At 51.3% G+C, this 57,671-nt stretch carries 54 protein-coding genes and 1 other annotated feature (1 of these 55 running past the window's edge); of the genes, 14 read left to right on the top strand and 40 right to left on the bottom strand.

Annotated elements, in window-relative coordinates:
* Nucleotides 1-642, bottom strand: the 5' portion of a protein-coding gene (locus EVJ30_RS05790) for a glyceraldehyde-3-phosphate dehydrogenase (RefSeq protein ID WP_131457962.1). The gene continues 390 nt to the left of window position 1, outside the view; 642 of the gene's 1,032 nt are visible here — the first part of the coding sequence; the start codon lies at nt 640-642; the stop codon falls past the left edge of the window.
* Nucleotides 643-797: 155 nt separating this feature from the next.
* Here EVJ30_RS05790 and EVJ30_RS05785 point away from each other — a divergent pair, with 155 nt between their 5' ends.
* Nucleotides 798-1,280: a site-2 protease family protein gene (locus EVJ30_RS05785; protein WP_131457961.1), complete on the top strand. Its 483-nt coding sequence runs from the start codon at nt 798-800 to the stop codon at nt 1,278-1,280.
* A 16-nt stretch (nt 1,281-1,296) separates the two neighbouring features.
* Here EVJ30_RS05785 and coaE read toward each other — a convergent pair whose 3' ends face one another.
* From coaE to dnaE, 15 genes are all read right to left on the bottom strand, one after another.
* Nucleotides 1,297-1,902 (bottom strand): dephospho-CoA kinase, encoded by a 606-nt coding sequence (gene coaE, locus EVJ30_RS05780; RefSeq protein WP_131457960.1) that lies wholly within the window; start codon nt 1,900-1,902, stop codon nt 1,297-1,299.
* A 12-nt stretch (nt 1,903-1,914) separates the two neighbouring features.
* Nucleotides 1,915-2,739 carry a DNA-formamidopyrimidine glycosylase gene (gene mutM, locus EVJ30_RS05775; RefSeq protein WP_131468356.1) on the bottom strand — a complete coding sequence of 275 codons (825 nt, stop codon included), beginning with the start codon at nt 2,737-2,739 and terminating at the stop codon, nt 1,915-1,917.
* A gap of 20 nt (nt 2,740-2,759) precedes the next feature.
* Nucleotides 2,760-5,357 (bottom strand): DNA polymerase I, encoded by a 2,598-nt coding sequence (polA, locus tag EVJ30_RS05770; RefSeq protein ID WP_131468354.1) that lies wholly within the window; start codon nt 5,355-5,357, stop codon nt 2,760-2,762.
* Between the two features lie 208 nt (nt 5,358-5,565).
* Nucleotides 5,566-7,293 carry a two-component system histidine kinase PnpS gene (gene pnpS / locus EVJ30_RS05765; RefSeq protein ID WP_131457957.1) on the bottom strand — a complete coding sequence of 576 codons (1,728 nt, stop codon included), beginning with the start codon at nt 7,291-7,293 and terminating at the stop codon, nt 5,566-5,568.
* A complete protein-coding gene (locus EVJ30_RS05760) occupies nt 7,290-7,994 on the bottom strand; it encodes a response regulator transcription factor (protein WP_131468352.1) in 705 nt (234 codons plus the stop codon). Before EVJ30_RS05760 ends, pnpS begins: the two co-directional genes overlap by 4 nt.
* A 196-nt stretch (nt 7,995-8,190) precedes the next feature.
* The gene (gene mdh, locus EVJ30_RS05755; protein ID WP_070326939.1) at nt 8,191-9,126 is read right to left on the bottom strand and encodes a malate dehydrogenase; all 936 of its coding nucleotides are present in this window, start codon (nt 9,124-9,126) and stop codon (nt 8,191-8,193) included.
* A gap of 39 nt (nt 9,127-9,165) precedes the next feature.
* Nucleotides 9,166-10,437, bottom strand: coding sequence for an NADP-dependent isocitrate dehydrogenase (icd, locus tag EVJ30_RS05750; protein WP_131468350.1), 1,272 nt, complete (start codon nt 10,435-10,437; stop codon nt 9,166-9,168).
* A 114-nt stretch (nt 10,438-10,551) separates the two neighbouring features.
* Nucleotides 10,552-11,664: a citrate synthase gene (gene citZ, locus EVJ30_RS05745; protein ID WP_131456072.1), complete on the bottom strand. Its 1,113-nt coding sequence runs from the start codon at nt 11,662-11,664 to the stop codon at nt 10,552-10,554.
* Nucleotides 11,665-11,848: 184 nt separating this feature from the next.
* Nucleotides 11,849-12,313 (bottom strand): DUF441 domain-containing protein, encoded by a 465-nt coding sequence (locus EVJ30_RS05740; RefSeq protein WP_131440022.1) that lies wholly within the window; start codon nt 12,311-12,313, stop codon nt 11,849-11,851.
* Between the two features lie 68 nt (nt 12,314-12,381).
* Nucleotides 12,382-14,124, bottom strand: a complete 1,743-nt coding sequence (gene pyk, locus EVJ30_RS05735; RefSeq protein WP_131456070.1) for a pyruvate kinase — start codon at nt 14,122-14,124, stop codon at nt 12,382-12,384.
* A gap of 95 nt (nt 14,125-14,219) precedes the next feature.
* Nucleotides 14,220-15,188, bottom strand: a complete 969-nt coding sequence (gene pfkA, locus EVJ30_RS05730; protein ID WP_131456068.1) for a 6-phosphofructokinase — start codon at nt 15,186-15,188, stop codon at nt 14,220-14,222.
* A gap of 160 nt (nt 15,189-15,348) precedes the next feature.
* Nucleotides 15,349-16,284, bottom strand: coding sequence for an acetyl-CoA carboxylase carboxyl transferase subunit alpha (gene accA / locus EVJ30_RS05725; RefSeq protein WP_131456066.1), 936 nt, complete (start codon nt 16,282-16,284; stop codon nt 15,349-15,351).
* Nucleotides 16,277-17,131, bottom strand: coding sequence for an acetyl-CoA carboxylase, carboxyltransferase subunit beta (gene accD / locus EVJ30_RS05720; RefSeq protein WP_071397830.1), 855 nt, complete (start codon nt 17,129-17,131; stop codon nt 16,277-16,279). Before accD ends, accA begins: the two co-directional genes overlap by 8 nt.
* 14 nt (nt 17,132-17,145) lie before the next feature.
* Nucleotides 17,146-17,646 (bottom strand): FadR/GntR family transcriptional regulator, encoded by a 501-nt coding sequence (locus EVJ30_RS05715; RefSeq protein ID WP_236634011.1) that lies wholly within the window; start codon nt 17,644-17,646, stop codon nt 17,146-17,148.
* Between the two features lie 128 nt (nt 17,647-17,774).
* Entirely contained in the window at nt 17,775-20,942 is a 3,168-nt protein-coding gene (gene dnaE / locus EVJ30_RS05710) for a DNA polymerase III subunit alpha (protein ID WP_131456062.1), read from the bottom strand.
* Between the two features lie 103 nt (nt 20,943-21,045).
* On the opposite strand from dnaE, the gene EVJ30_RS05705 reads away from it, so the two are divergent.
* Nucleotides 21,046-21,237, top strand: a complete 192-nt coding sequence (locus EVJ30_RS05705; RefSeq protein ID WP_131456060.1) for a YtzJ family protein — start codon at nt 21,046-21,048, stop codon at nt 21,235-21,237.
* Nucleotides 21,238-21,253: 16 nt separating this feature from the next.
* Here the strand turns inward: EVJ30_RS05705 and EVJ30_RS05700 are convergent, their stop codons facing one another.
* Nucleotides 21,254-22,219: a DHH family phosphoesterase gene (locus EVJ30_RS05700; RefSeq protein WP_131468348.1), complete on the bottom strand. Its 966-nt coding sequence runs from the start codon at nt 22,217-22,219 to the stop codon at nt 21,254-21,256.
* 76 nt (nt 22,220-22,295) lie between these two features.
* Between EVJ30_RS05700 and EVJ30_RS05695 the strand changes: the two genes are divergently transcribed.
* Complete coding sequence (locus EVJ30_RS05695; RefSeq protein ID WP_236636005.1) at nt 22,296-22,610, top strand: YtpI family protein; 315 nt, start codon at nt 22,296-22,298, stop codon at nt 22,608-22,610.
* 40 nt (nt 22,611-22,650) lie between these two features.
* Here the strand turns inward: EVJ30_RS05695 and EVJ30_RS05690 are convergent, their stop codons facing one another.
* Nucleotides 22,651-23,961, bottom strand: a complete 1,311-nt coding sequence (locus tag EVJ30_RS05690; protein ID WP_131456058.1) for a DRTGG domain-containing protein — start codon at nt 23,959-23,961, stop codon at nt 22,651-22,653.
* A 161-nt stretch (nt 23,962-24,122) separates the two neighbouring features.
* On the opposite strand from EVJ30_RS05690, the gene EVJ30_RS05685 reads away from it, so the two are divergent.
* On the top strand, nt 24,123-25,217 hold the full coding sequence (locus EVJ30_RS05685; protein ID WP_071397827.1) for a M24 family metallopeptidase: 1,095 nt from the start codon (nt 24,123-24,125) through the stop codon (nt 25,215-25,217).
* Nucleotides 25,218-25,507: 290 nt separating this feature from the next.
* Here the strand turns inward: EVJ30_RS05685 and EVJ30_RS05680 are convergent, their stop codons facing one another.
* Both EVJ30_RS05680 and EVJ30_RS05675 read right to left on the bottom strand, forming a co-directional pair.
* A complete protein-coding gene (locus EVJ30_RS05680; protein WP_131468346.1) occupies nt 25,508-26,230 on the bottom strand; it encodes a metallophosphoesterase family protein in 723 nt (240 codons plus the stop codon).
* Between the two features lie 12 nt (nt 26,231-26,242).
* Entirely contained in the window at nt 26,243-26,968 is a 726-nt protein-coding gene (locus EVJ30_RS05675) for an SDR family oxidoreductase (protein WP_131456056.1), read from the bottom strand.
* 183 nt (nt 26,969-27,151) lie between these two features.
* Here EVJ30_RS05675 and EVJ30_RS05670 point away from each other — a divergent pair, with 183 nt between their 5' ends.
* A complete protein-coding gene (locus EVJ30_RS05670) occupies nt 27,152-27,589 on the top strand; it encodes a universal stress protein (protein WP_016508455.1) in 438 nt (145 codons plus the stop codon).
* Between the two features lie 49 nt (nt 27,590-27,638).
* Here EVJ30_RS05670 and EVJ30_RS05665 read toward each other — a convergent pair whose 3' ends face one another.
* From EVJ30_RS05665 to tpx, 4 genes are all read right to left on the bottom strand, one after another.
* The gene (locus tag EVJ30_RS05665; RefSeq protein ID WP_131456055.1) at nt 27,639-28,229 is read right to left on the bottom strand and encodes a 3D domain-containing protein; all 591 of its coding nucleotides are present in this window, start codon (nt 28,227-28,229) and stop codon (nt 27,639-27,641) included.
* A gap of 450 nt (nt 28,230-28,679) precedes the next feature.
* Nucleotides 28,680-29,891, bottom strand: a complete 1,212-nt coding sequence (locus tag EVJ30_RS05660; protein WP_131456053.1) for an acetate kinase — start codon at nt 29,889-29,891, stop codon at nt 28,680-28,682.
* A gap of 126 nt (nt 29,892-30,017) precedes the next feature.
* Complete coding sequence (locus EVJ30_RS05655) at nt 30,018-30,905, bottom strand: class I SAM-dependent methyltransferase (RefSeq protein WP_071397832.1); 888 nt, start codon at nt 30,903-30,905, stop codon at nt 30,018-30,020.
* Between the two features lie 100 nt (nt 30,906-31,005).
* On the bottom strand, nt 31,006-31,494 hold the full coding sequence (gene tpx / locus EVJ30_RS05650) for a thiol peroxidase (RefSeq protein WP_071397833.1): 489 nt from the start codon (nt 31,492-31,494) through the stop codon (nt 31,006-31,008).
* 163 nt (nt 31,495-31,657) lie between these two features.
* Between tpx and EVJ30_RS05645 the strand changes: the two genes are divergently transcribed.
* Entirely contained in the window at nt 31,658-32,467 is an 810-nt protein-coding gene (locus EVJ30_RS05645; RefSeq protein ID WP_070329489.1) for an NAD kinase, read from the top strand.
* Between the two features lie 43 nt (nt 32,468-32,510).
* On the opposite strand, the gene EVJ30_RS05640 is transcribed toward EVJ30_RS05645, so the two are convergent.
* The gene (locus tag EVJ30_RS05640; protein WP_131456050.1) at nt 32,511-34,082 is read right to left on the bottom strand and encodes an amidohydrolase; all 1,572 of its coding nucleotides are present in this window, start codon (nt 34,080-34,082) and stop codon (nt 32,511-32,513) included.
* A 75-nt stretch (nt 34,083-34,157) separates the two neighbouring features.
* Nucleotides 34,158-35,888 (bottom strand): septation ring formation regulator EzrA, encoded by a 1,731-nt coding sequence (gene ezrA, locus EVJ30_RS05635; RefSeq protein ID WP_131456049.1) that lies wholly within the window; start codon nt 35,886-35,888, stop codon nt 34,158-34,160.
* 237 nt (nt 35,889-36,125) lie between these two features.
* On the opposite strand from ezrA, the gene EVJ30_RS05630 reads away from it, so the two are divergent.
* A complete protein-coding gene (locus tag EVJ30_RS05630) occupies nt 36,126-36,608 on the top strand; it encodes a GAF domain-containing protein (protein WP_070329486.1) in 483 nt (160 codons plus the stop codon).
* Nucleotides 36,609-36,830: 222 nt separating this feature from the next.
* Nucleotides 36,831-37,430 carry a 30S ribosomal protein S4 gene (gene rpsD, locus EVJ30_RS05625; RefSeq protein ID WP_016508465.1) on the top strand — a complete coding sequence of 200 codons (600 nt, stop codon included), beginning with the start codon at nt 36,831-36,833 and terminating at the stop codon, nt 37,428-37,430.
* A gap of 35 nt (nt 37,431-37,465) precedes the next feature.
* On the opposite strand, the gene EVJ30_RS05620 is transcribed toward rpsD, so the two are convergent.
* Both EVJ30_RS05620 and tyrS read right to left on the bottom strand, forming a co-directional pair.
* Nucleotides 37,466-38,089, bottom strand: coding sequence for a GTP pyrophosphokinase (locus EVJ30_RS05620; protein ID WP_070329485.1), 624 nt, complete (start codon nt 38,087-38,089; stop codon nt 37,466-37,468).
* Between the two features lie 107 nt (nt 38,090-38,196).
* A complete protein-coding gene (gene tyrS, locus EVJ30_RS05615; protein WP_131468344.1) occupies nt 38,197-39,444 on the bottom strand; it encodes a tyrosine--tRNA ligase in 1,248 nt (415 codons plus the stop codon).
* A 47-nt stretch (nt 39,445-39,491) separates the two neighbouring features.
* Nucleotides 39,492-39,688 (bottom strand) — a binding site (T-box leader).
* A gap of 167 nt (nt 39,689-39,855) precedes the next feature.
* On the opposite strand from tyrS, the gene EVJ30_RS05610 reads away from it, so the two are divergent.
* Nucleotides 39,856-42,339 (top strand): transglycosylase domain-containing protein, encoded by a 2,484-nt coding sequence (locus tag EVJ30_RS05610; RefSeq protein WP_131456044.1) that lies wholly within the window; start codon nt 39,856-39,858, stop codon nt 42,337-42,339.
* Between the two features lie 49 nt (nt 42,340-42,388).
* On the opposite strand, the gene acsA is transcribed toward EVJ30_RS05610, so the two are convergent.
* The gene (gene acsA, locus EVJ30_RS05605) at nt 42,389-44,095 is read right to left on the bottom strand and encodes an acetate--CoA ligase (protein ID WP_131456086.1); all 1,707 of its coding nucleotides are present in this window, start codon (nt 44,093-44,095) and stop codon (nt 42,389-42,391) included.
* A gap of 156 nt (nt 44,096-44,251) precedes the next feature.
* Here acsA and EVJ30_RS05600 point away from each other — a divergent pair, with 156 nt between their 5' ends.
* From EVJ30_RS05600 to EVJ30_RS05590, 3 genes are read left to right on the top strand one after another with little or no spacing between them, the layout of a single operon-like run.
* Nucleotides 44,252-44,881 carry a GNAT family N-acetyltransferase gene (locus EVJ30_RS05600; RefSeq protein WP_071397839.1) on the top strand — a complete coding sequence of 210 codons (630 nt, stop codon included), beginning with the start codon at nt 44,252-44,254 and terminating at the stop codon, nt 44,879-44,881.
* Nucleotides 44,882-44,892: 11 nt separating this feature from the next.
* Nucleotides 44,893-45,525 (top strand): acetoin utilization AcuB family protein, encoded by a 633-nt coding sequence (locus EVJ30_RS05595; protein ID WP_131468342.1) that lies wholly within the window; start codon nt 44,893-44,895, stop codon nt 45,523-45,525.
* Nucleotides 45,522-46,691 carry an acetoin utilization protein AcuC gene (locus tag EVJ30_RS05590; RefSeq protein ID WP_131468339.1) on the top strand — a complete coding sequence of 390 codons (1,170 nt, stop codon included), beginning with the start codon at nt 45,522-45,524 and terminating at the stop codon, nt 46,689-46,691. Before EVJ30_RS05595 ends, EVJ30_RS05590 begins: the two co-directional genes overlap by 4 nt.
* Before the next feature lie 49 nt (nt 46,692-46,740).
* Here the strand turns inward: EVJ30_RS05590 and ccpA are convergent, their stop codons facing one another.
* The 4 genes from ccpA to EVJ30_RS05570 all read right to left on the bottom strand — a co-directional run bounded on the left by ccpA (nt 46,741) and on the right by EVJ30_RS05570 (nt 50,331).
* Complete coding sequence (ccpA, locus tag EVJ30_RS05585; protein WP_131456040.1) at nt 46,741-47,754, bottom strand: catabolite control protein A; 1,014 nt, start codon at nt 47,752-47,754, stop codon at nt 46,741-46,743.
* A 126-nt stretch (nt 47,755-47,880) separates the two neighbouring features.
* Nucleotides 47,881-48,972, bottom strand: coding sequence for a bifunctional 3-deoxy-7-phosphoheptulonate synthase/chorismate mutase (locus tag EVJ30_RS05580; RefSeq protein WP_131456038.1), 1,092 nt, complete (start codon nt 48,970-48,972; stop codon nt 47,881-47,883).
* 135 nt (nt 48,973-49,107) lie between these two features.
* Nucleotides 49,108-49,791 (bottom strand): YtxH domain-containing protein, encoded by a 684-nt coding sequence (locus EVJ30_RS05575; RefSeq protein WP_131456036.1) that lies wholly within the window; start codon nt 49,789-49,791, stop codon nt 49,108-49,110.
* 21 nt (nt 49,792-49,812) lie between these two features.
* Entirely contained in the window at nt 49,813-50,331 is a 519-nt protein-coding gene (locus EVJ30_RS05570) for a DUF948 domain-containing protein (RefSeq protein WP_070329435.1), read from the bottom strand.
* Between the two features lie 172 nt (nt 50,332-50,503).
* Between EVJ30_RS05570 and EVJ30_RS05565 the strand changes: the two genes are divergently transcribed.
* Nucleotides 50,504-51,616, top strand: a complete 1,113-nt coding sequence (locus EVJ30_RS05565; RefSeq protein ID WP_071397843.1) for an aminopeptidase — start codon at nt 50,504-50,506, stop codon at nt 51,614-51,616.
* 40 nt (nt 51,617-51,656) lie between these two features.
* On the opposite strand, the gene EVJ30_RS05560 is transcribed toward EVJ30_RS05565, so the two are convergent.
* From EVJ30_RS05560 to EVJ30_RS05535, 6 genes are all read right to left on the bottom strand, one after another.
* Nucleotides 51,657-52,109, bottom strand: coding sequence for a Dps family protein (locus EVJ30_RS05560; protein WP_070329433.1), 453 nt, complete (start codon nt 52,107-52,109; stop codon nt 51,657-51,659).
* Between the two features lie 102 nt (nt 52,110-52,211).
* Complete coding sequence (murC, locus tag EVJ30_RS05555; protein ID WP_131468337.1) at nt 52,212-53,519, bottom strand: UDP-N-acetylmuramate--L-alanine ligase; 1,308 nt, start codon at nt 53,517-53,519, stop codon at nt 52,212-52,214.
* Between the two features lie 86 nt (nt 53,520-53,605).
* The gene (locus EVJ30_RS05550; RefSeq protein WP_131468335.1) at nt 53,606-54,490 is read right to left on the bottom strand and encodes a hypothetical protein; all 885 of its coding nucleotides are present in this window, start codon (nt 54,488-54,490) and stop codon (nt 53,606-53,608) included.
* A 54-nt stretch (nt 54,491-54,544) separates the two neighbouring features.
* A complete protein-coding gene (gene ytpR / locus EVJ30_RS05545) occupies nt 54,545-55,165 on the bottom strand; it encodes a YtpR family tRNA-binding protein (protein ID WP_131456030.1) in 621 nt (206 codons plus the stop codon).
* A 48-nt stretch (nt 55,166-55,213) separates the two neighbouring features.
* Entirely contained in the window at nt 55,214-56,008 is a 795-nt protein-coding gene (locus tag EVJ30_RS05540; protein WP_131468333.1) for a DUF1444 family protein, read from the bottom strand.
* A 5-nt stretch (nt 56,009-56,013) separates the two neighbouring features.
* Nucleotides 56,014-56,325 (bottom strand): thioredoxin family protein, encoded by a 312-nt coding sequence (locus EVJ30_RS05535; protein ID WP_131456026.1) that lies wholly within the window; start codon nt 56,323-56,325, stop codon nt 56,014-56,016.
* Nucleotides 56,326-56,439: 114 nt separating this feature from the next.
* Here EVJ30_RS05535 and EVJ30_RS05530 point away from each other — a divergent pair, with 114 nt between their 5' ends.
* Entirely contained in the window at nt 56,440-56,772 is a 333-nt protein-coding gene (locus EVJ30_RS05530) for an MLKL N-termimal domain-containing protein (protein WP_016508496.1), read from the top strand.
* Nucleotides 56,773-56,808: 36 nt separating this feature from the next.
* Here EVJ30_RS05530 and EVJ30_RS05525 read toward each other — a convergent pair.
* Nucleotides 56,809-57,671: transposase (locus tag EVJ30_RS05525; protein WP_236636001.1), on the bottom strand; the 863-nt coding region annotated here is incomplete at its 5' end.

Here is a 57,671-nt window from a genome sequence, read left to right as displayed (position 1 = left end):
CTTGGCTGCCCCGGTCGACGTCGGTATAATCGAGCCACCACAAGCCCGGGCCCGGCGTAAATCTTTATGTGGATTGTCGATATTGTTCTGGTCGTTCGTGTAGGCGTGTACGGTCGTGACAAGTCCTGTCTCGATGCCGAACGTCGAATCGAGCACTTTGACGACAGGTCCGAGGCAGTTCGTCGTACAAGAGGCGTTTGAGATGATATGGTCTTGCTCCGGCATATACTCGCGATCATTGACCCCCATCACAATCGTCCGTAAGTCGCCTTTTCCCGGCGCCGTCAAAATGACTTTCTGCGCCCCGGCCGTCAAATGCTTGCGCGCCCCGACGTCCGAATTGAATTTCCCCGTCGCCTCAACGACGATCTCGACATCTAGTTCTTTCCATGGTAATCGTTCCGGATCACGCTCTGCGATTAACCGAATCTGTTTCCCGTCGACAACGAGCATATCCCCATGCGCCCGAACAGTGAGCTCAAACGGCCCATGGACCGTATCGTGCTTGATTAAGTGAGCAAGCGTCTCCGCCGGATAACTCGCATTGATCGCCACGACGTCGTGACGCCCTTCAATCATCAATTTACGAAACACCATTCTCCCGATTCGTCCAAACCCGTTGATTGCAACTTTCGTCCCCATTCCAGTTCCCCCTTTTTTCTGCGTTACGACACCATTATAACGGAAAAATGGAAGCGTTTTCACTATGTATCGTCACATTTTTATCACTTTTTTACAGTTTCGTTTTTGAAAAAGAGGGAAATTTGGTGTAGAGCTTTGGAAAGGAGCTACGTTATATGTTTGATTGGACAGACTTAGACCAATTTGTCATCTCGTTTTTTATCATCTTACCGATTGTGACAATTATCCATCAATTCGGTCATTTCTTTTTTGCGAAATTATTCGGGGGATCACTAGATATGGAGATCGGGACCGGGAAGAAACTATTCAAGGTCGGGCGCATGCAGTTTAACCGCGTCTACTTCTATGACGCCTGGTGCCAATTCTCAGACTTGAAATACAGTAATCGCTTGACGAGGAGTATCGTCTACGCGGGCGGATCGATCTTCAATCTATCGAGTATCTTGATTGTGAACGGGTTTATCCTGACACGGGAGATTGAACCGACCCTCTACACGTATCAGTTCGCCTATTTCTCGTTTTACTATGTGTTCTTCTCGCTCTATCCGATCTATTACTCGAACGGACATCCAAGCGACGGGCGCGCCATTTTCGACACATGGAAAAAAGGGGGACCGGACTCAGACCCGCTCAACTGAACAAAAAAAGAAGGCGTCAGTCGCCTTCTTTTTTCATGTCTTGAAATTGTTCGACGAGACGCGTCACTTGGGGCAACAAGTCCCCGAGCGCCCCGTTGTTGTTGATTAAAAAGTCAGCGTGATGCTTCTTTTCTTCAATCGGCATTTGCGAGTGGATCCTTGCGAGCGCTTCTTCTTTCGTCAAGCCGTTACGCTCCATGAGACGCATCAACTGCATCTCTTCCCGGCAATAGACGACGACCGTATAATCGACGAGGTCACGCATCGTCCCTTCGAACAAGAGCGGGATGTCAAAGATGACGACAGCTTCCCCTGCTGCCGCAAAGATCTGCATCTGCTCCTGCATCTCTTCCCGGATCGCCGGATGCATGAGCTGATTCAACAATTTCCGCTTCGCTTCATCATGGAAGATCTCTCGCCCGAGCGCCGGCCGGTTCAACTGCTCACCTTCAAAACAGCGCGGAAACGCTTCTCGGACAGCAGAGTAAGCTTTACCTTCAGGGTCGACGACGGTACGGGCAATCTTGTCGGCATCGATAATCGGGATCCCTTGTTGTCGGAATAGGCGGGACACCGTCGACTTCCCTGTCGCGATGCCGCCTGTCAAACCAATTTTCAACATTGTGTCCACCTCTTACTGTTGGCAGTGCGGACAGTAATGCGTCCCCCGTCCGCCTAGTTTCATCTTTTCAATCGGCCGGCCGCAATTGTGACACGGTTCACCGGTCTGTCCGTAGACGTAGAGCGTCTCTTGAAACGTTCCGGCCGCCCCGTCCGGATTCGTATAGCTGCGGATCGTACTTCCGCCCCGCTCGATCGCTTCTAATAACACGGCGACCGCTTCTTGACGGACGGTCTCAACTTCAGTGAGTGAAAGCGAGGCTGCTGGCCGGGTCGGATGAATCCGTGCCCGGAACAACGTCTCGTCGACATAAATATTGCCGAGACCGACAAAAATCGATTGATCGAGCAACGCCGTCTTGATTGCTCTCACGTTCATGCGTTTCAGACGGGCGTGCAACGTTTCGGCCGTCACTTCAGGGTCGAACGGCTCGAGCGCGAGCAGCGACAGCGGCGGCGTCACGAACAACTCGTCGTTCGTCCGAAGTTCCATCGTGCCGAACTTCCTGACGTCGTTATAGTGCAGGCTCGTACCGTCGGTGAACGTGAAGACGACGTGCGTATGCTTGACCGGATCGACGGCTTCGCTGTGCGGAAAGAATTTCCCTTCCATCCGTAAATGGGAGACGAGGTAGCCGTTCGTCAATTTAAATAAAATGAACTTGCCGCGCCGCTCGACGTCGACCATCGTCTCGCCGATCAGCTGTTGTACCCACACGTCGGCCTCATGTCCGCGAATGATTTTCGCGTCGCGTACATCGACGTCTTGAATCGTTTTTCCGGAGACGAACGGTCGCAGTCGGCGACAGACCGTCTCTACTTCTGGTAATTCTGGCATATCGATTTCCTTCCTTTACTTTATTTCGTGTCGAACCACGTCTTACCGAACGAGCCGTCCGCCCGAAGCGGGACGTCGAGTGTGATCGTATGTTCCATCGCTTGTTTCACAAGTTTTTCAAGCGCGGACGTCTCAGCAAGCGGTCCTTCAAAGATGAGTTCATCGTGGACTTGAAGCAATAGTTTCGATTGCAGGCCCGATGCTCGAAGCGCCGTATCGACGTCGATCATCGCTTTTTTAATGATGTCCGCCGCTGTTCCTTGAATCGGCGTGTTGATGGCCGTCCGTTCGGCAAAGCCGCGCAAGTTGAAGTTGCGGGAATGGATGTCCGGGATGTTACGGCGACGTTTGAGCATCGTCTCGACGTACCCATGTTCCCGCGCCCGCTCGATGGCGGCATCCATGAAGCGCTTCACGCCAGGGAACTGCTCGAAGTACGTGTCGATGAACGTCTGCGCTTCTTTCCGGCTGATCCCGAGGTTTTGCGACAATCCATAATCACTGATGCCATAGATGATCCCGAAGTTGACCGCCTTCGCTTGACGCCGCATGAGCGACGTCACTTCTTCTTTGGCGACACGGAACACGTTCGCCGCCGTCGACGTATGAATATCTTCGTCATTCAAAAATGCCTCGAGCATCTTCGCGTCTTGCGACATATGCGCCATGATCCGGAGCTCGATCTGCGAGTAGTCGACCGCATACAGCACCCAGCCCGGCTGACTTGCCGTAAACGCCTTACGGATTCGGCGTCCTTCCTCGAGTCGAATCGGGATGTTTTGCAAGTTCGGATTGACCGATGACAGTCGCCCTGTCTGTGTGAGCGTCTGCGTATAGCGTGTATGAATCTTCCCGTCCGCTTTGATGACTTTTTGCAAGCCTTCGACGTACGTCGACTGCAGTTTTCCGAGCTCACGGTAATGCATGATATGTTCGACGATCGGATGGAGCGGCGCTAGCTTCTCTAACACGTCGGCTGCCGTCGAGTATCCGGTTTTCGTCTTCTTCACGGGTGGGAGTGCCAACTTCTCAAACAAGATGACGCCAAGCTGTTTCGGCGAATTGATATTGAACGACTCGCCGGCCAACGCGTGAATTTCTGTCTCGAGCTGATCGAGCCGGTCCCTGAGGTCGGTTTCCATCGCTTGAAGCGTCGCCACGTCGACGTGAATCCCGGCCCACTCCATTTCCGCGAGCACCGAGGCGAGCGGACGTTCTAAATCTTGATAAAGCGACGTCTGCTCGTTTTGGTCGATCTCCGGAATGACTTTCGCGAACAACGTGAAGATGGCCATCGCCTTCTCGCCGAGATGTTGGTCGAGCACCGCTTGTTCCGGCACGTGCAGTTTCGCCCCTTTCCCGTAGACGGCCTCGTCTTCAGGCAACGCGTAATCGAAGTGCGCGGCGATCGAATCGAGCGTCGTTCCGCCCGACAAGTTGAGCAAATAACCGGCGACGAGCAAGTCTTCGTAGCCGCGAAGTGTCAATTCGTTCCGTTTCAATTGAATGATCGTCTGTTTGGCATCCAAACAGATCGTTTTCCGGGTCTCGTCCGCTAGCCACGCCTTCACGTCCGGTACGTCTAACAACGACATATCCCCGACGGTCACACCGACTTTCGACGCGATTGCCACACCGATGATGTCGTCTTCGAAATAGTCGTCTCGCAGCTGTTCGAGAAACAGGACGGCTTCTGTCAAATCTTGCTGTTCGATGCCGACGTGCGTCACGTCTCGCGCTTCTGCCGCCTCTTCCGTCGTCGCATCGGTGTTCAGCTTGCCGATCAGTGATTTGAACTGAAGGCTCATGAACAACGGTTTGACTTTTGCTGCGTCATACGGGTGGAACCTTAAGTCGTCCACACCGACGTCGATCGGGACGTCCGTATGGATCGTCGCGAGTTGTTTTGACATCCGGGCTTCCTGCTCGTTCGCCTCGACTTTTTCTTTTTGCTTCCCTTTTAACTCATGTGTATGTTCATACAGCCCTTCGACCGAGCCGTAATTTGACAGCAACTTGAGCGCCGTCTTCTCGCCGACACCCGGAATTCCCGGTATGTTATCGGATTTATCGCCCATCAGCCCTTTGAGATCGATCATTTGGCGAGGTGCCAAGCCCTCGTAACGTTCGTGGAACGCCGCCTCGTCCATCGTCTCGACGTCAGTGATGCCACGTTTTGTTAAGTAGACGGTGACCCGCTGATCAATCAGTTGAAGTAAATCTTTATCACCCGTGACGACCGTGACTTGTTCGAACGCCTCGTTTTTCGACAGCGTCCCGATTATGTCATCAGCCTCATATTGATCGAGTTCGAGCACTTTGATCCCGAACGCCTCACACAGTTCACGAACGATCGGGAACTGTTCGCGGAGCTCACCTGGTGTTTTCTGCCGCCCGCCTTTATAGTCCGCATATGTATCGTGGCGGAACGTCTTCTTCGACGCATCAAACGCGACCGCGAAATGCGTCGGTTGCTCGTCTTCCATCAACTTTAAAAGCATCATCGTGAATCCATACACCGCGTTCGTGTTTCGTCCCGATGCATCCGTCATCGGAGGCAACGCGAAAAACGCACGATACGTCAGTGAGTTTCCATCGAGAAGCAGTAATTTATTCATCGTCCAACCTCCATTCTCTTCTGTATCCATCATATCATACGGGCACATGCGTTCGAAAAAAAAGACCCTTTTCTAGTTACTAGAAAAGGGTCAATCTTCTCGACCGAGTGGAGATGAGCACCGGCCGGGATACGAGATGATGAAGAGGTCTCATCAATAGAGTAGCATCTGTTTGTAAAGGTCGTGTGAACGCGACATAAATTCCTTGTTAAGCGAGCGGGAATTCGATTGTGAACGTCGTCCCTTCATCTTCGACGCTGTCGACATGGATCGTCGCATGATGAAGATCGACGATGTGCTTGACGATGGCGAGGCCAAGGCCGGTCCCTCCAGAATTCCGGCTCCGGGCCTTGTCGACCCGGTAAAACCGTTCGAATATGCGGCTCACTTCTTTTGGAGCGATACCGATCCCGTCGTCTTTGACGCTCAAGCGCGCTGTCGTCTCCCGCTTCTCGACCGTAATCTCGACCCGGCTACCTTCAGGCGAATAGTTGATCGCGTTCGCAACGAGGTTCAAGATGACTTGCTTGATCCGGTTCAAGTCCGCTTGCAGGACGACGCTACCTTCGTGACGCGCTTCAAGATGGATTGATTTTTGCTCCGCCTTCTGGCTTAAGACGAGACACACTTCTTCGACGAGCTGATTGAGTTGGACAGGTGTGAACTCCAAATGGAAATTTTCCTGTTCGAGCCGCGACAGTTCGAGTAAGTCCTCGACGAGCATTTGCATGCGTGTCGCTTCTTTTTGGATGATATCCAAAAATTGATCGCGCAACTCGGGCACTTCTTTCGCCCCGTCGAGTAACGTCTCACTGAAGCCTCTGATCGAAGTGAGCGGCGTCTTCAATTCATGGCTCACGTTCGCGACGAAATCTTTCCGCATTTTCTCAAGCCGTTTCAGTTCGGAGATGTCGTTAAACAATAGCGTCGTCCCGCGCAGCATGCCGGTATCGCTAAAGATCGGGGCAGCTGACACCATATACGTCTTTTGGTTGAACCCGATTCGAATTGATAGCTGGCGACGGTGCGGCTCTTCTGTCAAATAGACGTCCTCGATCAACGTCTCGACGTCCGGACTCGGTAAAATGCCATGGTAAAACTGGCCGATCATCAAATCGTCGTATTGGAACATATCCCGGTACGACCGGTTGACGAGCGTGACGATACCGCGTTCATCGACGAGCAACAGACCGGCTCCCATATACTCGATCAGTGACTCGAGCCTTGCCCGCTGCACCGACTCCCCGAGCGAGATCGTCTCTAAGTTACGGGCGAGGACGTTGATCGACCCGGCCAGACTTCCCGTCTCTTCATCGTTGCGCAGTTCATACACACGGGCCCGGTAATTCCCGTCGGCGAGTTCGCGTAACACGATCGTCGCCTCATCGATTGGCCGGATGAACTGGTTCGTCAAATTGTGGAGGACGAATAGAATCAGGAAAAATGAGAAGAACAATGCGAGCGCGACCGTCAGCCAAATCCGGTTGTAGACACCTTCCAAATCAGAAATATAGCGGATGAAGCTAAGGTAGACCGTTTCACCAGTCGATAGTTCAATCGGTTTCGTGAACTGGATCAAATCGTCGCGTGTCGCGTTGCCGAACGCACCGTTAACCGGAATCGTGTCGGCGTCAATCCGGTATTCGAACGTTCCGACGCGGAACGGCGTGCCGGCAATCACTTCCATCCGGCGGTTCAACAGCAAGATGTCGAAACTGCTCTCATCGTCGATTTGTCGAACGTAGTCACGAATCTGCTCAAGTTCACCCCCGTCCAAATACAAGGCGGCGAGTTGAGCGTCTTCTTTCAACCGGTCGCGCTCCGAGTCCAAATAGAAATCTTTGAACAGTTGACCGAGCACGATCCCGAGTGTCAGCAACACGCCCGTCACGAGCAGGATGAGTGTCGGCAAGAAACGCGAGCGATACGTCTTCATTCGGGCATCGGTTCTTCCATCTTATAACCGAGACCTCGGATCGTCTTGATGTACGTCGGTTTCTTCGTTACTGGCTCAATTTTCTCACGCAAATGACTAATATGGACGTCGACGATGCGCGTATCACCGACAAAATCATAGTTCCAAATGGCTGACAGCAGTTGATCACGCGTCAACACACGGCCTTTGTTTTTGGCGAGATAAGCCAGCAGTTCAAACTCTTTCGGCGTCAATTCGAGCCGTTCGCCTTTTTTGAAAACCTCATAGTTCGAAGCGATGATTTTGACGTCTCCGATCTCGATGACGTCGGCGTCGAGCGTCGTCGTTTCCTGTGGACCTGACCGGCGCAAAATCGCTTTGACCCGGGCCACGACTTCGCGCGGGCTGAACGGTTTCGTTAAATAGTCGTCAGCACCAAGTTCGAGACCGAGCACTTTATCGAACTCGTCGTCTTTCGCCGTCAACATTAAGATCGGCGTGTTCACTTTTTGTTGGCGCAGCCGTTTACATACTTCAAGTCCGTCCATCTCCGGCAACATCAAGTCGAGGATGATCAACACCGCGTCTTGTTTCTCGGCTAATTCAAGCCCCGCTTTTCCATCATGGGCCGTCTCGACCTCAAATCCGGCTTGTTCTAAATTAAATTTTAATAACGTCGCAATCGATACTTCGTCATCGACAACAATTACTTTATCGGCCACACTAGTTCCTCCTCGAATCTATCGGTTCAGTCGTTTACACTACCTATTTTACAAATCAATCCCACTCGCGACCAACTTCAAAGCAATTCTTTACAAAAACAAAACAAATCCACTGTCTATCTCCAGTTTAGCACGCTTGAAAGAAAAACGAATCCAACAAAAAAAGTCTAGCCTGCGACGCAGACTAGACTTTTTTTCAAGTTAGGACGTTCAAGACGGAGCGGACCGAGTCAGCCGAGCGCTTGAGCGCGGCTTGTTCTTCATCCGTCAGGTCAAGTTCGAGCACACGCTCGATCCCGTTCGCACCGAGAACCGTCGGCACGCCAAGATAGAGGTCACGGAAGCCATACTCTCCATCAAGATACGTGATGGCCGGTAGAATGCGGCGTTGATCTTTTAAAATCGCTTCCACCATCTCGACGATGGCCGCGGCCGGCGCGTAGTATGCCGAACCGTTGCCAAGGAGTTGGACGATCTCACCGCCGCCTTTACGCGTTCTCGCGACGATCGCGTCGATGCGTTCACTCGGCAACAACTTCTCGAGCGGGATGCCTCCTGCGTACGAATAGCGGATGAGCGGCACCATGTCGTCGCCGTGACCGCCGAGGACGAACCCGGACACGTCTTTCACGGAGACGTTCAACTCCGAAGCGACGAACGTCCGGAACCGCGCCGTGTCGAGCACGCCGGACTGGCCGATAACGCGCTCTTTCGGGAAGCCCGACTCTTTGAACACCGTATACGTCATCGCATCGACCGGGTTCGTTAAGACGATCAAGATCGCATCAGGCGAATACTTGACAATCTCTTTCGTGACCGACCGCATGACGCTAGCGTTCGTCGTGACGAGGTCGTCCCGGCTCATGCCCGGCTTGCGGGCGATACCGGCCGTGATGACGACGATGTCCGAATCAGCCGTGTCGGCGTAATCCGACGTCCCGGTGATCAACGAATCAAATCCTTGAATCGGCGCCGTTTCTTGCATATCGAGCGCTTTTCCTTTCGTCGGGTTCTCAAACTCTGGCATGTCGAGAAGGACGACGTCTCCTAACTCTTTTTGAGCCAAGTATAGTGCCGTCGTGGCCCCTGTGAATCCGCTACCGATAACAGAAATCTTGTTGCGACGAATCATTGTGCTCTCCCCCTTGGTTTAGTCCAAACTGAGTGCTACTTACATGTTTTTGATCAGTTCATCCGCAAACTCTGAACATTTCACTTCTGTCGCGCCATCCATGAGACGGGCAAAGTCGTATGTGACGACTTTCGATGCGATCGTATTCTCCATCGAACGAACGATGAGGTCAGCCGCTTCGTTCCAGTTCATGTGACGGAGCATCATCTCACCTGACAAGATGACAGATGACGGGTTGACTTTGTCAAGACCGGCATACTTCGGTGCCGTACCATGTGTCGCTTCGAAGATGGCATGTCCTGTCACGTAGTTGATGTTCGCCCCTGGTGCGATCCCGATTCCGCCGACTTGGGCAGCGAGCGCGTCCGAGATGTAGTCACCGTTCAAGTTCATCGTCGCGACGACGTCGAACTCACGCGGACGAGTCAAGATTTGTTGGAGGAAGATATCAGCGATTGAATCTTTCACGATGATCTTGCCTTCCGCTTCCGCTTTCGATTGCGCTTCGTTCGCAGCAGCTTCGCCTGACTCTTCTTTGATGCGGTCGTACTGGGCCCATGTGAACACTTTGTCGCCGTACTCTTCTTCTGCGAGTTCATACCCCCAGTTTTTGAAGGCGCCTTCTGTGAACTTCATGATGTTTCCTTTATGGACGAGCGTGAGCGATTTACGGTTGTTCGCAATCGCGTATTCGAGCGATGCCCGAACGAGACGTTTCGTTCCTTCTGACGAGATCGGCTTGATGCCGATACCCGATGTTTCTGGGAAACGGATCTTGTTGACGTTCATCTCTTCTTTCAAGAACGTGATCAACTTCTTCACTTCGTCGCTGCCTGAAGCGTATTCGATCCCTGCATAAATATCTTCTGTGTTCTCACGGAAAATGACCATGTCTGTGTCTTCAGGACGTTTGACCGGTGACGGGACGCCAGTGAAGTAACGGACAGGACGCAAGCACGTGTACAAGTCGAGTTCTTGACGGAGCGCCACGTTGAGTGAACGGATTCCACCGCCGACCGGTGTCGTGAGCGGTCCTTTGATGGCAATCAAATATTCACGGATTTCTTCGAGCGTCTCGTTAGGAAGCCACTCACCCGTTTGGTTGAACGCCTTCTCGCCAGCGAACACTTCTTTCCATTCGATCTTCTTCTCGCCGCCGTATGCTTTCTCGACAGCTGCATCAAAGACGCGAACTGCAGCGTTCCAGATGTCTGGGCCTGTTCCATCTCCGATGATGAATGGAATCGTTGGTACGTTTGGTACGTTGAGTGCACCGTTTTCTACTGTAATCTTTTGACCTTGTGTTGACATATGAATCCCCCTAAGTACATTTATGTAGGCCGACGCGAGCGCCGACCTACGTTATCTGTTAGTTTACCAAAGTTTATGTCTAAATTGTGACGTAATCTTCGAACGATGCGTCAATTAACGCTCGTTTACCGGTACGTATGAACGGTTCGTTTCGCCTACGTACTCGGCACGCGGACGAATGAGACGGTTGTCGGCGTATTGCTCGAGGATGTGTGCGATCCAGCCTGACATCCGCGAGACCGCGAAGATCGGCGTGAATAGCTCTTCGTCAAGACCGAGCGCATAGTACGTCGAAGCCGAGTAGAAGTCGACGTTCGGTTTGAGCCCTTTTTCAGTCTCGACGAGGTGATCGATCTTCTCAGACATCTCGTACCAATGTGGCTCGTTGATTTGAGCCGTCAGTTGGCGACTCATCTCTTTCAAGTGTTTCGCACGCGGATCGCCGTCCTTATAAACACGGTGACCGAAGCCCATGATCTTCTCACGGCGTTCGAACTTGCCGCGCACGTAGTCTTCGACTTTGTCGACCGAACCGATTTCGTGAAGCATCTTCATGACCGCCTCGTTGGCGCCACCGTGAAGTGGACCTTTGAGTGCGCCCATCGCTGCCGTCACACCAGAATACATATCTGAGAGCGTCGCTACGCAGACACGGGCCGTGAACGTCGAAGCGTTCAACTCATGATCGGCGTGAAGAATGAGCGCCTTGTCGATTGAAGTCTCGGCGACTTCATTCGGCTCTTCTCCGTTCAACATGTATAAGAAATTGGCTGCATACGACAAGCCTTGCTTCGGTGCAATCGGCTGTTCGCCTTTACGTAATCGCGCGAAAGCAGTCACGATCGTCGCGATTTGTGCTTGAAGCCGAATCGCTTTACGCATGTTTGCCTCTTCACTCATATCCTCAGCCTCTTCATCGTACAACGCGAGTTGAGATAGTGCCGTGCGAATCGTGGCCATCGCGTTCGCAGACTTTGGTGCCCGCTCGAGTGTCGCGATGACGTCTTCTGGCAACTTCGCTTCTTGAACGAGCGCTTCTGAGAGTTTCGTTAATTCATCTGCCTTCGGAAGGCGGTCGTTCCATAATAGAAAGACGACTTCTTCGAACGTGGCATGGTCTGCCAAGTCATCGATTGTGTATCCTCCATAAGTCAATTGTCCGTCAATGATCGAACTGACTTTTGAGGCTGCCGCCACAATTCCTTCTAACCCTTTAGTTGTTGACATTCATAACTCCCCCTCAGTCTTTGAAAGTAGTCGACCGCATCATACAGTCTGTTTGCAGGGAATAAGGGTGGGGGTTCGATAAATCTCCCCAGCACGTATCGAGTTCGCGCCACCCTGTCCTCCGTCTAGTATAAACAATTTACTGAAAAAAAGAAATGTAAGCGTATCCAGACGTAAAAAAATGTCAAACCCACTTCTCGATAAGGTTATATCCCCCTAAAATGAGCGCGGCAATCCCGGCACCAATCAGTGGTCCGACCGGAACGCCTTTCATGAATCCGACCGCGAGAATGGTGCCGGCGAGCAAGGCCGTCGTCACGACCGGATCGACACGCATCAATTGCACGCCCTGGGCGGCGGCGAGGGCAACAAAGATACCGGACGAAAAGGCAATGATGCCGACCGGTCCTTTAATACTATTCCACAATTCTCTAAAACCTATGTCTCCGGTCGCGATTGGGACGAGGACGGCGATCGTGATGATCGTCACACCCCAATGAATCCCTTTTGCGGCGAGCGTCGGGAACAACTGGTCTCCGAAGCCGATCGCTTTAATGATTAAGAGTACGCTGCTTGCGATAATGATGGACTGATTATGAGCAATCACCCCGATCAAGACGAGTAATAGCAGAAATAAATAAGCACCCATGGTTCATCCCTCTTTCTGAATGGAAAAAGAACCGACCTCATGAGAAGGTCGGTTCGATTGTCATTCGATTACGCGTTATAAATTTTTCCAGTAAGCGGGTCGATCGAGATCATCTGTCCGTCACGGAACGTAGACGTTGCAGATTCAACACCGACGATAACCGGTTTACGGAGCGATGGTCCGACGATGCCGGCATGGCTCGTCAATCCGCCGTCTTCCGTGATGATGCCGGCTGCTTTTTCGATCGCTGGCATCATTTCTTTATCAGTGAACGGTGCGACGAGGATCATGCCGTCTTTTGCTTTCGCGTTCGCTTCGTCCGCATTGTTCGCAACGACGACTTCTCCGACGAGGCCGCGCTCACCGATGCCGCGTCCGTTTGCAAGAGCGTGTCCGACGATGTGAATTTTCATCATGTTCGTCGTACCAGAAGTCGCTGCCGGAATACCTGCTGAGATGACGACGAGGTCGCCGTCTGTGACGAGTCCAGCGTGACGAGCTGCTTCAGATGCTTGAACCAACATCTCATCCGTGTTGTTCGGCATTGTAGCAGCAACGATCGGGTATACGCCCCAAACGAGGTTCAACTGACGAGCGACGCGCTCTGATTCAGTCACCGCGATAATGTTTGCTTCCGGACGATATTTCGCTGTACGGGCAGCCGTGTAACCTGATTGTGTTGGCGTCAAGATCGCTTTCGCGTTCAAGTTGATTGCCGTATGGGCAACCGCTTGTGAGATCGCATCCGTTACCGTATGCTCACTGCGTTTTTGACGATCTTTGAGCAAGTTTTTGTAGTCAAGCATACGCTCTGTACGAACAGCGATCGCTGCTTGCATTTGAACTGACTCGATTGGGTAGTCCCCTGCAGCCGTCTCACCTGAGAGCATGACCGCATCCGTACCATCGAGGATGGCGTTGGCAACGTCAGACGCTTCCGCACGTGTCGGGCGCGGGTTGCGTTGCATCGAGTCAAGCATTTGTGTCGCTGTGATGACCGGCTTACCGAGGTCGTTACACTTCTTGATCAATTCTTTTTGTACCGGTGTGACTTCTTCAGTCGGGATCTCGATACCGAGGTCACCACGCGCAACCATCAAACCGTCAGAGATAGACAAGATCTCGTCGATGTTATCGACACCTTCTTGGTTTTCAATTTTCGGGTAAATCTTGATGTGCGACGCATCGTGCTTCTCGAGAAGTTGACGAATGGCGACGACGTCAGACGCACGACGTACGAATGAAGCCGCGATCACGTCGATATCTTGCGAGATACCGAACTCGATGTCCGCGATATCTTTGTCTGTTAAGGCAGGAAGGTTAACCTTGACGTTCGGCAAGTTGACACCTTTCTTCGTCTTGATGACGCCTTCGTTTTCAATGATGCAACGAAGATCGCGGTTCGGAAGTTTTTCGACGACACGGAGACCGATGAGTCCGTCATCGAGCATGATGCTAGAACCGACTTCGACGTCATCGAACAATCCTTCGTACGTGACCGAGAAACGGTCTTTCGTTCCGACGATTTCTTCTGTTGAGACGATTGTCACTTCTTTCCCTTTTTCAAGGAGTGCCTTTCCGTCTGCGAACGTATGCGTCCGAATTTCAGGACCTTTCGTATCGAGAAGGACTGTCACGATTTTGCCTGCGACGCGTGATGCTTCACGGATGTCGCGGATACGTGCTCCGTGCTCTTCGTAGTCACCGTGTGAGAAGTTAAGGCGAGCCACGTTCATTCCAGCTTCAATCATTTCTGGGAGAAGCTTCTCTGAAGCTGGTCCGATCGTACATACAATTTTCGTTCTACGCATAAATAAAAACCTCCTAGGGGATGTATTACATTTACACACAGAAAACGGGGGGTCGATTGACCTGATCCCGTCTCTGTGGAGTTCACTGTCACTCGTTAAATCGAAAGTTGGTTCGACAGGTCGATCAACTTCATGTCAAGCGTATGCTTGTTATGGTCGAGCGCCTCGTCGATATCGAGGTCCATCATTTTACCGCCACGGATTCCAACGACCCGTCCAGCTTTGCCTTCTAACAGGATTTCAACGGCGTAAGCGCCCATCCGGCTAGCAAGCACGCGGTCGGCGGCAGTTGGTGAACCACCACGTTGGATATGTCCAAGGATCGTGACACGTGTTTCCGAGTTTGTCTGCTCAGCAATGAGCTTACCAATCTCTTCGGCACTGCCAGCTCCTTCAGCAACGACGACAATCGAGTGTTTCTTGCCGCGGGCAACACCATGGTTGATCCGCTCCACAATCGCACTCAAGTCTTCAGGACGTTCTGGGACGAGGATCGACTCCGCTCCACCGGCAAGACCGGCGTAAAGAGCGATGTCACCCGCGTCGCGACCCATCACTTCAATGACATACGTACGTTCATGTGAAGAAGCCGTGTCACGAATCTTGTCGATCGCATCGAGCGCCGTGTTGAGCGCTGTGTCAAATCCGATCGTCGTGTCCGTTCCCGGAATATCGTTGTCGATCGTACCAGGTAGTCCGATTGTCGGGAAACCGAGATCCGTCAACTTCTGAGCTCCACGGTAAGAACCGTCTCCGCCTACGACAACGAGCGCATCGATGTTGTATTTCTTCAACTGTTTGACCGCTTTAGCCCGGCCTTCTTCAGTTCTAAACTCTGGGCAACGGGCAGAACGTAAGAACGTTCCTCCGCGTTGAATGATATCGCCGACTGAACCTAGGTTCAATTCAACGAGATCGCCTTCAATCAAACCTTGATAGCCGTTATACACGCCGTACACTTCTAGACCTTCAAAAATTGCTTTTCGGGTCACTGCACGGACTGCAGCGTTCATTCCGGGGGCGTCTCCCCCACTTGTCAATACCGCAATTCGTCTTAAATTCACGTCACTCACCTCTTATGTGTTTTAACGAAATCTGAAATAAAAATACCATGTCTGACCTTTGTTTTACAACACAAGTATGTGAAAAAAATGCATGGGGTACCGTCGGAAGCAGTCATTTCGTGAGTCGTTTAACGTGAGCCTCAAGCGGTTGTTACCGTTTTCACGAACCAAATGTGCCAATTTGATGATATTTGGCAGCGCGCCCTTGCAGCAACTCATCACGCGAGCGTTTCACCAACTCACTGACGTGTTGTATTAATACAGGCTTCAAGAGCGAAGACTGTAGTGACACATCGATGTGAGCTCCACCAAACACTTCCGTCACAATCTCATCGACAATCCCTAAATCGAGCAAATCTTGTGCTGTAATCTTCATCGTTTCAGCGGCCCGTTCCGCCAGCTTCGCATCTTTCCAAAGCAGTGCTGCCGCACCTTCTGGCGAGATGACCGAGTACGTGCTGTTCTCGAGCATGAGCAGCCGGTCGCATACACCGATGCCGAGCGCTCCTCCAGAACCGCCCTCGCCGATGACGACAGAAACAATCGGGACTTTTAACGTCGCCATCTCAAACAAGTTGCGTGCGATCGCCTCACTTTGTCCGCGTTCTTCGGCCGCCTTACCCGGGTAAGCACCTTTCGTGTCAATGAACGTGATGACCGGCCGGTTGAATTTCTCGGCCTGCTTCATGAACCGTAACGCTTTGCGATACCCTTCCGGATGAGGCATGCCAAAGTTTCGCAACATGTTCTCTTTCGTATTGCGGCCGCGTTGATGGCCGATGATTGTCACCGGGACACCGTCGAGCGTGGCAATCCCCGCGACGATCGCCGCATCATCATATCCGTGGCGGTCGCCATGCAGTTCAATAAAATCCGGGAACAGCTGATCGATATAGTCGAGCGTCGTCGGCCGTTTCGGGTTCCGTGCCAATTGCACGCGATCCCACGGTTTCATATTCCCATAATTGTCTTTTTCTAATCGGTGGAGCTTCGTCTCGAGATGGCGGATCTCCCGGGATAGGTCGATCCCTTTCGTTTCCGCCATCTCGCGCAACTTTACGAGTTGTTCGTTCAATTCTTTCGTTGAGTCAAACATGGTGTGCCCCCCCGTCATGTAAATCGATGATGTTCTTTAAGAACGAACGCATCTGTTCACGATGAACGACGGCATCGAGTTGACCAGCCTCTAGCAAGAACTCAGCAGTTTGGAAGTTGTCTGGTAATTTTTCACGAATCGTCTGTTCAATGATTCGCCGTCCGGCGAAGCCGATCAACGCACCCGGTTCGGCGACGTTCAAGTCACCGAGCATGGCAAAACTAGCCGAGACGCCCCCTGTCGTCGGATGGGTCAAGTAGGCGATATACAGCAATCCGGCCTCGTCATGTTGCTTGAGCGCGATGGACGTATTCGCCATCTGCATGAGGCTGACCATCCCTTCTTGCATGCGCGCACCGCCTGAAGCGGTGAACAACACGACAGGTAACCGTTCCGCGGTCGCAGTCCGAACGGCTGAAGCGATTGCTTCCCCGACATAAGCCCCCATCGACCCCATCCGGAAGCGCGCGTCCATGACACAGATGACGGCGTGACGGCCAGAGATCATTCCGCGGCCGCAGACAATCGCCTCTTCAATCCCAGTTCGTTCCCTGTCTTTTTTTAATTTTTCTTCATAATCTGGAAAATCGAGCGGATTTTCTTTCACGCGCGGTCCAGCAAATTTCACGAATGAGTTCTCATCAGTGAGCAATCGAATCCGCTCATCTGCACTGAGCGGGAAATGGTAGCCACAATCGCACACTTTATGGTGTTCGTTCAATTGTTTCGTATAATGCATATATTTACAGGATGGACATTTCGTCATCAATCCTTGTGGTGCGTCAATTTTCGGTTCTCGTTGACGCAACGGCATGTATCGTTTTGGTTTCTTGAAAAAAGCAGTCATCGCTTCCCCCTCGTTCATTCCGGCATCCTCACCTTGCGCCACATCTCCAATAATTGTGTTCGTTCTTCGATCGTATACAGTTCACCTGCGTCCGTCCCGTCATAAAATCGGTTCACTTCACTCCAAATTCGAATGAAGAGCTCATTGCCTAGGCCTAGAATCAGCTGTTGTCGGAACTCGCGGTCATTCGCTAAGTTCACTTCGAGCAGCTTGACCCGCTCCGGTGTCGGCTCGACTTCAGAGAACGCCAGGCGCTCAAGCAACCGCAACACGTCGACGATGTCGGACGCTTTCGTCTGTTTCGTGACGATAAACTCAGACAAGATCTCGATGTAGCGGTGCCGATCTTGCTCGCACAAAAACGTCCCGCCCCCGTGACGCGTCTCCACGATCCCAAGAAAGCTGAGGGCCCGAAGCGCCTCTCGGACCGAAGCGCGGCTGATTGAAAGCGTCTCGGCAAGTTCACGTTCGGATGGAAGACGGTCGCCCGGCGCGAGCGATGCCTGAACGATCAACGATCTAATTTTAGAAATGTTTTCGTGAAATGAGGATGCGTATTTTCCATGCATCTGACCGTTCAACTCCTTTTCGGATGGCATTTTCTTTAAAGTGGTCAGACCAATCAAACAGATTATACCACTTTTTATGACTTGGTACTAGTTCCCGTGCTGGACGTTTTTGAATCGACCCGCTTTAAGACGACGTCCGCTTCCCCGAACCGGTTCTTCAAAGCGGTCATGAAGGATTCCGTCGGATTGACCGAGTAAGCAGACGCCAGTTGCTTCACCTCTTTTGAGTCAGAGAAGCGACAAATTACCGGGACGTCCCCACTTGCTGTATGAAGGAGTTCTTCGAGCTCGGCGAACGATTCACGGCGAAGTCGGACGAACAACGCTTGACCGTTTAACGGCCGTACCCGCTCCACGACGAGTTGAATCCGCCCGTCCCGTTCGTTTGGATGAACCTCGAGCAACAGGACGTTCCCGACATAGAGCGAACGTGCGTAGTTTGCGAACACGCGCGGGAAGATGACGACCTCATCTTGCGAGACCCCGTCATCGACCATAGCGACACCCATCTCCTCGTTTTTCTTCGTCTTAAACGTCCGGATCGCATCGACGTAAACGACGATAAACCCTCTGTCGCCGCGCAACACTTCCTCGATTGTGGCCGTGTCCACTTGAAGGGGTGCCACCGTCGTCAAAGGTGAGTGGACGATCCACGTCCCGAGCGCCTCGCGTTCTTCCTCCGACCAATTCGGTTCCGGCATCTCGGTCCGTTTCAAACCGAGGGCCGACAGTTCATCCGGGAGCAAATGTGTCCCCGTCTCTTCCCGCAAGCGTTCCACAGCCCGGAAAGCTTGGCTCCGCTCCCCGTGGTACATACGGTCTAACGCCCCGGAACCGAGCAGACGGCGCAATTTCAACTGATCTTTCGTTCCCCAGTCCATCAGCTCCACGAGTCGTTTCACATCGGTGAACTGATCGTGATGCTCAATCAATCGTTCCACGTCCCGCTTCGTCAATCCTTGAATCGCCTTGAGGCCCAGACGGACACCCGGACCTTCTAGAAATGCTCCCGCTTTCCCGTGCAAGACGTCAGGAGGATAGACGGGGATTTTCCCTTTCCGGAGCATGCGCACGAGTTGATTCGTCTTATCGTACGTCACGAGATAAAAAATGCGTTCAAAGTGCGCTTTCACATACGCCAATCGATAACTGATCAAACTATAGGCGACGGCGTGCGACCGGTTGAACCCGTAGCCCGCGAATTTTTCAATCCATGAGAATACTTGTCGCATCGAATCCATGTCGTGCTTCGCCGTCTTCTCCAAAAAACGGATTTTCTCGACCTCGATGGCGGCCATATCCTTTTTAGCGATGGCTCGACGAATCAAATCGGCCTCGGCGTATGAATATCCGGCGAGTTCGCGCAACAACTTCATGACTTGTTCTTGGTAGACGAGCACGCCTTTAGTCGTCTCCATCACTTCGCCAACAATCGGATGGACCGGCTTGTACGGCATCCCGTGCTTACGCTTGGCATACGTCTCGATGAACTGCATCGGTCCAGGGCGATAAAGCGACATCGTGACGACGATATCTTCAAACTCGGTCGGCTTCACTTGCCGCAGCGCCTGCTTCATCCCGTCCGACTCAAACTGAAAGACGCCGTCTGTATCGCCTCGTGCGAGAACGCGTAACGTCCGGTTGTCATCGAGCGGGATCGATTTTAGGGAGAATAGTGAATCGGTGTCACGAATCAACATCTCCATCTCGCGCAATCGTGTCAAGTTCCGGAGGCCGAGCAAATCGATTTTCAGCAGTCCGAGCGCCTCGAGATCCTTCATATTATATTGCGTCACTTGACCCCCGTCCGTCGGTTGAAGCGGCGTTACCGTGTCAAGCGGATCTCGGCTCAAGACGATCCCGGCCGCATGGATCGACGCTTGCCTCGGCAAACCTTCCAATTGAGACGCAATCGTCAACAAGTGCGACCGTTTTTGACTTCCGGCAAACCACTTCATTTTAGTCGGATTGTTCGTAATGCCCGCGATTCCGTCGTCCTTGACTTGTTTACTCGCAGCCTGGCCTTCTTCAAGCGTCATCCCGAGAGCACGCGCTACGTCACGCAGCGCCGCCTTCGCACCGAATGTGGCTAACGTACCGATTTGAGCGGCGTGATGCAGTCCATACTTATTAAGCACGTACTGGACGACCTCATCTCTCCGTTCGTCTTCGAAGTCCAAATCGATATCCGGCATGCTGATCCGTTCCGGGTTCAAGAAACGTTCGAACAGCAAATCGAAGCGAACAGGGTCGACTTCTGTGATATGGAGCGCGAAACTGACGAGCGACCCGGCCGCCGAACCACGACCTGGACCGACTTCGATGCCTTGCTCCCTGGCGAAGCGAACGATGTCCTCGACAATCAAGAAGTATGAGGCGAACCCCGTACCGGCGATGACGTCAAGCTCGTACCGGGCCCGATCGATATACGTGTCGTTGAGCAAATCGAGTGCTTTCAATCGCTCCGCGACGAGACGTTTGAGTCGCTCGACGGCATCAGGCAGTTCCGGGATCGCGGCAGTCGCGGCCGGAATCTGCGTTACTGACACAAGTTGATCGAATCGCGCGAGTTCCTCGAGCTCCATGGGTTCGAACCAATCGTTCATCTCGCTCGGCAGCCGCACATACTTACCTTTTTGATGAACGTCCTCTTGGGAGATGACCTCGCCTTCCCCGATTGCGACGATAGCACGATACGCTTCAAAATCTTCTGGTCGCATATAACACGTCTCTGGCGTCGGCACTAAACGAACACCGAGTTCTTCGCGCATCCCCCGAAGCTGTTTGACGATGAGCGTCTGTTCGGTCGTCTGCGGAGCCGGCAACCCGAGCCATAATCGTTCTTCTGCCACAAAGCCGAGGATACGGTTAAACAAACGACGTCGGTGGACCGGGTCACTCGTTTTCCAATTCTCAGGTAAGATGACGACCGATAAATCCGTCGGTTCGGTCAATCCGCCTGCCTCGACGATGCGATACAACTTTGCAATATCTAGGTCGGTCATCGCATACACGAGCACGGCCAACTCGAGCCCGTCGACATGAAGGCTCGTCCGTAGACCGATGACCGGCTTGACTGCATAGCGTTCGCATAGTCTCACAAATTGAGGAACGCCATAAAACGCGTCATCTGCGACCGCAACCGACTTACTCCCCCGCTCCGCCATCGAGGCGACATATTGCTCTAGGCGAATCGTGCTATGCATCAAGCTAAACGCTGATCTTACATTTAAATGGAGCACAAGCGCCCCCCTCTCTCTTTTTTCTTAATTGTCAAACTCATCTCGATGCTTCTCTGATACAATAATTATAGACAAAACGAATGATAAAAGGGGGTAAAAGCGTATGATTATTAATCGGGGTAAAATCGCGCGCGACAAGTTAGAACTTTTACAGAACGGACAGACCGTATTTGCCGACAGCCCTGAAATTATCGACCGGCTGCGCAAATACATTGCCGAGTACCAACTTGACGTCGTCGAAGACGTCACCGATCGCGGCACGTGGTTCATCCCACAAGACGACGATACAAAATGAAGAGAGCTGACCGCGGTCAGCTCTCTTCATTTTCAAATTCGAACGGTGCGGCCACTTCTTCTAGTGCGGCAATCACATCGTCCATCTCTTCCCACGTGTCAATTGTCGCACCGGCTGCCATCGGATGCCCGCCGCCACGGTAACGTTTGGCGACTTCATTGATGACCGGGCCTTTCGAGCGGATACGGACACGAATCTCATCTTTGTTCTCGACGAACATGACCCAACATTTCAACCCCTCCAGTCCAGAGAAGCTGTTGACGAGCAACGATGCCGCTTCCGGCGTCGCATGAAACGTCCGGAGCACGTCGGCGTCGATTTTGACATATCCGACGCCCGCCTCTGTCACTTGGACGTTTTGCAGGACGTAACCTTGCAGTTGGAGTGTCGCCAAGTTCGTCTTATACATTTGCCGGTACAAGCGGTTCGTGTCGATGCCGTAACTGATCAAGTCAGCAGCGATCTCAAACGTGTGCGGCGTCGCGTTCCGGAACTGGAAGCGTCCCGTATCGCCGACGATGCCCGCGAAAAGTAAGAACGCCGACTCCTCATCGAGAGCCAAGCCCCATATCCGAGCGAGCTCGGCCACAATCTCCGACGTCGAACTGACCGTCGTATCGACAATCTGATGTGTCGCATACGCGTCTTCGTCCGGATGGTGGTCAATCTTGACGACGGTCTTCCCTTTCAAAGCGTATGGTCCATCGATTCGTTCGTGGTTCGCTGTATCAAGCACGAGGACGAGTGCCTCGTCATACATCTCCGGCTCCACGTGTTGCATCTTCCCTAAAAATTCGAGGTCGCGGGCGATCCCGCCGACGACGTAAACGTGTTTATCCGGGTAAGCCCGCTCAATGATTCGCTTTAAGCCGAGTTGACTTCCGAGCGCGTCTGGGTCGGGACGGACGTGTCGATGGATCATAATCGTGTCCGCCGCCTCGATTAACTTCAATATCGTTGTTGCTTCAGGCCAATGTGCCATGGTCGTTCCTCGCTTTCTTGATGTCCATTCTATGGTATGATGATAACAGATTATACGTTTGAAAGGGGTTTCTCACTTGAGTCAATTAATCATGATCGGACTCATCTTGTTCTCACTCGGTGCGTATTTCGTCTATAAACGTCGGGCCTTCTTGACGAAGACGCCGTACCGGAAAGCGTTGTTCAACACGCAAGCGCTCATCTGGCTCAGCTTGTTTTTGGCGCTGTTCGCCATCAACCAGATGCTCGGCGGCCTCGGTCTCAATTCGACCATCGGCTGGATCGTCAGCATCGTCATGCTCGTCCTCGGGCTTGGCAACGCAATCGTCGGGATCATTCGCTACCGCAAGATTTTCCCGAAGGCGTCTGAAGAACCGATCCAACAATCTTAATATGTAAAACGAGCTGATGACATCATCAGCTCGTTTTTCTTTACCGGTCGATCAGTTGCGCCGTGACGAGCGCCTTGGCGACGAGTTGTGTCCCTTGTGTCATCTCGACGTCGACTTTCCCGAACTTTCGTCCGAGGTCGAACACGTTCGCCGAGACGCGGATTTGGCTCTCGATTTGAATCGGTTTCATGAAGTAGACTGTAATATTCTCGACGACAAGGTCGCCTTTTTTCATATGCCGCAAACTCCGGGTCGCCCCTTCGACAAGAAGCGTCGTCAAGACTCCGGACGACGCCGTCCCCATGTGGCTCGTCATTTGAGGTGCCACTTCGACCGTGAACGCCGTCCCGTTCGAAGTCGGATCCTCTTTCAACTGATTGGTGATCATATTATCAAACGTCTCACCGACTTGCGGTTGCCGGTTCGCGAGCTGAAGCGCCTTTAGGACGTCTTGACGGCTGATGATGCCGAGCAGGCGACCGTAGTTGTCGACGACCGGCAACATCTCGATCCCTTCCCATACCATCTGGTGGGCTGCATTCGTGACACTTGTCTGCACACCGGCCGTGATCGGGCTTTTCGTCATCACTTTTTCGATTTCTGTATCGTGCGGCCGATCGATGAGATCTTTGGCGGTGATGACGCCGACGACTTTCATCTGGTCGTCGATGACCGGGTAACGGTTGTGCTTCGTCCGTTCATTGAGTTCGTGCCAACGTTTGACCGTATCGTCCACTTTTAAATAAAACGTATCGTGCAACGGAATGACGATATCCGAGACGAGCAGAATTTCCTTTTTGATCAGACGGTCATAGATGGCGCGGTTGATCATCGTCGCCACGGTAAAGCTGTCATATGAAGTCGAGATGACGGGCATGTTGTACTTATCCGCCATCCGTTTCACTTCGTCGGTCGCATCGAATCCACCGGTGATCAGTACGGCCCCGCCTGACTGCAAGACGAGTTCATGCGCTTTCTCCCGGTTCCCGATGATGACGAGCGAGTCGACGTCGATATATCGCATCATCGCTTCGAGCTTCATCGCCCCGATGACGAACTTAGACAGCGTTTTATGCAGGCCGTCGCGTCCGCCGAGCACTTGGCCATCAACGATGTTGACGACTTCGGCAAATGTCAGTTTTTCAATGTTCTCTTTATGTTTGCGCTTGATGCGGATCGTGCCGACCCGTTCGATCGTTGACACGAACCCCAAGTTCTCCGCTTCTTTGATGGCCCGATAAGCCGTCCCCTCTGATACCGCAAGTTCTTTGGCGATTTGGCGAACGGAGATTTTAGACCCGACATCGAGCGACTCGATATGTGCTATGATCTGTTCATGTTTTGTTGTCATGTCACGAGTCCCTTTCCTCAATACATTTTCTGTCACCCTCAGTATACTGTATCAGTGAACCTTGTTCAAACTGTACTACTGAAAATGCAACATTTCCTTTCCATTTTGGAAACCGCTATAATGAACGAGAAAGCCACTGAACAAGAAGGAAGGGAATCGAGTTGAATCAACGAACCAACCACATTGCACAATCTTTGGCCACGAAAGGGCTAGACGCCGCGTTTGTCACGTCAAAAGCGTCCGTCTTCTATTTTTCAGGAGTATACGCCGAGGCCCATGAACGTTTGATCGCTATCCTAGTACTGAAGAACGGGACAACGGCGCTCGTCTGTCCGGCCCTTGAAAAAGGAATCGTCGAAGCGAGCGACTGGAACGGTGAGATCGTGACGTACATGGACCACGAGAATCCGTGGGACAAGGTCGTCAAACTGTTTCTCGACCAACAAATCATTCCGGAACGAATCGGGATCGAAGGCGAGCATTTACCGTATAACCGCGTCGAACAACTTCGTGCCGGGTTTGCCGGACTTTCAATCATTGATTTGACGGAAGAATTACAAGCGCTCCGAATGATCAAGTCGACAGATGAGATCCGGGTCATGAAACGGGCGGCCGAACTTGCCGACATGGCAATCGAAGCCGGCATCCGCGCGTTGCGTGAAGGGGTGACCGAACTTGAAGTCATCGCCGAGATCGAATACGCCATGAAACGGCAAGGTGTCCGTGAGATGTCATTTGACACACTCGTCTTGTTCGGTGAAAATAGCGCCGATCCGCACGGTGTGCCTGGCAACAACCGACTTAAAAAAGGTGACTTCGCCTTATTCGATCTCGGTGTCGTCTGGCAAGGCTACTGTTCAGACATCACCCGTACCGTCGTCTACGGTGAGGCGAGCACGAAACAGCGGGAAATCTATGAGACCGTGCTCCGGGCCGAAGAAGCCGCCATCGAGATGGCGAACGTCGGGACGACGCTCGGCTCGATCGATATCGCCGCCCGCCAAGTCATCACGACGGCCGGATACGGGGAATACTTCACCCATCGCGTCGGCCACGGTATCGGGATCGAGGTTCACGAGTTCCCATCGATGGCAGCCAACAACGATATGACGGCCCAGGTCGGTATGACGTTCACGGTCGAGCCAGGCATTTATCTCCCCGGTGTCGGCGGCGTCCGGATCGAGGACGATATCGTCATGACGGAAAGCGGGCCAATCTTGTTGACGAGCTTCCCGAAGACGTTACAAGAAATTTAAAAAAGGTTGACTAACACAGTCAAATTCGCTCGTCCTTCCGGCGCCAACGCTATCCGCAGGCAATCCCGGAGCCGCAGTACCATCGGACGAGCAAAGCAAACGGTCGCCCTCGGGCGGCCGTTTCACATTCTACCGCGGGCGAGAACGACCGTTACATAGCATTTCTTCAATTTTATGTCGGGCAGAGCGCCTCAAGGTCTTCGGACATAATAAAAGACGAACGAGATCGCTTTTAGCGACCTCGTTCGTCAACAGCTTGAGGTTAAAGGCATACGCCTTCAACCTCTTTTTCAATAGAACAGGCGCCACATCACTTCGCGCTGCGGCACTTCGTCACGCTCCATCTTGTTCATGAAAGACGGTTTATCGTACAGGATCGTCTTAGCGAGGACACGCAGTCCCGCCTCATCCCACTGCAGCACTCCGTAGCGGGCCAAATCGTCTTTGGCGACGCCGAGCGCTCCCGGATTGAAATACCGTTTGCACTCATCTTGAAACGCGTGGACCGGGTGATGGTGACCGAAACAAACGACGTCCGCCGCGTAATCACCAAATAAGCGCTGCATGTTCGGAAGCGTCGCTTCGACGATGTCATGAAACGGCTCGTCGACGATCGATGCCTCACGTTTTTCAGTCGGGATGTGGTAATGAATGCCGTATATATGCTCCCTGCCTATCGTTTGCTCGATCGTACGAGGCAATTTCATAAGCGCATCGGCGTAGTCAGGGCGCAACGTTCGTGCGACCCATTCGTGATGTGTCCGCGTATGGGCATAACTTTCGGGATGCCCTGTTCCGGCGAGCAGTGAGAGGACGGCTTCATCGTGGTTTCCCGTGATCATCTTGACACCTCGGTCGAGGAGTCGCGCCATCACTTCGTTTGAATCTGGCCCCATCGCGATCATATCGCCGAGACTCCAGATGTCATCGATCCCTTGACCGTCCAACTCGTTCAAAACCGCGTCTAACGCTTGGACGTTCCCGTGAATGTCCGTCAAAATGGCCAACTTCATATGAAGCACTCCTTACTTTCGATATTGGTGGACGACGTTGACGCCTCCGGTCACATCGATGACCGCCCCGGTGACCATGTCCGAGTCCCGCGCGAGCAAGAACATGATCATTCGCGCGATGTCTTCGCCGGTCCCATGCCGACCGACCGGTGTTTGATCATCCGGTTCAGCGGATTCGATCCGCATCTCTTTCTGCGCACCGACGATGTTACCCGGATTGATCATGTTCGCCGTGATACCGTGCACCGCTTCCTCGAGCGCGACCGTCTTCGTCAAACTGACGAGACCGGTCTTCGCGGCAGCAAAGGCGGACCGATGCAACCAGCCCGGTGCCGTCGCACTCTCAGGGAAGCCATACGTGATGATACGACCGAACCGCTTCGCCCGCATATCCGGAATCGCCCGACGCATCAGCCAAAACGAGGCGGACAAGTTCCCGGTGATCACTTCCTCCCACTCCTCGTCCGTCAAATCAACGAGACATTTCCGTTCGAAAATATACGGACCCGCGTTCAAAATCAAAGCGTCCGGCTTACCGAACTTGCTCACCGCCTCGTCATAACCGGCCGTCACCGCTTCTCGGTCCGTCAACGGCGTCTCGATCATATGTAGCCGTTCATGCTCCCAATCAATCGGTTTTCGTTGAAGCACGCTGACATACCAGCCCTCCTCCAACAGTCGTTCCGTCACAACCCGGCCGATCCCTTTCGCACCAGCCGTGATGACTACGTGTTTCATCGTCATCCCTCCTCTGTATCATCTTACCCGTTCCATCTATCGATTTCCAAACTTCAACCTGTTCCGTAAGAAAGTTGTGAAAATTTCATCCATTCTCAAAAGAACCGAGCGTGAATTTCCAGTGAAGTGGTATACTATATATGTAAGCCGCACGTACATTTCAAGCGAAAGGTTGGGATTTACATGGCAATTGTCTACAAACATATCCTTTCTGCCGTCGACGGCTCGAAAGAGGCGGAACGCGCATTCGAAACAGCAATCGACGTCGCCCTTCGAAACGACGGAAAACTGTATATCGGTCACGTGATCGATACACGGACGTTCGCAACGGTCGAAGCATACGATCGGACGATTACCGAACGTGCAGAAACTTATGCGAAAGAACTGCTCGACGACTATGTCAATCGGGCCAAAGAACGTGGTGTCAAAGAAGTCGAAACGGTCATTGAATACGGTTCGCCTAAAGTGACGATTGCGAAAAAAATCGCACCGAATCACGAAATTGACCTTATCATCTGTGGAGCGACCGGCTTGAATGCGGTCGAACGCTTCTTTATCGGTAGCGTATCCGAGAGCATCGTCCGGTACTCGAAGTGCGACGTCCTGATCGTTCGTCAATAATTTCAATAAAAAAGAGTCATCGCGTTTGCGATGACTCTTTTTTATTGGCTTATAAGACTTTGACCGTGACCGTCTTGCGGCCAAAGTTGATGGCCGCACTTTGCGAGTACATGAGAATATCGATCTTATGTCCTTTGATGGCGCCGCCTGTGTCAGCCGCCGTGTACGTACCCATTAACTTCCCACCGACATACACTTGTACTTTAGAACCAAGCGGGATGACGCGCGGGTCGACAGCGACGACGTTATGTCTTTGTGTACGCACGTTCCATCCGAGTGCCGTCTTACCTGAACACCCTTTGCAGTATGGTGTGTAGGCAGAAGCGTTCATCGTATACGATTTCACGTTCGCTTTCGCAACCGGTTTAACGGTGCGTAAGTATTTGGTTGCGATCCAACCGGCCTTACCTTTATAGTTGACGCGAATCCAAGCCCCTTTTGTACCAGTGCGTTGGAGTTGTTGTCCTTTATTGATTTTTCCGAGTACCTTACCATTAATCGTAGCCGCTGAGCGAACGTTTAATCCATTCACTTGGCTTTTTACATAAATTTTAGAAGACGCCTCTACTGGTTGTTGCGGTAAAAGCATGGCGAATGTCATGACCGTCAGTAATAAGACCGTTCCAATTTTTTTTAACATGAGGTTCGTCCTTTCCCAGTCGGTTTGTTTTGTCGTTTTTCATAGTTGTCAGTTCTTGGTGATTGTTACGTTTAAACATAAACACGATGCGTCAAGACGAGTAATGTTTCGTCCAGATAACTATATGACGAAACAACCGGACGTGCGTTTACAACTAAAATTCATTTGAGTGACACTAAAATTACAGGAGTGTTACAAAAGCGGACTATTTTAACGAGAGATGACAACTTTACAGAGATACCACTTTTTATGTCATATTAAATTCCAATTATTGGTCGCAATATGACTCGAACGTTACAAACGTATCGTTTTTTGACTCTTTTTATTACAGCGCGCGTCTCCCGGATAATCCTTTAGACACAATTCCCCCGGATGAACCATGACAAAAGAACTAAAAAAAGTCGCGCTGTTCGAATGAACAGCGCGACTAGAGAGGTTAAATTGTGTGGATTAAGCGTGTGCTTCTACAAGGTTTGCGATCCGAACTGTATCGCGGGCGATGACCAATTCTTCATTCGTCGGAATGATGATGACTTTGACCGGCGAATGCGGATAGTTGATGAACAACTCTTTGCCGCGTGCTCCGTTGTTGAGCGATGGATCCCAGTAGACGCCCATGAATTCAAGCCCACGCAAGATACGCTCACGAATGACGTCAGAGTTTTCACCGACACCCGCCGTGAAGATGATGGCATCGACACCGTTCATCTCAGCAGCGTACTGACCGATGTAACCGTGAATCCGGTTCGAGAAGATTTTAAGTGACACTTCAGCCCGGTGGTTACCTTCTGCTGCAGCTTGTTCGATGTCACGTAAGTCACTTGAAATACCCGAGAGACCGTAAACGCCTGATTCTTTGTTCATGACGTTCAATACGTCTTCAGCCGACTTGCCCGTTTTTTGCATAAGGAACGGGATGAGGGCCGGGTCAAGTGATCCTGAGCGCGTTCCCATCGTGATTCCTTCAAGTGGCGTGAAGCCCATCGTCGTATCGATCGAACGACCGCCGGCAACCGCCGCGATTGACGCTCCACTGCCGAGATGGCATGAGATCAAGCGCAAATCTTCGAGCGGACGACCGAGTAGCTCAGAAGCACGTTGCGTGACATATTTGTGGCTCGTCCCGTGGAAACCATATTTTCGTACTCCGTGTTCCGTGTAGTACTCGTACGGGAGGCTGTACAGGAAGTTTTCTTCCGGCATCGATTGGTGGAAAGCCGTATCAAAGACGGCGACTTGCGGTACGTTCGGCAAAATCGTTTGGAACGCACGAATCCCAGTCAAGTTAGGCGGGATGTGAAGCGGTCCGAGTTCGACGAACGATTCGATGTTCTTCATGACTTCCTCATCGATCACGACTGAATCGGCGTACAGTTCTTTCCCGTGAAGAACACGGTGCCCGACACCCGAAATTTCATCGAACGAAGCCATGATTCCAAGGTCAATCAATTTTTCGAGTGCAAGCTCGACCGCTTCTTTGTGTGTGTGAAGCGGCGTGACGACGTTGAACTTTTGCCCTTCGCCGTATTTAATAGTAAAGATCGCATCGTCTTTCCCAACGCGCTCGACGAGACCAAGCGCGAGCATGTTCTCAGATGGCATCTCGAGAAGTTGGAACTTCAGTGACGAACTACCTGCGTTGACTGCCATAATTTTTGTCATGTCATACACCTCTTACCTTTCGATTTAAACACGTTTCTTTATCTGTTCTCTTTAAAACCGATAACTGTATCATAATGAAGATACTTGATATGGCATATGTTTTTCAAGTCTTTTGCCCAATAAATATTATGTTGTTTTAAACCATTCATCAATCTGTTTCACAATATTGGCAACAGCTCGCACGTCAGTGAACGATGGCAACTCAACGAGGAGCGCTTGTTTCGGCCGTGTGACGCCCTCTCCTTGCTTCTGTAAGATGAGGATACTCTTCGCATACCGTTCATCTTTGAACATCGTTGTCGGTAGTTGGAGGACACCCTTCACGACCGCTTCTCGGTCCATCCACTGTTTTAATTTCCCTTCATCATCCTGTTCAAACAAATTGTTCGGGATGACGAAGACACCATGGCCTCCCGGCAACGTATGCCGCATCGCCTGCTCGATCATCAAGAAGTGAGAATAGGAATGACCTTCTTCCCGCTTCAACTCATAACCGCTCGCCACTTCGTCGTTCGGATAATAACCGATCGGCAAATCGACGAGTGTAAGGTCACTCGGCTCGACGAACAGCGGTGCAAGTGCGTCTTGATGGAAGTAAGAAACCGGCTTTTTGAGTAAATTGCTAATCGCATATGACAAACGAAGCATCAATTCATCGACTTCGACGGCTTGTGCGGTGGCGTCCTTCACTTGCGATAAAATGGCGTGGACGAGAGTCCCGGTGCCGCTTCCGAGTTCAAGCACGTTCGCTCCGTCTTTGACGAGCTTCGTCGCCAAATATCCGATAAATAAGCTGACTGCGTCCGGTGTCGGTTGATGGTTCGGCGGAAGCGTTGTCGTCTCTTCAAGCACAAGCAGACTCACTGCCTTGCGCACGTCATCCGGTTTCTCCGATTCAACGTCGACTCGCTCAAACACTTCGATCAATGCTTCGAGCGGCAATAAATCAAGGTCGGCCACCAATTTTTTCGTTTCTTTCTTCCAATCTCGGTACAATTGTTCAAATCGTTCCATAGTCGTTCATCTCCTCCATACAAAACCGGCTCTCGTTTCGAGAGCCGGTTGGTTAACTACAATATAGTGTAAGCTATTCGTCCACGTTTCGCCAAGTGAATCAGTTTGCCGCGTCGAACGCTTCAAGCGCCGCGTCAAAATCGACTTCGTCTGTCATCTCATCCATATACTGAACGTATTGGATAGTTCCTTCCGAGTCGATCACGAAGACTGACCGGGCTAGCAAACGAAGCTCTTCCATGAGCACGCCGTACGAATGCGCGAACGACTGGTCGCGGTGATCTGACAACATGATGACGTTATCGAGACCTGACGCCGCACACCAGCGTCGCTGGGCGAACGGTAAATCGTTCGAGACGGTCAATACCGTTCCACCGAGCGATGCCGCGTTTTCATTGAACGCACGAGTTTGCGTGTCGCATAGTCCTGTATCGATCGATGGGACGACACTAATCAATTTCTTCCCTGGGTAAGACGCGAGCGACACTTCTTCGAGTGCAGTCGTGAGGGCGGTGAAATCGGGTGCAGCATCTCCCACTTTCACTGGATTCCCTTGCAATGTGACTGTATTCCCTTTAAATGTTGGCATCAAATCATCCCCTTGTTCTGAATTTTACTTCTTCATCATATCGATGGTGCCGTCACGAAGACAAGCATCCTGCTTCAGACGGCCTGATTGTCATTTTCCCTATATAGGACGCCTAAAACAAGTTATAATGAGAAGGACACAATTGACAAAGGGGATGATTTAGATGAGAAACAACGTGTATCTGCACCATCGTAACGTCAACGAGTTCACGAAAGAGGTAAAAAAATTAAGAGAAATCGGGGAGAAACATGGTTTCAACATCATGGACCGCCCGGAAGATGCCAACATCATCGTCGCCATCGGGGGAGATGGCGCGTTTTTACAGGCCGTCCGTTACACCGGGTTCCGTCAAGACGCCATCTATGTCGGTTTTGGCCGCGGCCTCAACGAATTTTACTGTGACTTCGATATACATAAACTCGACGAAGTCGACCGTTTATTCTCGGATAACTCTGCCCGGATCGAAGCCGGTCTCGAAGTACGGAAATATCCGCTCTTATCCGCTTCGATTAACGAATCGTCGCCACTCCTCTGCCTGAACGAGGCATCGATCAAATCGAGTATCATCAAATCGCTCGCGATCGAAGTCTACATCGACGACCTCCACTTCGAGACGTTCCGCGGGGATGGCATGGTCGTATCGACACCGACGGGATCGACCGCCTACAATAAATCGTTGAATGGCGCGGTCGTCGATCCGCTCATCCCATGCATGCAAGTGAGTGAAATCGCTTCGGTGAACAACAACCGTTACCGCACGCTCGGCTCAGCATTCATCGTCCACGCATCACGCAAGCTGTCGCTCCGCATCGTTGAAGACGGAAACGATTATCCGATTATCGGCATGGATAACGAAGCGCTTAGTCTGAAATATACAGACCGGATCGACATCGAATTGTCGGACAAGGTCGTCAAAACGGTCAAGTTGAAAACCAACTCGTTCTGGCACAAAGTGCAACGCTCTTTCTTCTAAACTGACAAAGGCTAGTCGTCCATCGCGGACGACTAGCCTTTTCTCATGCTTTGATGACGTCCGCCTCGTAGACGGGCGAACCGTCGACGACGGTCATGACAAGTCGGTTGTTCAAAATATCTTGTCCGTTCAAGTCAAAGAAATCCTGCTCCCACACAGTGAACGTCGCGTTATAGCTTTGAATCAACAGGCCGTCACGGCCATGTGTTCCGGTCGCGACACGCGGCGAGTAGGTGAAACTCCGTAGCGCCTCGTACATCGATAGACGCTCGGACGGATTCAGTGCACCCGACGCTTCAAACGATTGTCGTGTCACAGCGGCATAGAGCCCCTTTCTAACATCGACAGAAGAGATCGGGGCATCACTACCCCCGAGTACGAGCGCACCCGTATCGAGCATCGATTTGAACCGATACGCGTCATCGACCCGCTCGTTGCCTAGACGGTCGAACAACAAGTCCATATCATCCGACAAAAAGACCGGTTGCGCGTCGATGAGGACCGGCAACGCACTGATACGTTTCAACAGCGAATCGTTCAATAGCGAAGCGTGGATGATGCGGTCGCGCGTCCCTCGTTTCGCCGGATACTTCTCGAGCAGCGTGATGAACTGCTCAGCCGCCGCATCTCCGATGACATGAGCCGCAACGTTCATCCCGTATGAGCGCGCTTTTTTGACGAGCGCCTCGAGGTGGTCCGGGCGGTGGACTTCGATCCCGCGCTGTCCGACTTCATCTGCATACGGCTCAAACAAGAGCGCCGTCCGGCCGCCGAACGAACCGTCGACGAAAATCTTCATCGCCCCGAAGTCGAAGCGCAGGCGCTTCGCAAGCGCATCTTTTTGTAGCAATTGATCAACGACTTGTTCATGGACGAGCAGATGGGCATGGAACGGAAGTTCTTGAAGTACATCTTCATATGCTTGAATCGTCTCGAGCGGATCTCCGTGGTAGAACAAGTCTTCCGTGTGGGCTCCGACGATCCCATGGGCGAACAACGAGTCGACGGCCCGACGGATCGAGGCGACGTTCTTCTCACGATTTCCGCCGAGCTCTTTATGGAGCAGATCGAGCGCCGCATCGTACAACACGCCGTTCAATTTCCCGTCGTCATCACGTCCGAGCTTCCCGCCTTCAATGACGGTGTGATGAATGAGGCCTAAGCGCTCGAGGCCTTTCGAGTTGACGACGGCGACGTGGCGACAGACGCGCTTCAAGACGACCGGGCGATCCGGAATGACGGCATCGATCATCTCACGTGTCGGCATCTGTCCGAGCAGACGATCGTTAAAGCCTTCAGCGACGATCCAGTCGTCCCCTCCCGACTTCGCTTTCATCGCTTCGAGCAAGGCGTTTAAATCCGTCGTCTCGGTCGCGTCGATGCGGTCGAGCGCCTCGCCATATCCGATCAAGTGAATGTGCGAGTCTGTAAACGCCGGATACACGCTCTTCCCTTCGAGGTTCACAATCTGTTTGATCCGGCCCGCGTATGTACGGCGAAGATGACCTTCCTCCCCGAGTTTCAACACGCGTCCGTGCTCGACATACATCGCCCGTGCCATTTCATGTTCTTTGTTCAGCGTATAGATCTTTCCGTTTACCCAAAGCGTTCCCATCACAAAATTCCTCCTCGATTCAAAAAAGATTGACGTCTACGTTAATTCCCGTTTACGTCAATCTTCATGCATAGATTATTTTCGAAGCATATCTTGTTGTTCTAAACCTTTTTCAACACGTTGACGGATCTCGCGAGCCGCTCCTTCGTCGAAGCGCCCGAGCACACGTTCACCGATTTCGACGGCCGTACCGTACTCGCCGTGTAAAAACTTGTTCTCAGCGAGCGTCAAGGCGACATGCACCTCGTTATCACGACGACGGTACCGATTCGCATACTGGAGCAACTGTTCCGCATACGTCACTTGCCGGAGCAGTGCTTTGACGCGGTCACGGAAGTTATCCATCGTTTCCTCGACATCGTGACTGAGGCCGACGATATACGTCATGTTGAACGGTGCCTTCTCGAACTGTTCATCTAGCGACTGCACCCCTTTTTGAAGTTGTCGCATGTCACTCGTCAAATCAGTCGGAACGACCGGCATCGCGCTCTTCGCCAAGAGGCGACGGTGAGCGGACAATTCCTTCTTCCATGACTCGAGTTTATTTCGAACTTCGAGCTCTTCTTTACGAAGCGAGTTCGTATTTTCGATAAACCGTTCATGCATCGCACCGAACTGGTCGAGTGACCGTTTCGCATCTTGCACTTTTGATTTGATCAGACTGAACGGAATCACCTGAGCGACGAGTGCTTGTTCGATATCGAGGACGTTCGCAGCGAGCACCGCACGTTCCCGGTCCAATTGTTCGAACTCCTCACCGACCCGGGCATTGATTTCATAGTTGCTGACAAGCCGCGACATCTCTTGGTGAAGGCGCGTCATCAATTCGTTCGTCTGACGTTCGCGTTCTTTGACCCCAGCAAACTCTTTTTTTACGTACTGCCTTGCATCGACCTCGGAGCTGAACGCCTCGAACAATTGATCGATATCCGAACTGAGTTGCTGCATGTCCGTTTCAAAGTGTTCAAAATCAAGCTGTTCGATCCGAGTCATGAGCGCGAGACGGCGGTCTTCTGCCTGCTCGATCTCTTCGACTAAACCGAGCGTCTCGAGGGCGTAGCCATCCATCTGCATTTCTTTATGACCCGCACGCAGTTGATTCAGTTGGTGCTTTAAGTCAAATTGAACCGTCCGGACAAACTGGGGAATCACTTGAACGAGTTCACGGATCTTCGTCACCTTTTCAGACAGGACTTGGCCGGCCATGAACGCCTCTGAGACTTGTCCTTCTTGCTTGAGCGTCATCATCTCGGTCCGTTTCGATTCCGCAACAGCGATTTCGGTTTCGACGAGATCGTACGTCGGGCCAAAAGCGCTATTTTGAGAAATGAGCGTCTTGCGGAACTGATACAGTTCTTTCTCGTCTTTTTTGACGATATCTAGCAGGGAGGCATGATGGTCGTTAAACTCCGCCATCTCATCGAGCATCGCGTGAACCATCGATTCGAGTTCTTCGATCACCTGTTCGGTCGCAGCCAAGTCTGATTTGACTTTAAGGAAACGATATTTGTCGAGGTCTTCCTCTGAACGGTATAACGCCTCATCGATTTGACCCGTGTGGACGCTGACGAGTTCATCCCACGACTGGTGCCAGCGTTCGAATTTTTCTTTCGTTTCGCCTTCCATCGGCCACTGTTTGAACTTTTGAAGCTCGGCCGGGACACTCGCACTCAGGATGCCTTGTTTTCGCATATCCAAATCATCAATTTTCTGGTAAAAACTTCGTCTAGCTAGCATACTACCTAACATTGCTCCTAGAGCGATGACAATAATTCCAATTAAAATTCCGTATATTCCGTAATCCATCTCTGTAACAACCTCCAAGCCGCTTTCGTGGACTTATGTATCTTTAAGAAGAAAATGAAGTATTTTATAAGTATAGATATTAATAATCATATTATAGAAACAATGTTTTGCATAGGTTTTCCAACGGTTTAGGGAGAGAATGTTATTTTCCGCGAAATTCTTTTTGGGAGACAAAATAAAAAAATGCGTGTACCATGATGCTAATCTGAAATACATCTTGATATAGGAGGGAAACAAATGTTCCAAACTACTACTTACTCTGGCGACCTGGCCGCCGGCTATGACTTACTTAACAAACAACTCGCTGCCCTGCTCGAAGGAGAGACGAACCAAGTCGCTAACCTTTCGAACGCGAGCGCTCTGCTCAACCAGTTTCTTGACCGCATCAACTGGGTCGGCTTCTATTTGACTGACGGTGACGACAGCCTCATTCTCGGACCGTTCCAAGGTCTTCCTGCTTGCGTCCATATCGCCTTCGGCAAAGGCGTCTGCGGCACCGCCGCCTCGACACAAGAGACACAGTTGATCGCCGACGTCCACCAATTCCCAGGCCATATCGCCTGTGATGCGGCCTCGAACTCTGAAATCGTCGTCCCGCTCATCCGTGACGGCAAAACGATCGGCGTCCTCGATATCGACAGTCCCGAGTTCGATCGCTTCTCAGAAGTCGATCGCCAAGGCTTAGAGCAATTTTGCCAGACATTACTTCGCTTCATCTGATTGACAAGCTGCCCGATCCATCGTATACTGATTTTTGTGCATGAAATGACGATAGCAGTCCTAGACAGACGTATCCACCTTTCGGGCCTCGACTGAGTCGGAGGAGCATCTTGTAGCTTCGCTATCAAGTGAAGGTGCTTGAACCTAGAAAGGGGCGTCACCCGTCTTTGACACCGTTGTTCTTTTGTGCAAAATACATGAACAACAAGGAGGAGTCCAATCATGGCTCGTTACACAGGTCCAGCTTGGAAACTCTCGCGTCGCTTAGGCATCTCGCTTAGCGAAACGGGTAAAGAATTAGCAAAACGTCCTTACGCACCAGGCCAACACGGCAATGGTCGTCGTAAAATCTCTGAATACGGTCTTCAGCTTCAAGCGAAGCAAGCACTCCGTCACATGTACGGAATCAACGAGAAGCAATTCCGTCGCATCTTCAACGATGCTGGGAAAATGCAAGGTATCCACGGTGAGAACTTCATGTTCTTGCTCGAGTCACGCCTTGACAACCTCGTTTACCGTATGGGCCTCGCTCGCACACGTCGTGGAGCACGCCAACTCGTCAACCACGGTCACATCCAAGTTGACGGTTCACGCGTAGACATCGCGTCTTACCGTGTAAAACCAGGTCAAGTCATCTCGGTTCGCGAAAAATCGAAAACTTTCAAAGCGATTGCTGAAGCTCTTGAAGTAGCACCAGCTACAAAAGAATTCATCACGTTCGACGCTGAGAAACTCGAAGGTACGTACGTACGTATCCCTGAGCGCGCTGAATTGAACGACCAAATCAAAGAGCAACTCATCGTTGAGTACTACTCACGTTAATGCTTTTATCCCCTTCTCTCGAGAAGGGGATTTTTTTATATCAAGATCTGTTCGCGAATCCGGCCCATCTGCGTATCGAGCGCGTCCGCCATTCGGGCCGCCTCGATGAGCTCTTGCCGTGACGTCTCGGGGATTTGATGCTGATATTTATATTGAAGCTTATGTTCGGTCGCCGCCCAAAAGTCCATCGCGAGCGTCCGAATTTGAATCTCGGCCGGCACCCAGATGACACGTTCCGCCAAGTACACTTTCGTCCGCACAATCAGATGGAGACTGCGGTAACCGCTCGGCTTCGGATGTTCGATATAGTCTTTGATGACGTCGATCTGTAAGTCGTCCCGCTTTTTCAAGTGATCGAGAATCGCGTAGATGTCATCGCGGAAACTCGTGACGATCCGTACGCCGGCGACGTCATAAATATTGTCCCATAACGCTTCCACTTCGAGTGGGAGCTGTTTTTGATTCATCTTCCGAATGATCGACGGCAACGTCTTCATCCGCGTCTTCACGTGCTCGATCGGCGAATAGCCAAGTCGGGTCTGCCAATCGAGGTCGATGATGCCAAGGTCGCTCTCAAGCTCCGTGATCGCCATCTCGTAATAACGGAACCGTTCCCGCCACTGATGAAACTGTTCGCCAAAAAACTCTTCGATATCCATTAGACGTCCTCCTCGGTCTCTATATTTGAAATGGTATCAGACCACACCTGATTTGACACAACAAAAAAAGTCCATGTCCGCAAACTTTGCGGACATGGACGGATCGGTTAGACGTGACGGATCACGAAGTATTTCTTTTTGCCTCGGCGGATGATTGTGAAGTCCCCAAGCGTGTCTTCACACGTGACGAGCTTGTCGAGCGCTTGCTCGCGTTCGCCGTTCAAGTAGATCGCCCCGTTTTGGACGTCTTCGCGCGCTTGGCGTTTTGATGGAGCGATTTTCGCCTCGACGAGAAGATCGACGAGATTGCGTTCGCCGTCGAGTTCGAACTGCGGCATCCCTTTGAACGCGGCATCCATATCCTCGGGCTCGAGCGTCTTCAAATCACCGCTGAAGAACGCTGTCGTGATGCGTTCCGCTTGATCGAGACCCACTTCCCCGTGGACGAGCTTCGTCATTTCTTCGGCGAGACGGCGCTGTGCTGCACGTTTTTCAGGTGCTGCCGTCATTTCCGCTTCGAGCGCGTCGATCTCTTCATGCGTCATGAACGTGAAGTACTTGATGAACTTGATGACGTCGGCATCGTCGACGTTGATCCAAAACTGGTAAAACTCGTACGGTGTCGTCTTGTCCGCGTCGAGCCATACCGCACCACCGGCCGTCTTCCCAAACTTCTGTCCGTCCGACTTCGTGACGAGCGGCACAGTCAGACCGAACGCCTTCTCCGAATGGCCGAAGCGACGGATCAATTCAAGCCCGGCCGTGATGTTGCCCCACTGATCGCTGCCGCCGACTTGGAGGCGGCAATTCTCTGTCTCGTACAACTTCAAGAAATCAAACGATTGGAGCAACATGTATGAGAACTCCGTGTACGAAATCCCGTTTTCCATGCGCGAATCGACCGAGTCTTTCGCGAGCATGTAGCTGATCGGGAAGTGCTTGCCGATGTCACGTAAGAAATCGATGATCGACAGCTCTTCTGTCCATTCATAGTTGTTGCGGATCGTGATCGGGTTCTCCCCTTCGAGCGGGAGGAAGCGGCTCAACTGATCTTTGATCCGGTCCGAAAATTCTTTGACCGTATCGAGCGTGTTGAGCGAGCGTTCGTCCGACCGTCCTGACGGGTCGCCAATCATCCCGGTCGCGCCACCGACGAGCGCGATGACGTGGTGCCCCGCCTCTTGGAAACGCTTCAACGTCAAGATCGGTAGCAAGTGTCCGATATGGAGCGAGTCCGCCGTCGGGTCGAACCCTGTGTATAGTGTCGTCGGTTTAACGAGTTGCTCTTTCAATCCTGCCTCATCCGTCATTTGGTTGACGAGCCCTCGAAATTCTAAATCTTTTAATAGTTCCATGTTTTCCACTCCTTCAATTGACATAAAAAAACGCCCCTTCTCAAATGAGAAGGGACGGAGATTCCGCGGTACCACCCTAATTGCCACAGCCGTGGCCACTTAAAACGAGAGATAACGGTCCCAACCCGGCCGAATGGCACGCTCCAAAAGTGTAATTCATCGTTGACATTGGCTAGTTCACAGCACCCACTAGCTTTCTGGACAAGCGGTCAACCGACTACTTCGTTTTTTTCATCGCGTCTACTATTATTGACTATGCTATTCATTTTATAAGTTCCGTTTCCTCGTTGTCAACTGCAAGATTGAAACTTGCATTAGTCTACTCATTCACGATAAGGTGGGCAAAGACTTGTGCTATAATCGTATATAATACTGTCTAAAATAGTTTTACACCATATTAAGGAGGCTGTCATGCTGCAGAAGATTCGAGACATATGGAACACACCAAAGTCGTTGAAAGCCCGCCGTTATGCCACTGTATTTTATGATGTGTCGTGGAATGTTTTGCTCCTCACCATCATCTCTGTCGTCCTCATCGGTTTCTTAGGCGCCGGGATCGGGGCCGGGTATTTCGCATCACTCGTTAAAGATATGCCGGCTCCAGCCTATAAAACGATGACGTCACAAATCAATACGTACTCATCGACGTCCGATATTTATTTTGGAAGCGGTGAACGTATTGGGAACTATACGACCGATGAAGTTCGGGTACCGATCACGGTCGATAAAGTTTCACCTTTCGTCGTCGATGCCTTACTCGCCACCGAAGACGTCGAGTTTTATGAACATGACGGCGTCGTCCCGAAAGCGACACTTCGGGCCATCCTGCAAGAAGCGACCGGTTCGGAAGAACGGACAGGTGGTTCGACACTAACCCAACAGCTCATTAAAAACCAAATGCTGACGAACGAGGTCTCATTCGAACGGAAAGCAAAAGAAATCTTGCTCGCCCTCCGTTTAGAGAAAGCGATGGACAAAGACGAGATTTTGAACGCCTACTTGAACGTCGTCTCGTTCGGCCGTAACTCGATGGGACGCAACATCTCAGGCATCGAGGCCGCCTCGCGCGGTGTCTTCAACACGTCGGCCGAGAAGCTGACGTTGCCGCAAGCCGCGTTCTTGTCCGGCATCCCGAAAAACCCGTTCCTTTACACCCCTTACTATCAAGGCGGGGTCATTAAAGAAGATGTATCACCGGCGATCAACCGGATGAAGACGGTATTGAACCGGATGTACGTCGCCGGCAAGATTACAAAAGCAGACTATGACGCCGCATATAATTACGACATCACGCAAGACTTCATGAAGACACAGTCGAAGCCGCGAGACCGGTATCCGTATGTAGTTGATGAAGCGGAACTTCAAGCGCGCCTAATTATCACCGACTACTTGCTCGCACAAGATAGCATCACGTTGTCAGAATTAAATGCTGATGATCAAGCCTCGATTAAGACGACATATGCCAAACGGGCGCATAATATGCTACGTCAAGGTGGCTTCAAGATTCATTTGACGCTCGATAAGCAAGTCCATGAAGCGATGCAGCAACCGGCCAAAAACGCAGGTAATTTCGGGCCGAATCAGTATGTAAAAGAAGAAAATCGCACGGTTCCTGAACAAACGTCGTCAGTTATGATTGAAAACAAGACGGGTCGCGTACTCGGATTTGTCGGCGGTCGCTATGTGAACGGTGAAACGGATGATTTGAACCGGGCATTTTGGATGGAACGTCAAATCGGATCGACAGCGAAGCCGATTTTAGTTTACGCCAATGCGATTGAATCCGGAATGGTCACACCGGCCACAACAGTCATCGACGAAGAATATTTCTATAAATTCACCGGTCCAGGACAACCTCCGAAACAAGTGCAAAACGAAGGAAAAACGTACCGTGGCCCTGTCACGGTTCGAGATGCACTTAAGCTATCTTTAAACGTCCCGGCAGTTAAGATTTACGAAGAGCGCAACCAAAAACCAACCGATACACAAAAACTAATCGACATGGGGATTCCAGTTTCTGATGGCAACCGCATTGCATCTGCCATGGCATTAGGTACTGGTGAAGTGAGACCTGTTGACCTCGCTTCAACATACGCCATGCTTGCCAATTATGGGGAGCACGTTGAACCTTACTTCATCGAACGAATCGAATATCAAGGCGAAACTATTTTTGAAGCTAAATCGAAAAAGACACGCATCTATAACGATCGCACTTCATTCTTGATTGTTGACATGCTTCGTGACGTTTACACGTCAGGTACGGCAACTTACGCCAAATCTTTGATGAACGTCCCTGGCGACTGGATGGGTAAAACAGGTACAACAAACAATCATCGTGATTCTTATCTTGTTGGATCAAACCCTGAAGTCACCCTCGCCGTTTGGTCCGGCTATGATTCTCAGCGAGCTGAAATGGTGAGTGATAATACGTCAGGTCAATACTATCAACGTACACAACGAATTTGGTCACAAACTATTAACCGTGTTTATGCTGACAACCCAGAAGCAATCAACGTAAACGCACGATTCAGCCAACCGTCTAGTGTCAAACCGGACGACTTCAAAGACTCTGGAACGTTCTCTGAGAAGAAAAAACTTGAAGAGAAGAAAGAAGAGGAAGCGAAGAAGAAAGCTGAAGAAGCAAAACAAAAAGCCGAAGAAGCCAAAGAAGAGGCTGAACAGGCGCAACAAGATGCCGAGGCACAGCGTGATGCTGATGCAAAAGCAAAAGCTGAAGCTGAAGCTAAGAAAAAAGCTGAGGCCGCAAAGAAAGCCGAAGACGAAGCGAAGAAAAAAGCTGATGCTGCTAAGAAAGCCGAAGCTGAAGCCAAGAAGAAAGCTGAAGATGAAGCGAAAGCAAAAGAAGAAGCCGAGAAAGAGGCGGACGCTTCATAACGCAAGCCAAACGAAAGGTCGACACATCGCGTGTCGACCTTTTTTATGCTCAATCTTCCATCGTCGATAAGTCTCCGGCCTCAAGGTTCAACTCCCATGCTTTGAGGACGCGACGCATAATTTTTCCGCTCCGCGTTTTCGGCAATTTGTCTTTGAACTCGATCTCACGCGGTGCCGCATGGGCCGCCAAACCTTCTTTGACGAATTTTTGGATTTCTGCTTTCAATTCGTCCGATGGCTCATAGCCTTTTCTGAGCGCGATGAACGCTTTGATGATCTCACCGCGGATCGGATCCGGTTTCCCGATGACTCCGGCTTCGGCGACAGCCGGATGCTCGACGAGGCGGCTCTCGACTTCGAACGGTCCGACCCGCTCTCCTGCCGTCATGATGACGTCATCCACTCGGCCTTGGAACCAGAAATAACCGTCCTCGTCCATATAGGCCGAATCACCAGATACGTACCAGTCACCCCAGAAGTAGCTCTCGTACTTCGCATCATTTTTCCAAATTTTACGCATCATCGACGGCCAAGGCGTCTTCAATGCCAAGTTGCCCATCCGATGCGGTGGTAGCGGTTGGCCACGGTCGTCTAAGATCGCCGCCTCACAGCCAGGAATCGCTTTCCCCATCGATCCCGGTTTAATGTCCATCGTCGGATAGTTACAGATCATCATCGCTCCTGTCTCCGTCATCCACCACGTGTCATGAATGCGTAGCCCGAACGATTCGTTGCCCCAGCGAATGACTTCCGGGTTGAGCGGTTCGCCGACCGATAGAATGTGGCGCAGTGATGACAAGTCGTACTTCTCGAACGCTTCCTCCCCCGCGCCCATCAACATCCGGAACGCTGTCGGCGCGCTGTACCAGACGGTGACGCCGAACCGCTCGATGACCGAGTACCAAAACTCAGGGTTGAACCGTCCGCCGACGATCACGTTCGTCGCCCCGTTCAAGAACGGCGCAAAAATTCCGTAACTCGTACCCGTCACCCAGCCCGGGTCGGCGGTGCACCAGTAAATATCGTCCGGTTGCAAATCGAGCACCCATTTCCCGGTCATCAAGTGCTGGATCATGGCGTTATGGACATGCAAGACGCCTTTCGGTTTCCCGGTCGAGCCCGACGTATAATGCAAGATCATGCCGTCTTCTCGGTCGACCCATGTAATATCGAGATCGGTCGATGCATCGTTCGCCAGTTTCCGGTAATCGATGATTTTCCCTGACTCGTCGACGTCGTCGCCAACAAGCAAAATCGTCTCAAGATGTGGCAATTGATCGACGGGTATACGCGGCAACAGCGCCTCTGTCGTCACGATGACTTTCGCTTCCGCGTCGAGCAACCGGTCGTGTACCGCCTGTTCCATGAACGCCTCAAATAGCGGTCCGACAATCGCACCGAGCTTTAACGCACCGAGTAAAATAAAATAAAGTTCTGGACTCCGCGGCATGAAGACAAAGACACGATCGCCTTTCTCCACCCCAACCGATTTCAGAACATTTCCAGCGCGATTACTTTCCTGTTTCATCTGCGCGTAAGTATACCGCTCTTCCCGATCCCCATCGAAATAGAGCAGTGCCAGTTTGTCCGCCAGCTCCCCTTCAGCGTGACGATCAATCGCCTCGTACGCCATGTTGACATTTCCAGTCAGGTTCCAAGACAATAATCCTTCTGCTTGCGTCCACTCGAACGACTGACAAGCCTCTTCATACGACGCTAATTGATGCTCCCCTGATAACGCTTTCAATTTTTCCATCGTCAAAGATTCGCCTCCCCCTATAATGAATGGTGTAACCACTTTCAGTATAGTGTTAATATTATGACAAATCAATGAATTTCCAAAAACTCCAAAACAGTGTGAACGTTGTGCAATGAAAGCGCTATAATAGAACGTGAAGAAGGTGGTGACTCCATGGAAAAACAATATCATTCAAAAGTGTGGGAAACCTCACTCGGAGCCGTAATCATCGATGGACCAATCGAGAGCGACGTGCTCGCAACGTATCGGCTTGATGAAGGCTTGACCGCGTTTCGAGAGCCAGAAGACCAACATAAGGCGCTCGTTGAAATTGCCGGGTTGAAAGAAGGACGGATCATCGTGGCGCGCGTTGACGACCTCGTCATCGGTTACGTCACGTATTTGTATCCAGACCCGTATGAACGTTGGAGTGAGGGGAATGATCCATATATTCTCGAGCTCGGCGCCATCGAGGTGAGTCCACGCTTCCGGGGACAACGGATCGGTAAACAGCTACTCGAAGTGTCGATGCTAGATCCCCATATGGATGATTTTTTAATCTTGACGACGGAATACTATTGGCACTGGGATCTAAAAGGAAGCGGTCTGTCGATTTGGGACTACCGCAAAGTGATGGAGAAAATGATGAACCACGGCGGTCTTGTCTTCTATCCGACGGACGATCCGGAAATCGCGTCCCACCCGGCCAACTGTCTGATGGCCCGCATCGGAAAAAACGTGCGGCAAGAATCGATCGATCACTTCGATTCACTCCGGCTTCGACGCCGGTTCATGTATGACTGAGGAGGGTTACGATGCTGATTGAGCAAATGATGAATCGCCACGTCGTGACGATTCAACCGACCAATACGATTGCGCACGCGGCAAAACTCATGCGCGACCATAAAGTACGCCACTTGATCGTCACCAATCCGGCCCGGCAAGTTGTCGGGATTATCGGTCAGTTCGAGATGAGCGGTGCCACAAGTGTATTTCATCCAGAGAGTGAGCGTGCCGACTTTAAAAACCCCGTCTCGAGCATTATGCGTCAAGACGTGACGACGGCCCACCCGTACGATTTTTTTGAAGACGCGGCCGCCCTGTTCTATGAATATCGTTTGACGTGCCTGCCGATCGTCGAGCAAGGGAAACTTGTCGGTGTGTTGACCGAAACCGATTTACTTCGTTATTTCGTCCAATTGACGGGCGCACTCGAACCGAGCTCACAAATCGAGATCCTTGTCGAGAATACGACCGGTGCACTTGAAAAAGTGACGCGGCTCTTAGCAAAAACGAACGTGAATATCATCAACGTCTTCGTCCATCCGACACCCGATCCATATAAGCGAATCATCTCATTCCGTGTTCAAACGATGAACCCGCTGCGCATCATCGATCGATTAAAGCGAGAAGGTTTTGACGTACTGGGTCCGGAGATATTCCAATGAGACCCGCCTACATATTCGGGGAGAATGAGAACTCGTACCGCTTCCACGCGGATCATCCGTTCAATCCGATCCGTTTAGAGCTGACGACATCTCTTCTGGTCGATTCCGGAAAACTGTCAGCCTCTGAGTGGATCGCCTCACCGATCGCTTCAGTCGAGTCGCTCGCGCTTGTCCATGACGTTGACTACATCGAGGCCGTCCAAGCAGCTGCCGCGGGTAAACTGTCAGGGCTGAAAGCAAATAAATTCGGACTCGGGACGGAAGATACGCCCATCTTCCCAGCTATTCACGAAGGAGCTGCCCGGCTCGTCGGCGGAACGATGCATGCGCTTGAACTCGTCGCGAGCGGACAAGTCGAACGCGCTTTTCACGTCGGTGGCGGGCTCCATCACGGGATGAGACGAAAAGCGTCCGGCTTTTGCGTCTATAACGACGCCGCCGTCGCCATCGCTCACGTCCGCAAGCAATATGGGACACGGGTCCTCTACGTCGATACAGACGCTCACCACGGAGACGGTGTCCAATGGCTGTTCTATGATGACGAGGATGTGATGACGCTATCGATCCACGAGACCGGCCGCTACCTCTTCCCAGGCACAGGGGCGGTCACAGAGCGCGGCAACGGGAACGGCTACGGCTATAGTTGGAACGTCCCGATTGATGCTTTCACCCAAGACGAATCGTTCCTGCGCTGTTACGAGACCGTGCTCCAGGAAGCGTGTGAGTGGTTCAAACCAGATATCATCTTGACGCAGAACGGGGCTGATGCGCACGCGTTCGACCCGTTGACGCATCTCGCCTCGACGATTCATACGTTCGAACAAATCCCTCAAATCGCCTCTCGCCTCGCCGACGAGTACACGGAAGGACGACTCGTCGCCTTAGGCGGCGGCGGGTACGACTGGTTCCGAGCTGTCCCGCGCGCCTGGTCGCAAGTGTGGGCCGGATTGACACGCGAAGCTCCGTACGCAGGCGACATCCCGTCCGCCTGGATTGAACGGTGGCAAAACGAGTCAGACCAGCCGTTGCCGACGACATGGGATGACCATGCGTACACGTTCGACCATATTCCGCGACGGCAACAAATCGAAGAGAAGAACTGGGAAGTGACGAAACGCGCATTTTGGCCGTTCATCTCAAACGACCGCAAGTCACTTTACTTATGAAAAACCCGATGTAAGTTGGCAATTGCCAACTCACATCGGGTTTTTTGATTCAGTCTTTTCGTAACGAGTCACGACGCTCGATCCGGTGCGGCAAGACGACGTTCTTCTCTTCGATTTCTTCAGCATTCAAGATTTTCGTCAATAATCGCATAGCGACAGCGCCGATGTCATACATCGGTTGAACGACCGTCGTCAACTTCGGACGAATCATCGTGGCGAGACGCGTGTTATCGTGACCGACGACTTCAAAATCGTTCGGCACAGAATACCCTGCATCTTGGATCGCATGGATGACGCCGAGTGCCATCTCGTCCGTACCGGCGAAGATTGCTTTCGGGCAGTCATCGCGTCCGAGCATCTTTTGCATCGCTTCGAGGCCAGACGCATACGTATAGTTCCCAAGAATGACATCGTTCTCACGGAACGGAAGTCCCGCATCCTCAAGGGCACGGCGGTAGCCAGAGAACTTCTTCTCGCCATTGATTTGTTGCTCGAGCGGCCCCGTGATGAAGCCGACTTGTTTATGGCCGTGGCCGATCAACATTTTGGTTGCGTCATAGGCAGCCTGCTCATAGTCGATATTGACCGCTGGGAGGTCATACCCTTGGTTCAACGTCGCTGCAAGAACGATTGGGACCGGTGATTTTTTGAACTCATCAACGAGGTCTTCGTGAAGACGGCCGCCCATGAAGATGATCCCATCGACTTGTTTACCGAGTAACGTGTTCAACAAATGAATTTCCTTGTCGCGGTTCGAGTCCGAGTTGCCGAGGATGATGTTGTATTTATACATCGTCGCTACGTCCTCGATTCCGCGTGCTAAATCAGCAAAGAAGATGTTTGAGATGTCTGGCACGATGACGCCGACTGTCGTCGTCTTTTTACTCGCAAGACCACGTGCGACGGCGTTCGGACGATAGCCGAGTCGATCGATTGCGTCCTGTACTTTTTTACGGGTTGTCGGCTTCACGTTCGGGTTTCCGTTGACGACACGTGAGACGGTCGCCATCGACACCCCGGCTTCGCGCGCGACGTCATAGATTGTGATATTGTTACTATTCATTAAAACTCCTCCTACAAGCAATGATTTTCAAACGATTTTCAAAAAACGTATCAAAAAAGGAAGACAGGTATCTGTCATCATTTTACCCTGTCTTCACGCTATATAAAACGTTTCCAATTGGAAAGCTTATTTTTTCACCAAATCAAGTTGAGGGAACTGAGCTGTGAGCCCATCGATGAACTGATCAAATTGATTGAAATCAAGCTGCTGCTGGGCATCAGACAAGGCGATTGCCGGATTCGGATGCACTTCGACCATGACGCCGTCGGCACCGACCGCGAGCGCCGCTTTCGCTGCCGGAAGCAACAAATCGCGTCGTCCCGTTGAATGGGTGACATCGACCATGACCGGTAAATGTGTCTCTTGTTTTAAAATCGGAACGGCCGTGATGTCGAGCGTGTTACGTGTCGCCCGCTCATACGTCCGGATGCCGCGTTCGCACAAAATGACTTGGCTATTGCCGCTCGCCATGATGTATTCCGCCGCATAAATGAATTCTTCGATCGTCGCCGCAAGACCCCGCTTCAGTAGAACTGGTTTTGACGTCTTTCCGACTTCTTTCAACAAATCGAAGTTTTGCATGTTGCGCGCCCCGACTTGAATGATATCGACGTAAGGCAGCGCTGACTCGACCGCACCCGGTGTCATGATCTCTGAGATGACACGCAAGTCGTGGCGATCGGCCGCTTGTTTCAACAGTTTGAGGCCTTCAAATCCGAGACCTTGAAAGTCGTACGGTGAAGTCCGCGGCTTATAGGCGCCGCCGCGCATGATTTTCACGCCGGACAACGCTAACTTCTCAGCCACTGCATTCACTTGCTCGAACGATTCGACCGCACATGGACCGGCAATCAATTGCGGCCGACCGTTACCGATGACTACATCTTTCAATGTGACGATCGTATCTTCTGCTTGACGCTTGCGCGACACGAGCAACGTTTTATCTCGATCTTCTCCTTGCAACTCGGCAGACGCTTTAAACATTTCTTTGAACAAATGCTGAAGGCGTGACGTCTCGAAAGGACCGGGATTCGAGGCGGCGATGAAATCTAACATTTCTCGTTCTCGAATCGGGTCATACCGCTCCACACCTTGAAGACGTTTCACTTTTCCAATTTCGACCGCGAGCGTTCCACGACGACTAATCAAGTCGAGCATCTCCCGGTTCAACTCATCCATTTCACGACGTAATCGATTCAATTGATCTTGTGGACTCATAATTTCCCTCTCATTCCTAAGCCGTTCTTTCCAGAAACTTAATTATAGCGAACTTTATTCGCTTTGTCATAGACAAATGGGCTATGACACAAAATCCACAAAAAAAGTGTCCGGACTGTCCGGACACTTGACGCATTATTTATTGCCGTTCTTCAAGTCGTTCTTCAATTCTTTCAGCTCTTGTTTTGATTCATCGTCGAGCAAGTCTTTGACAGGCGCTTCGAAATCCGACTCATAGTTCGCCGACTCGTCGCGACTATTCTTCGGCTCTTGCTTGCTCGCATTCGACTTATTCGTGTTCGACTTGTTTGCTTTCGAGTTTGATTCGCCTTTTGGTTGGGCCGATTCTGGCTTAGCGTCTGTGTCAGCTTGTTCTGTTGCTTCGCTTGACGTTTCTTCTGCTGCTTGATCGAGCTGTTCTTTCACTTCGGCTTCCGCTTCCGCGACGAGCTGATCCGCTTTTTCCATCGCTTCTTCGATAGAGAGTTCATCTTCGTCGACTTGCTGTTTCAGTTCAGCAGCCTCGCGTGCCTTATCTTTGACGAGATTGAGGACCGGAGCAGCCTTGTCGCTCGCTACTTTGATCCATTCTCCGACGACCGGCTCAGCTTTTTCACGTACTTCTTTTGATTTGACGGTCAAACGTTCACGTGAAGTCGATGTTTTCTCATCGAGATAAGTGCGTACTTCGCGTCCACTTTTTGGCGAGGTGAGCAAGGCAACGGCTGCACCGATGATACCGCCGAGGACGACGCCGGCTAGGAATCCGCCGCTTGATTGCTGATCTTGATTCGTTTGGTCTTTTTTAACGTATGTCATAATATATCCTCCTTGGGCTTGTTATGATTTGATTGTATCGTCTGTCGCGATTAATCCTGGTGAGACCGATGGCGTGTCTTGCTTACGCTCCCGGCGGCCACGACGGCGTGACGGGCGCTCTTCTGAAGAAGTTTCTGTTTTGTTTTTCTTGAATAGCTCTACCGCGACCGAGCCCCAACGTACGGCTTGGGCAATCTGGTCTTTATTTTCGTCTGCTGCCACGTGAACCGATGAAGAAACTGTTCGTACCGACTCGGTCACTTCATTTAGCGATGTGCCGAGCTCGTCGAGGGCATGTGCCACCGGTGCGAGCAACTCTGTCTTCTCTTCTACGTTATCTACGAGACGGTTCGTCTTATGTAAGAGCGCCGTCACTTCCATTGTAATGCCATCTAACTGACGTTCTAAATTTTCTGTCGTATTCGCGACGCTGCCGAGTGTGCGATTGACGTTCGACAAGACGCGAGCCAAGAAAAATACAAGTACGACAAATGCAAGTGCTGCGATGAGCCCTGCAATGCCTCCTAAGGTGATTTCCATTCGTCCATTCCTCCTGTTCGATTATGTGGTGGTTTCATTATAGCACCATTATGACTGAAAAGATTTGTCACTACCGTTTTCGCCATCCGGTCTGATTATTCCTTTACCCGTTTTTATGTTTTCGATTACACTAAAATAGAAATAAATTAAAAAAAGTTTAAGGGGTGTTTGTATGAGAGATCCAAGAATCACACAATTGGCAGACGGGTTGATCAATTATTCAACCGAATTAAAGCCAGGCGAACGCGTTCTCATCGAGAATTTCGGCGTCGAGGAGTCGCTCGTCGAGGCACTTGTCGAAAAAGCGTACGAAGCTGGGGGGCATCCGTTCGTCTTGTTGAAAGAAAGCCGTATCTTGCGGAAGTTATACACGCAAGCAAGCAAGGAACAACTCGAATTGATGGCCGACATCGAACGCAAGCAAATGCAAGCGATGGACGCCTATATCGGTCTCCGTGCGGGTGATAACATTAACGAGCTGTCGGACGTTCCCGCCGAGCAACAAAAGCTTGTCGGCGCCACAATCGGTAAAATGCATACGGAAGATCGCGTCAAAGGGACGAAATGGGTCGTCTTGCGTTATCCATCACCGTCGATGGCCCAACTCGCCGGAAAATCGACGGAGGCGTTCGAAGACTTCTATTTCAACGTCTGCACACTCGATTACGGCAAGATGGACCGGGCTATGGACGCACTCGTCACGCTCATGGACCAAACCGACCGTGTCACGATCAAAGGACCAGGCACGGAGCTCACGTTCTCGATCAAAGACATCCCAGCCATCAAGTGCTCGGGTCAAATGAACATCCCGGACGGAGAAGTGTTCACCGCGCCGGTCAAAGATTCGATCAATGGCGTCATCACGTACAACACGCCATCGCCGTACCACGGTTTTACGTTCGAGAACGTGACGCTGACATTTAAAGACGGAAAGATCGTCGAAGCGACGGCGAACGATACCGAGCGCATCAATGAAGTGTTCGATACGGACGAAGGAGCTCGTTACGTCGGTGAATTCGCGATCGGCGTGAACCCTTACATCCAACATCCGATGAAAGATATTTTATTCGACGAGAAAATCGATGGCAGTTTCCACTTCACCCCGGGACAAGCGTATGACGATGCCTATAACGGCAACAACTCTTCCATCCATTGGGACCTCGTCAATATCCAACGCCCTGACTATGGCGGCGGCGAGATTTGGTTTGACGACGTCTTGATCCGGAAAGACGGCCGTTTCGTCGTCGACACGTTACAACCGTTGAATCCAGAAAACTTAAAATGAACGAAAAAAGGTGCGCCTCCAAATTTGGCGCACCTTTTCATTATAGTTTCGTCTTTCTGCCGAGAGCGGCAGACATCATCCAAATTTCTTTTTCGAGGCGTTCGATGTGGGAAACGAACGTATCTTCGATCGCTTCGTCCCCGTCCTCAAAGTTTTCCATCGCATCTTGCATTTCTTGACGGATTTGTTTGAAATCAGTGATCACGTCTTTGATCATCTGTTCTGTATCGGCGTGACGATCACCTTCTTGTAGTGTCGAGTGCTCTAAATACTCTTTCATCGTCGCATACGGTTCCCCGTCATTCATGAGTAAACGCTCGGCGACATCGTCATACAGCTCAGCGACCAAGTTGTAAAGCTCCTCTAATTTTTCATGGTATGTGAAGAAGTGAGGTCCGCTAATATACCAGTGGTAGTTATGAAGTTTGACGAATAGTAGGCCGTAGTTGGCCACCTCTTTGTTCAACGTATTCAATGAGCCTTGGCTTGCCATTCTTAACATCTCCTTTTTTGTGTTCAGTCGATAATACTATTTCCTTCTTTATTCGAGTTTAAACACAAAAAAAGCGAATGGCCCGGGCCATCCGCTCACAACTTACGCTTCGAGTTTGACGAAGTTCTCATACTCGCGTTGATACGTCTGAATATCTCCTGCTCCCATGAACAACAAGACCGCATCACGATGTTGACGGAGAACGCCGACATCGGTACGTTTCAAAACGTTGGCACCGTCGATCCGCGACTGAAGGTCTTCAATCGTGACCGTTCCTTCTTGTTCTCGGGCTGAGCCAAAGATATCGCACAAATAAACGGCGTCTGCTTCGGCGAGTGATGACGCGAAGTCATCCATAAACGACTTGAGACGCGTGTACGTATGCGGTTGGAAAATCGCGACGACTTCCCGTCCGGCGTACTTTTTACGTGCCGCTTCAACAGTCGCACTGATTTCGCGCGGGTGATGCGCGTAATCATCGATCAGGACTTGCCCATCGAGCGTCGATTCACTGAAACGGCGTTTAACGCCGTTGAACGTCTCGAGGCGCTCTTTCACAAGATCTTTCGATAAGTTCTCGTAGTCGCACGTCGCGATGACGGCAAGGGCGTTCAAGACGCTGTGGTTACCATATCCCGGAATGCGGAACGTCCCATAGAAATCGTCACGCAAATAGACGTCAAACGTCGTCCCGTTATCCGTCGAGTTCACGTTTTCGGAACGGAAATCGTTATGGGCACCAAACCCGTAATAGACGATCGGCACGTTCGCTTGAATCTGTTGAAGATTCTCATCGTCACCACAAGCGATAATACCTTTTTCCACTTGTTTCGCCATTTCTTGGAACGCATCAATGACATCGTCTAAGCCAGAGAAATAATCTGAATGATCAAAATCGACATTCGTCATAATCGCATAGTCTGGGCGATAGTAAAGGAAGTGACGCTTATACTCACACGCTTCAAACACGAAGTTTTTCGAGTCTTCCACGCCTTCGCCCGTACCGTCTCCGATCAAGAACGATGTCGGCTCAATCCCACGCATGACATGAGCGAGCAGACCAGTAGTAGACGTCTTTCCATGCGATCCTGTGATGGCGACACTTGTATAATGATCCGCTAGTTCACCGAGGAACTCGTAATATTTATAAATCGTCAAACCGAGCTCACGCGCGCGTAAGATTTCAGGATGATCGTCAGTGAACGCATTTCCTTGAACGACGATTTGACCTTCAGTAATATTTTCAGGATCAAACGGAAGAATTTCGATACCTTTCCGTTTCAATGCTTCTTCTGTAAAAAATGTTTTGTCAACGTCCGAACCTCGGACTTCATTGTTCATATCATTTAAAATTTGAGCTAAAGGACTCATGCCCGTTCCTTTAATTCCGACGAAGTGATAACGGTTCATCTGTAAATAGCCCCCCTAATTCATTGCGGTTTGCAGAAAAAGCGACAAACCTTTGTCATTATAGCAAAACTCATGGAGTCGTGCTATTACAGATTATTGTTTTTTTGAGCAAGGCGTCGGCTGCGATACATCGCCATCCGGTCTTGCGGAGTCATCATGACGTTTAATGGGGGGCTATCCGCTTTGTAAGACACGTTGACAGCAGGTGTCAACTCGGCTTCGTCAAGAGCGTGAAAGGGCTCGTCGGTATCGGTCTGTAATGTTTTTGCAACATCCTCGACGACAGGAGCTACTTCTTCGACCGATGTCACTTCGATTGAAACGTCCGCTGAAGCTGCCTCTTCTTTTTCTTCACGGACGACGATCTTTGACGTTTTCAAATGGGTCGAACCCATGAACACAGAGGCAAAACCGTCTTCTAAAATAGATACGTCTCCGAGTAACGGTTTCAGATCACTCGACGAGTCCGATGCGTTGTCGGCCTCCGACACAGAAGACTCATCATCGATCACGTCAGATGTTTCCGGGGAAATAGTCGTCTCTTCTGGCTCAGAAGGCTCGGTAACAGTCTGATGTTCTGCCGAGACCGTTTCCTCTACCACGAATGGTGACTCCATCGACTCGTTCACTTCCACGACAACCTCGTCTGGAACGAAAGATTCTGTAACTTGCACAGGTTCCTCTACGACTATTTCCTCGTTAGCAGGCACTGGGGTCGATGGTTCTGAATCAATATCAGGCTCGCTTTGATTGATAGACAGATCGTCTCTCGTCTCGGGCGAATGCTCGGTCGGTAAGTTGATCTTTGGTTTCGGTCGCGCATATCCATAAATCGGAGATGGGACGTCAGACGGAATAAACTCGCCCGTTGGTTCAGGTTTTGGTGCAGGCGCACTCTTCTTCCCTTCTTGGGATAGTTCGCGCCGAATTCGCTCTGCTTGCTGTTTTAATGAACGTTCATATGCATCCATACTTGATTCCTCGCTTTTTCGCTCAATCCTCATTTAGCAAAAAATCGGTCGAGTTTAGCGACCGATTTCAAATGCTTTCCCTACTTCATATTCGTCATCTAACACTAAAATTCCTTTTTCTTGCGGCGCATCAGGAAGGTTCAACTCGCGGGCTGAACAAATCATCCCGTGCGAGCTCTCGCCACGGAGTTTAGACGGCCGGATAATGAGACCAGACGGCATGACCGCTCCTGGTTTCGCGACGACGACCTTTTGCCCGGCCGCAACGTTCGGTGCTCCACAAACGATTTGAACCGTACCTTGATCGATTTCGACTTGGCAAATCGATAATTTATCCGCATCGGGATGTTTCTCAGCCGATTCGACATAACCGACAACGAACGTCGGCGTGAAGTTAACGCCCGATAAATCCACTTCGATATTTTGCTTGCGTAAAATGACACCGAGCGTCTCAATCAATTCTGCCGTCAAGTCGACCGGCCCGTGCCAGTCACTGACATTGAAATAATTACTCGCATTGAACACGTTGTAGCCGTTCACTGATCCGTCCGCCGCTTTAACGATGGCGACATCGTCTTTTCGTTCGACGACTTGATGATGGCGATCACCTTCTTTTAACAACACCATGAGAACATCGCCAATTCCTTCGCGGTTATAAAAAGCATTAATTTGCATACATAAATACGCCCCTTCTTTCAAACTAGACACAAATAGTTTAGCAGATTATGCGTCCGTTGGTGGGTTCTTTTTTCCAACAATAAAAATTGGTTCGAGAACGCCGTCCTCATAATGAAACGCAAGAGCTGTCACCGGGATGCGTCCGTTCGTAAAAAAGTCGAACATGAGCTGTTGCATCGCGTCGTATCCTTGATCGTTTCGGATATCGGCAATGATCATCACATCTTGATGCGGGACCCCGACTAACATGTCCCCTTCGATTCGTCGATCCATGACCCGTAAAAATTCGTCATTGAGGATACGGGACGCCTCGTATCCGTCGCGGGCAGACAGGAAATAGAATTTGTTGCCGGCGACATCGTCTTCTTTTAAGTCGGTCGGTAACTTTTTCACGTTATCCCGCGCCACTTGATCGACTCGCTCTTTCGTCATCGTCGCATTCAAATGCCGCTCTTCAATCAAACGATACCCGTGGCCAAGGTCGAGGGCATAGTAGATGGCCGTCTCCGCCGTATGCGGTGTCGTGAGGAGCGCTTCTCCGGTTTTTGTTTCTGTCGAGAACGAACCGGCCCGAATGACCGGGAAAATTTGGGCTTCGTTGCCGACTAATTCAATCTCTTGGTCGGCTGTAAGGGCCGTCTTTATATAGTCGACGACTTCTTCAACCGCAACATTGCCGCGAACTTTTGCTTTGGCAACAAGTGGGGCCAGTCGAATGTTGACGCCGAACCGGTCAGCTGCCCGTTCGATTCGTAACACTTCATTTTCTCTGTCATAAGACGTCCGATACCCGTCAGTGAATTGACGTTCGATCGCTCGCCGCAGTTCATTCCGTTCCATCTAGATCACCCTAACTCGCTAAGAAATGCTTCGACTTGCTCCGGCGTTTTACGTTCGCGTCCGACATAGCGGTCCACTTCTTGTCCACTGTTGAAGGCGACAAAACTCGGAATTCCGAAAATATCGAGTTCTTGTGCGAGCTCCATCCAGTCGTCACGGTCGACGTAATAGAACGTCCACTCGTTGAACTTTGATTCTAGTTCGGGCATGAACGGATCGAGGAAGCGGCAATCGCCACACCATGTCGCCGAGAACATAAACACAGTCTTTCCTTGCTTCGCTTCCGTATATTCAGTCATCGTTGTCAGTCGTTTCATCTTCATCACTCCTGTTCTATTTTCCTCGTTAATGATAGCATAAGTCCGTTCTCACAATCCGCTCTCGTGTTTTGCTATAATCAAGGGCGAAGACTATTTGAAAAAGGTGACGATATGACAAAATGGACGCGTGAACAATTAAATCCGGATATGAAACACCCACTCGAACAGCTCGTCGGCGCCGTCGGAATGCTCTCCATTCTCCGCTACGGGTACTTGTTCATCGATACAGATAAGACACGAAGTCAGATTCTCGTTTGGCTCATCGTTGGATTCGCCATCATTTACATCGTAGAACGTGGGTTGAAACGCCTCGTCCGCTACTTGCCGATTGTCAGGAAACGTTTTTTACTTCCCATCTACGCGTTGATACTCACGCTGTTCTTCGTCAGCTTTAGAATCCCGCGCGAAACCGTCGAGACCGTCCGTAACTTCTTCGGCTGGTGATCTGCTCGGCGTCATATGAATGGGGCTGGGACATAACTAGCCTGTTTTAAAGCTTTTCAATAAAAAGAGGGGTCCGGTCACCGATTTTCGGTGGCCGGACCCCTTCTTTGCACTTCCCCCGATGCCCACGGCGATGAACTTCCGTAGGTTCACCGCCATGAGGGCGAAGCCGAGCTCGCGTTTCACGCGCTGTTTTCCCCTGACGGAGAAGCGGGTGAAACCTAAATTGGCCTTCAGATATCCAAAAACTGGTTCCACGTCCGTCTTGCGTCTGGCGTAGAGGGCACCGGTTTTTTCATCCGAAAGCAGCGTTCTCGTTCTATTCTTTTGTTCTTCCCAGGCACCGTTCACGCTGACCTGTCGGTGTCTCCCTTCCTCGGCCTTCGTGCACAGTTCCCGGAATGGACAACCGTCACAGCTCTCGCACTCGTACACACGAAAATCACGGGTGAAGCCGTTCCGGTCGGTCCGATGGGACTCATGGCTGAACGGGAGCCTTCTCCCGTCCGGGCACGTGAACGTGTCTGTCCCGTCATCATACGCCCAGTTCGCGAGGTTGAACGGGTCCTCGCGCCATTTCTTCTTCTGTTCCTTCCTGTACATCGTATGCGGGATCAACGGCTGGCGCCCCCGGCGCTCGAGGATGTCTGTATAGTTCTGCTGGCTCCCGTATCCGGCATCGGCGACGATGTAGGCGGGTAGGTCGAGGAACGTTTCAATCTCATCGAGGAACGGGATCAACGTCTTCATGTCGGTCGGGTTCGGATAGACATCATAGGCAAGCGTGTACTGACCTTCGGTTGCGATTTGGACGTTGTACCCCGGCTTCAGTTGGCCGTTTTTCATGTGATCCTCTTTCATCCGCATGAACGTCGCGTCCCTGTCGGTCTTCGAGTAAC

The organism is Exiguobacterium sp. SH5S13 (genome assembly GCF_004337085.1).
Taxonomy (GTDB): Bacteria; Bacillota; Bacilli; order Exiguobacteriales; family Exiguobacteriaceae; genus Exiguobacterium; species Exiguobacterium aurantiacum_A.
Note: the sequence above shows the minus strand (reverse complement) of the source record. Positions and strands in the feature narration are given on the sequence as shown.

Coding starts and splice junctions, on each gene's coding strand:
- EVJ30_RS05600 (WP_071397839.1), top strand. CDS start 44,252: ATGGAAAAACAATATCATTCAAAAGTGTGGGAAACCTCACTCGGAGCC.
- EVJ30_RS05610 (WP_131456044.1), top strand. CDS start 39,856: ATGCTGCAGAAGATTCGAGACATATGGAACACACCAAAGTCGTTGAAA.
- polA (WP_131468354.1), bottom strand. CDS start 5,357: ATGAATAAATTACTGCTTCTCGATGGAAACTCACTGACGTATCGTGCG.
- EVJ30_RS05645 (WP_070329489.1), top strand. CDS start 31,658: ATGAGAAACAACGTGTATCTGCACCATCGTAACGTCAACGAGTTCACG.
- acsA (WP_131456086.1), bottom strand. CDS start 44,095: ATGGAAAAATTGAAAGCGTTATCAGGGGAGCATCAATTAGCGTCGTAT.
- murC (WP_131468337.1), bottom strand. CDS start 53,519: ATGAACCGTTATCACTTCGTCGGAATTAAAGGAACGGGCATGAGTCCT.
- EVJ30_RS05680 (WP_131468346.1), bottom strand. CDS start 26,230: ATGAAGTTGGCCATTTTGACGGACATTCACGGGAACGTCCAAGCGTTA.
- EVJ30_RS05655 (WP_071397832.1), bottom strand. CDS start 30,905: ATGGAACGATTTGAACAATTGTACCGAGATTGGAAGAAAGAAACGAAA.
- EVJ30_RS05565 (WP_071397843.1), top strand. CDS start 50,504: ATGAGAGATCCAAGAATCACACAATTGGCAGACGGGTTGATCAATTAT.
- ytpR (WP_131456030.1), bottom strand. CDS start 55,165: ATGCAAATTAATGCTTTTTATAACCGCGAAGGAATTGGCGATGTTCTC.
- EVJ30_RS05690 (WP_131456058.1), bottom strand. CDS start 23,961: ATGACAACAAAACATGAACAGATCATAGCACATATCGAGTCGCTCGAT.
- coaE (WP_131457960.1), bottom strand. CDS start 1,902: ATGTTGAAAATTGGTTTGACAGGCGGCATCGCGACAGGGAAGTCGACG.
- mutM (WP_131468356.1), bottom strand. CDS start 2,739: ATGCCAGAATTACCAGAAGTAGAGACGGTCTGTCGCCGACTGCGACCG.
- EVJ30_RS05670 (WP_016508455.1), top strand. CDS start 27,152: ATGGCAATTGTCTACAAACATATCCTTTCTGCCGTCGACGGCTCGAAA.
- EVJ30_RS05640 (WP_131456050.1), bottom strand. CDS start 34,082: ATGGGAACGCTTTGGGTAAACGGAAAGATCTATACGCTGAACAAAGAA.
- EVJ30_RS05785 (WP_131457961.1), top strand. CDS start 798: ATGTTTGATTGGACAGACTTAGACCAATTTGTCATCTCGTTTTTTATC.
- EVJ30_RS05740 (WP_131440022.1), bottom strand. CDS start 12,313: ATGGGTGCTTATTTATTTCTGCTATTACTCGTCTTGATCGGGGTGATT.
- EVJ30_RS05575 (WP_131456036.1), bottom strand. CDS start 49,791: ATGACATACGTTAAAAAAGACCAAACGAATCAAGATCAGCAATCAAGC.
- EVJ30_RS05530 (WP_016508496.1), top strand. CDS start 56,440: ATGACAAAATGGACGCGTGAACAATTAAATCCGGATATGAAACACCCA.
- accD (WP_071397830.1), bottom strand. CDS start 17,131: ATGACTGCTTTTTTCAAGAAACCAAAACGATACATGCCGTTGCGTCAA.
- EVJ30_RS05570 (WP_070329435.1), bottom strand. CDS start 50,331: ATGGAAATCACCTTAGGAGGCATTGCAGGGCTCATCGCAGCACTTGCA.
- pyk (WP_131456070.1), bottom strand. CDS start 14,124: ATGCGTAGAACGAAAATTGTATGTACGATCGGACCAGCTTCAGAGAAG.
- EVJ30_RS05660 (WP_131456053.1), bottom strand. CDS start 29,891: ATGACAAAAATTATGGCAGTCAACGCAGGTAGTTCGTCACTGAAGTTC.
- EVJ30_RS05700 (WP_131468348.1), bottom strand. CDS start 22,219: ATGGCACATTGGCCTGAAGCAACAACGATATTGAAGTTAATCGAGGCG.
- EVJ30_RS05705 (WP_131456060.1), top strand. CDS start 21,046: ATGATTATTAATCGGGGTAAAATCGCGCGCGACAAGTTAGAACTTTTA.
- EVJ30_RS05630 (WP_070329486.1), top strand. CDS start 36,126: ATGTTCCAAACTACTACTTACTCTGGCGACCTGGCCGCCGGCTATGAC.
- EVJ30_RS05665 (WP_131456055.1), bottom strand. CDS start 28,229: ATGTTAAAAAAAATTGGAACGGTCTTATTACTGACGGTCATGACATTC.
- EVJ30_RS05595 (WP_131468342.1), top strand. CDS start 44,893: ATGCTGATTGAGCAAATGATGAATCGCCACGTCGTGACGATTCAACCG.
- pnpS (WP_131457957.1), bottom strand. CDS start 7,293: ATGAAGACGTATCGCTCGCGTTTCTTGCCGACACTCATCCTGCTCGTG.
- ccpA (WP_131456040.1), bottom strand. CDS start 47,754: ATGAATAGTAACAATATCACAATCTATGACGTCGCGCGCGAAGCCGGG.
- citZ (WP_131456072.1), bottom strand. CDS start 11,664: ATGTCAACAACTAAAGGGTTAGAAGGAATTGTGGCGGCAGCCTCAAAA.
- EVJ30_RS05535 (WP_131456026.1), bottom strand. CDS start 56,325: ATGAAACGACTGACAACGATGACTGAATATACGGAAGCGAAGCAAGGA.
- ezrA (WP_131456049.1), bottom strand. CDS start 35,888: ATGGATTACGGAATATACGGAATTTTAATTGGAATTATTGTCATCGCT.
- EVJ30_RS05560 (WP_070329433.1), bottom strand. CDS start 52,109: ATGGCAAGCCAAGGCTCATTGAATACGTTGAACAAAGAGGTGGCCAAC.
- mdh (WP_070326939.1), bottom strand. CDS start 9,126: ATGATTCGTCGCAACAAGATTTCTGTTATCGGTAGCGGATTCACAGGG.
- accA (WP_131456066.1), bottom strand. CDS start 16,284: ATGTTTGACTCAACGAAAGAATTGAACGAACAACTCGTAAAGTTGCGC.
- rpsD (WP_016508465.1), top strand. CDS start 36,831: ATGGCTCGTTACACAGGTCCAGCTTGGAAACTCTCGCGTCGCTTAGGC.
- EVJ30_RS05590 (WP_131468339.1), top strand. CDS start 45,522: ATGAGACCCGCCTACATATTCGGGGAGAATGAGAACTCGTACCGCTTC.
- EVJ30_RS05550 (WP_131468335.1), bottom strand. CDS start 54,490: ATGGATGCATATGAACGTTCATTAAAACAGCAAGCAGAGCGAATTCGG.
- EVJ30_RS05620 (WP_070329485.1), bottom strand. CDS start 38,089: ATGGATATCGAAGAGTTTTTTGGCGAACAGTTTCATCAGTGGCGGGAA.
- tyrS (WP_131468344.1), bottom strand. CDS start 39,444: ATGGAACTATTAAAAGATTTAGAATTTCGAGGGCTCGTCAACCAAATG.
- EVJ30_RS05580 (WP_131456038.1), bottom strand. CDS start 48,972: ATGAGTCCACAAGATCAATTGAATCGATTACGTCGTGAAATGGATGAG.
- tpx (WP_071397833.1), bottom strand. CDS start 31,494: ATGCCAACATTTAAAGGGAATACAGTCACATTGCAAGGGAATCCAGTG.
- EVJ30_RS05675 (WP_131456056.1), bottom strand. CDS start 26,968: ATGAAACACGTAGTCATCACGGCTGGTGCGAAAGGGATCGGCCGGGTT.
- EVJ30_RS05540 (WP_131468333.1), bottom strand. CDS start 56,008: ATGGAACGGAATGAACTGCGGCGAGCGATCGAACGTCAATTCACTGAC.
- icd (WP_131468350.1), bottom strand. CDS start 10,437: ATGTCAACACAAGGTCAAAAGATTACAGTAGAAAACGGTGCACTCAAC.